At 61.0% G+C, this 56,460-nt stretch carries 53 protein-coding genes and 1 other RNA gene (1 of these 54 cut by a window edge); 33 read left to right on the top strand and 21 right to left on the bottom strand.

The genetic code is table 11. The features are described from left to right. Window positions 1-217: 217 nt before the first annotated feature. From J2X43_RS13535 to J2X43_RS13555, 5 genes are all read left to right on the top strand, one after another. Window positions 218-1,087 carry an outer membrane protein assembly factor BamD gene (locus J2X43_RS13535; protein WP_310294625.1) on the top strand — a complete coding sequence of 290 codons (870 nt, stop codon included), beginning with the start codon at window positions 218-220 and terminating at the stop codon, window positions 1,085-1,087. Between the two features lie 13 nt (window positions 1,088-1,100). Beyond that, complete coding sequence (recN, locus tag J2X43_RS13540; protein WP_310294627.1) at window positions 1,101-2,774, top strand: DNA repair protein RecN; 1,674 nt, start codon at window positions 1,101-1,103, stop codon at window positions 2,772-2,774. 248 nt (window positions 2,775-3,022) lie between these two features. Then, entirely contained in the window at window positions 3,023-5,179 is a 2,157-nt protein-coding gene (gene ligA, locus J2X43_RS13545) for an NAD-dependent DNA ligase LigA (protein ID WP_310294629.1), read from the top strand. A gap of 37 nt (window positions 5,180-5,216) precedes the next feature. Continuing rightward, window positions 5,217-5,513, top strand: coding sequence for a type II toxin-antitoxin system HigB family toxin (locus J2X43_RS13550; RefSeq protein WP_112386999.1), 297 nt, complete (start codon window positions 5,217-5,219; stop codon window positions 5,511-5,513). Beyond that, window positions 5,513-5,890, top strand: a complete 378-nt coding sequence (locus tag J2X43_RS13555; RefSeq protein WP_310294631.1) for an XRE family transcriptional regulator — start codon at window positions 5,513-5,515, stop codon at window positions 5,888-5,890. The genes J2X43_RS13550 and J2X43_RS13555 overlap by 1 nt, the downstream gene beginning before the upstream one ends. Here the strand turns inward: J2X43_RS13555 and J2X43_RS13560 are convergent. Next, window positions 5,887-6,417, bottom strand: coding sequence for a GNAT family N-acetyltransferase (locus J2X43_RS13560; protein ID WP_310294633.1), 531 nt, complete (start codon window positions 6,415-6,417; stop codon window positions 5,887-5,889). The two genes, J2X43_RS13555 and J2X43_RS13560, sit on opposite strands and share 4 nt — an antisense overlap. Before the next feature lie 270 nt (window positions 6,418-6,687). Between J2X43_RS13560 and J2X43_RS13565 the strand changes: the two genes are divergently transcribed. Both J2X43_RS13565 and J2X43_RS13570 read left to right on the top strand, forming a co-directional pair. Further along, entirely contained in the window at window positions 6,688-7,278 is a 591-nt protein-coding gene (locus J2X43_RS13565) for a 3'-5' exonuclease (protein WP_310294635.1), read from the top strand. Between the two features lie 73 nt (window positions 7,279-7,351). Next, a complete protein-coding gene (locus J2X43_RS13570) occupies window positions 7,352-7,840 on the top strand; it encodes a CreA family protein (protein WP_112387002.1) in 489 nt (162 codons plus the stop codon). A 161-nt stretch (window positions 7,841-8,001) separates the two neighbouring features. Here J2X43_RS13570 and J2X43_RS13575 read toward each other — a convergent pair whose 3' ends face one another. Then, window positions 8,002-8,472, bottom strand: a complete 471-nt coding sequence (locus J2X43_RS13575; RefSeq protein ID WP_112387003.1) for a chemotaxis protein CheW — start codon at window positions 8,470-8,472, stop codon at window positions 8,002-8,004. Beyond that, window positions 8,472-10,436 (bottom strand): methyl-accepting chemotaxis protein, encoded by a 1,965-nt coding sequence (locus J2X43_RS13580; protein ID WP_310294638.1) that lies wholly within the window; start codon window positions 10,434-10,436, stop codon window positions 8,472-8,474. The genes J2X43_RS13575 and J2X43_RS13580 overlap by 1 nt, the downstream gene beginning before the upstream one ends. A gap of 368 nt (window positions 10,437-10,804) precedes the next feature. Between J2X43_RS13580 and J2X43_RS13585 the strand changes: the two genes are divergently transcribed. From J2X43_RS13585 to J2X43_RS13595, 3 genes are read left to right on the top strand one after another with little or no spacing between them, the layout of a single operon-like run. After that, complete coding sequence (locus J2X43_RS13585) at window positions 10,805-11,413, top strand: SCO family protein (protein WP_310294640.1); 609 nt, start codon at window positions 10,805-10,807, stop codon at window positions 11,411-11,413. A gap of 3 nt (window positions 11,414-11,416) precedes the next feature. Next, window positions 11,417-12,541: an NAD(P)/FAD-dependent oxidoreductase gene (locus tag J2X43_RS13590; protein ID WP_310294642.1), complete on the top strand. Its 1,125-nt coding sequence runs from the start codon at window positions 11,417-11,419 to the stop codon at window positions 12,539-12,541. 14 nt (window positions 12,542-12,555) lie between these two features. After that, window positions 12,556-13,434, top strand: coding sequence for a 50S ribosomal protein L11 methyltransferase (locus J2X43_RS13595; protein WP_310294645.1), 879 nt, complete (start codon window positions 12,556-12,558; stop codon window positions 13,432-13,434). A 169-nt stretch (window positions 13,435-13,603) separates the two neighbouring features. Here J2X43_RS13595 and J2X43_RS13600 read toward each other — a convergent pair whose 3' ends face one another. Continuing rightward, window positions 13,604-13,777 (bottom strand): hypothetical protein, encoded by a 174-nt coding sequence (locus J2X43_RS13600; RefSeq protein ID WP_310294647.1) that lies wholly within the window; start codon window positions 13,775-13,777, stop codon window positions 13,604-13,606. A gap of 278 nt (window positions 13,778-14,055) precedes the next feature. Between J2X43_RS13600 and J2X43_RS13605 the strand changes: the two genes are divergently transcribed. Then, window positions 14,056-15,891 (top strand): aminopeptidase P family protein, encoded by a 1,836-nt coding sequence (locus tag J2X43_RS13605; RefSeq protein ID WP_310294648.1) that lies wholly within the window; start codon window positions 14,056-14,058, stop codon window positions 15,889-15,891. Between the two features lie 50 nt (window positions 15,892-15,941). Here the strand turns inward: J2X43_RS13605 and J2X43_RS13610 are convergent, their stop codons facing one another. Together J2X43_RS13610 and J2X43_RS13615 are read right to left on the bottom strand one after the other, a co-directional pair. After that, window positions 15,942-16,250 carry an AzlD family protein gene (locus J2X43_RS13610; RefSeq protein ID WP_112387008.1) on the bottom strand — a complete coding sequence of 103 codons (309 nt, stop codon included), beginning with the start codon at window positions 16,248-16,250 and terminating at the stop codon, window positions 15,942-15,944. A gap of 2 nt (window positions 16,251-16,252) precedes the next feature. Then, window positions 16,253-16,972, bottom strand: a complete 720-nt coding sequence (locus J2X43_RS13615) for an AzlC family ABC transporter permease (RefSeq protein WP_112387451.1) — start codon at window positions 16,970-16,972, stop codon at window positions 16,253-16,255. A 128-nt stretch (window positions 16,973-17,100) separates the two neighbouring features. On the opposite strand from J2X43_RS13615, the gene J2X43_RS13620 reads away from it, so the two are divergent. After that, on the top strand, window positions 17,101-17,349 hold the full coding sequence (locus tag J2X43_RS13620) for a DUF2164 domain-containing protein (RefSeq protein WP_310294649.1): 249 nt from the start codon (window positions 17,101-17,103) through the stop codon (window positions 17,347-17,349). Between the two features lie 3 nt (window positions 17,350-17,352). Here the strand turns inward: J2X43_RS13620 and pncA are convergent, their stop codons facing one another. Together pncA and J2X43_RS13630 are read right to left on the bottom strand one after the other, a co-directional pair. Then, on the bottom strand, window positions 17,353-17,979 hold the full coding sequence (pncA, locus tag J2X43_RS13625; RefSeq protein ID WP_112387010.1) for a bifunctional nicotinamidase/pyrazinamidase: 627 nt from the start codon (window positions 17,977-17,979) through the stop codon (window positions 17,353-17,355). A gap of 223 nt (window positions 17,980-18,202) precedes the next feature. Beyond that, window positions 18,203-18,754, bottom strand: coding sequence for a hypothetical protein (locus J2X43_RS13630; protein WP_310294650.1), 552 nt, complete (start codon window positions 18,752-18,754; stop codon window positions 18,203-18,205). A 713-nt stretch (window positions 18,755-19,467) separates the two neighbouring features. On the opposite strand from J2X43_RS13630, the gene J2X43_RS13635 reads away from it, so the two are divergent. The 3 genes from J2X43_RS13635 (at window position 19,468) to J2X43_RS13645 (ending at window position 21,567) form a co-directional block, all read left to right on the top strand. After that, window positions 19,468-19,815 (top strand): hypothetical protein, encoded by a 348-nt coding sequence (locus J2X43_RS13635; protein WP_112387011.1) that lies wholly within the window; start codon window positions 19,468-19,470, stop codon window positions 19,813-19,815. A gap of 139 nt (window positions 19,816-19,954) precedes the next feature. Further along, the gene (gene tcmP / locus J2X43_RS13640) at window positions 19,955-20,806 is read left to right on the top strand and encodes a three-Cys-motif partner protein TcmP (RefSeq protein ID WP_310294651.1); all 852 of its coding nucleotides are present in this window, start codon (window positions 19,955-19,957) and stop codon (window positions 20,804-20,806) included. Beyond that, window positions 20,806-21,567: a DUF5131 family protein gene (locus tag J2X43_RS13645; RefSeq protein WP_310294652.1), complete on the top strand. Its 762-nt coding sequence runs from the start codon at window positions 20,806-20,808 to the stop codon at window positions 21,565-21,567. The genes tcmP and J2X43_RS13645 overlap by 1 nt, the downstream gene beginning before the upstream one ends. Before the next feature lie 5 nt (window positions 21,568-21,572). Here the strand turns inward: J2X43_RS13645 and J2X43_RS13650 are convergent, their stop codons facing one another. Beyond that, window positions 21,573-24,029: a UvrD-helicase domain-containing protein gene (locus J2X43_RS13650; protein WP_310294654.1), complete on the bottom strand. Its 2,457-nt coding sequence runs from the start codon at window positions 24,027-24,029 to the stop codon at window positions 21,573-21,575. A gap of 68 nt (window positions 24,030-24,097) precedes the next feature. Beyond that, on the bottom strand, window positions 24,098-24,775 hold the full coding sequence (locus tag J2X43_RS13655) for a DUF1275 family protein (protein ID WP_310294656.1): 678 nt from the start codon (window positions 24,773-24,775) through the stop codon (window positions 24,098-24,100). Window positions 24,776-25,062: 287 nt separating this feature from the next. Between J2X43_RS13655 and J2X43_RS13660 the strand changes: the two genes are divergently transcribed. The 4 genes from J2X43_RS13660 to J2X43_RS13675 all read left to right on the top strand — a co-directional run bounded on the left by J2X43_RS13660 (window position 25,063) and on the right by J2X43_RS13675 (window position 31,544). Next, on the top strand, window positions 25,063-26,259 hold the full coding sequence (locus J2X43_RS13660) for an efflux RND transporter periplasmic adaptor subunit (protein ID WP_310294659.1): 1,197 nt from the start codon (window positions 25,063-25,065) through the stop codon (window positions 26,257-26,259). Then, a complete protein-coding gene (locus J2X43_RS13665) occupies window positions 26,256-29,408 on the top strand; it encodes an efflux RND transporter permease subunit (protein WP_310294661.1) in 3,153 nt (1,050 codons plus the stop codon). Before J2X43_RS13660 ends, J2X43_RS13665 begins: the two co-directional genes overlap by 4 nt. Window positions 29,409-29,674: 266 nt before the next feature. After that, window positions 29,675-30,673, top strand: a complete 999-nt coding sequence (locus tag J2X43_RS13670; protein ID WP_310294663.1) for a flagellin — start codon at window positions 29,675-29,677, stop codon at window positions 30,671-30,673. Window positions 30,674-30,878: 205 nt separating this feature from the next. Beyond that, window positions 30,879-31,544, top strand: a complete 666-nt coding sequence (locus J2X43_RS13675) for an OmpA family protein (RefSeq protein WP_112515899.1) — start codon at window positions 30,879-30,881, stop codon at window positions 31,542-31,544. Window positions 31,545-31,595: 51 nt separating this feature from the next. On the opposite strand, the gene J2X43_RS13680 is transcribed toward J2X43_RS13675, so the two are convergent. After that, window positions 31,596-32,003, bottom strand: a complete 408-nt coding sequence (locus J2X43_RS13680; protein WP_112387019.1) for a DUF2000 family protein — start codon at window positions 32,001-32,003, stop codon at window positions 31,596-31,598. Between the two features lie 15 nt (window positions 32,004-32,018). On the opposite strand from J2X43_RS13680, the gene J2X43_RS13685 reads away from it, so the two are divergent. After that, the gene (locus tag J2X43_RS13685) at window positions 32,019-32,924 is read left to right on the top strand and encodes an AraC family transcriptional regulator (protein WP_405049590.1); all 906 of its coding nucleotides are present in this window, start codon (window positions 32,019-32,021) and stop codon (window positions 32,922-32,924) included. On the opposite strand, the gene J2X43_RS13690 is transcribed toward J2X43_RS13685, so the two are convergent. The 3 genes from J2X43_RS13690 to J2X43_RS13700 form a co-directional block, all read right to left on the bottom strand. Next, a complete protein-coding gene (locus J2X43_RS13690; RefSeq protein ID WP_310294667.1) occupies window positions 32,884-33,981 on the bottom strand; it encodes an AbrB family transcriptional regulator in 1,098 nt (365 codons plus the stop codon). The genes J2X43_RS13685 and J2X43_RS13690 overlap by 41 nt on opposite strands. A 204-nt stretch (window positions 33,982-34,185) precedes the next feature. Then, a complete protein-coding gene (locus J2X43_RS13695) occupies window positions 34,186-34,434 on the bottom strand; it encodes a DUF6719 family protein (RefSeq protein WP_310294668.1) in 249 nt (82 codons plus the stop codon). Between the two features lie 85 nt (window positions 34,435-34,519). Then, window positions 34,520-35,422, bottom strand: a complete 903-nt coding sequence (locus J2X43_RS13700; RefSeq protein WP_310294670.1) for a LysR family transcriptional regulator — start codon at window positions 35,420-35,422, stop codon at window positions 34,520-34,522. Window positions 35,423-35,514: 92 nt separating this feature from the next. Between J2X43_RS13700 and J2X43_RS13705 the strand changes: the two genes are divergently transcribed. The 4 genes from J2X43_RS13705 to J2X43_RS13720 all read left to right on the top strand — a co-directional run bounded on the left by J2X43_RS13705 (window position 35,515) and on the right by J2X43_RS13720 (window position 42,902). Next, the gene (locus tag J2X43_RS13705) at window positions 35,515-36,549 is read left to right on the top strand and encodes an aldo/keto reductase (protein WP_310294672.1); all 1,035 of its coding nucleotides are present in this window, start codon (window positions 35,515-35,517) and stop codon (window positions 36,547-36,549) included. A 140-nt stretch (window positions 36,550-36,689) separates the two neighbouring features. Next, window positions 36,690-38,102, top strand: coding sequence for an FAD-linked oxidase C-terminal domain-containing protein (locus tag J2X43_RS13710; protein WP_310294674.1), 1,413 nt, complete (start codon window positions 36,690-36,692; stop codon window positions 38,100-38,102). A gap of 89 nt (window positions 38,103-38,191) precedes the next feature. Further along, window positions 38,192-41,941, top strand: a complete 3,750-nt coding sequence (locus J2X43_RS13715) for an AsmA-like C-terminal region-containing protein (RefSeq protein WP_310294676.1) — start codon at window positions 38,192-38,194, stop codon at window positions 41,939-41,941. A gap of 121 nt (window positions 41,942-42,062) precedes the next feature. Then, window positions 42,063-42,902 carry a glycosyl transferase gene (locus J2X43_RS13720; RefSeq protein WP_112515906.1) on the top strand — a complete coding sequence of 280 codons (840 nt, stop codon included), beginning with the start codon at window positions 42,063-42,065 and terminating at the stop codon, window positions 42,900-42,902. A gap of 169 nt (window positions 42,903-43,071) precedes the next feature. Here J2X43_RS13720 and J2X43_RS13725 read toward each other — a convergent pair whose 3' ends face one another. The 4 genes from J2X43_RS13725 to ssrA form a co-directional block, all read right to left on the bottom strand. Continuing rightward, a complete protein-coding gene (locus tag J2X43_RS13725) occupies window positions 43,072-43,281 on the bottom strand; it encodes a ribbon-helix-helix domain-containing protein (RefSeq protein WP_310294678.1) in 210 nt (69 codons plus the stop codon). A gap of 72 nt (window positions 43,282-43,353) precedes the next feature. Continuing rightward, entirely contained in the window at window positions 43,354-43,551 is a 198-nt protein-coding gene (locus J2X43_RS13730; RefSeq protein WP_310294680.1) for a DUF4169 family protein, read from the bottom strand. Between the two features lie 67 nt (window positions 43,552-43,618). Beyond that, window positions 43,619-44,134 (bottom strand): SspB family protein, encoded by a 516-nt coding sequence (locus J2X43_RS13735; RefSeq protein WP_112387028.1) that lies wholly within the window; start codon window positions 44,132-44,134, stop codon window positions 43,619-43,621. Between the two features lie 129 nt (window positions 44,135-44,263). Beyond that, window positions 44,264-44,628, bottom strand: a transfer-messenger RNA (tmRNA) gene (gene ssrA / locus J2X43_RS13740). Window positions 44,629-44,743: 115 nt separating this feature from the next. Here ssrA and J2X43_RS13745 point away from each other — a divergent pair. The 7 genes from J2X43_RS13745 to J2X43_RS13775 all read left to right on the top strand — a co-directional run bounded on the left by J2X43_RS13745 (window position 44,744) and on the right by J2X43_RS13775 (window position 51,368). Then, window positions 44,744-45,538: a thymidylate synthase gene (locus tag J2X43_RS13745; RefSeq protein WP_112387455.1), complete on the top strand. Its 795-nt coding sequence runs from the start codon at window positions 44,744-44,746 to the stop codon at window positions 45,536-45,538. A gap of 149 nt (window positions 45,539-45,687) precedes the next feature. Continuing rightward, entirely contained in the window at window positions 45,688-46,653 is a 966-nt protein-coding gene (locus J2X43_RS13750) for a sensor domain-containing diguanylate cyclase (RefSeq protein WP_310294682.1), read from the top strand. Window positions 46,654-46,711: 58 nt separating this feature from the next. Then, entirely contained in the window at window positions 46,712-47,233 is a 522-nt protein-coding gene (locus J2X43_RS13755) for a dihydrofolate reductase (protein ID WP_112515928.1), read from the top strand. A gap of 149 nt (window positions 47,234-47,382) precedes the next feature. Further along, a complete protein-coding gene (hflK, locus tag J2X43_RS13760; protein WP_112387030.1) occupies window positions 47,383-48,474 on the top strand; it encodes an FtsH protease activity modulator HflK in 1,092 nt (363 codons plus the stop codon). A gap of 3 nt (window positions 48,475-48,477) precedes the next feature. Beyond that, window positions 48,478-49,416, top strand: a complete 939-nt coding sequence (locus J2X43_RS13765; protein ID WP_310294686.1) for a protease modulator HflC — start codon at window positions 48,478-48,480, stop codon at window positions 49,414-49,416. Window positions 49,417-49,426: 10 nt separating this feature from the next. Next, window positions 49,427-49,612 carry a DUF2065 domain-containing protein gene (locus tag J2X43_RS13770; RefSeq protein ID WP_112387032.1) on the top strand — a complete coding sequence of 62 codons (186 nt, stop codon included), beginning with the start codon at window positions 49,427-49,429 and terminating at the stop codon, window positions 49,610-49,612. Between the two features lie 103 nt (window positions 49,613-49,715). Then, a complete protein-coding gene (locus J2X43_RS13775) occupies window positions 49,716-51,368 on the top strand; it encodes a DegQ family serine endoprotease (protein WP_112387033.1) in 1,653 nt (550 codons plus the stop codon). Between the two features lie 263 nt (window positions 51,369-51,631). Here J2X43_RS13775 and J2X43_RS13780 read toward each other — a convergent pair whose 3' ends face one another. Both J2X43_RS13780 and serB read right to left on the bottom strand, forming a co-directional pair. Then, window positions 51,632-52,189 (bottom strand): GNAT family N-acetyltransferase, encoded by a 558-nt coding sequence (locus J2X43_RS13780; RefSeq protein WP_310294689.1) that lies wholly within the window; start codon window positions 52,187-52,189, stop codon window positions 51,632-51,634. Continuing rightward, on the bottom strand, window positions 52,186-53,076 hold the full coding sequence (gene serB / locus J2X43_RS13785) for a phosphoserine phosphatase SerB (RefSeq protein WP_310294690.1): 891 nt from the start codon (window positions 53,074-53,076) through the stop codon (window positions 52,186-52,188). The genes J2X43_RS13780 and serB overlap by 4 nt, the downstream gene beginning before the upstream one ends. Between serB and miaA the strand changes: the two genes are divergently transcribed. Next, window positions 53,077-53,976 (top strand): tRNA (adenosine(37)-N6)-dimethylallyltransferase MiaA, encoded by a 900-nt coding sequence (gene miaA / locus J2X43_RS13790; protein ID WP_310294691.1) that lies wholly within the window; start codon window positions 53,077-53,079, stop codon window positions 53,974-53,976. 4 nt (window positions 53,977-53,980) lie between these two features. Here miaA and J2X43_RS13795 read toward each other — a convergent pair whose 3' ends face one another. Further along, window positions 53,981-56,026, bottom strand: coding sequence for a helicase HerA domain-containing protein (locus J2X43_RS13795; protein WP_310294692.1), 2,046 nt, complete (start codon window positions 56,024-56,026; stop codon window positions 53,981-53,983). Window positions 56,027-56,374: 348 nt separating this feature from the next. On the opposite strand from J2X43_RS13795, the gene J2X43_RS13800 reads away from it, so the two are divergent. Continuing rightward, window positions 56,375-56,460 carry the beginning of an acetolactate synthase 3 large subunit gene (locus tag J2X43_RS13800; RefSeq protein ID WP_310294693.1) on the top strand. Its footprint extends 1,711 nt past the window's final position, so only the first 86 of its 1,797 coding nucleotides appear in the window; it begins with the start codon at window positions 56,375-56,377; its stop codon lies off the right edge, out of view.

Genomic DNA, 56,460 nt, shown 5'->3' on the forward strand with positions numbered 1-56,460 from the left:
TTTTTATGCGGATTTTCCGGCCGATAGTGTTTTCGGCGCAGATGCTTAGCTGCAACACGGGAAATCAAAGATGAAAACCCGGATATTCTCTGGGCCTATGCCACAAAAATGCGTTAATGCGTCATCATTGCGTTGCTCTCGCCTCGCATTTGTGGCTAGAAACGCCAGCGAGGTGTGGCTGCCGTTAAGAGTGGGTAGCGGGAGTCGGGATTAATCTATGGGTTATGCAAGGTCTGAAGGTATGATGAAGACAGCGCGCGCTTTGCTCGCATCGCTCGTGGTGCTGAGCGCAGGCGCCTTGATTTCCGGTTGCCAGTCGGATCCGGACATCGACATCACCAAACTCGGCCTCGACAATGACCCGCCGGATGTTCTCTACAATCAGGCGCTTGCCAACATGAAGGCAGGCAACATGGCCGAAGCGGCGCGCAAGTTCGACGCCATCGACCGTGAAAACCCGTTCTCGGAATGGGCCCGCAAGGCGCTCGTCATGAGCACCTTCGTCAAGTACCGCCAGGGCAAGATCGACGAAGCGCTGGCATCGGGCAACCGCTACATGGCGCAGTATCCGCAGTCCAAGGACGCGGCCTATGTCCAGTATCTGGTCGGCCTCAGCTATTCGAAGCAGATTTCCGACGTGACGCAGGACCAGCGTGCCTCATCGAAGACCATCGATGCGATGCAGGCCGTCATCGACAAGTATCCGGACTCCGAATATGTCGACGACGCGCAGGCCAAGATCCGCTTCGCCCGCGACCAGCTCGCCGGCAAGGAAATGCAGATCGGCCGCTACTATCTGGAGCGCAAGGAGTATCTTGCGGCTATCTCCCGTTTCCGTATCGTGGTTGAAAAGTACCCGAATACGAATCAGGTCGAGGAAGCACTCTCGCGTCTGGTCGAAGCCTATTACGCGATGGGTATCGTCGAAGAGGCACAGACCGCCGCTGCCGTTCTCGGCCATAACTATCCGGATAGCCAGTGGTACGCCGATTCCTACAAGCTGCTGAAGAGCGGCGGCGCAGAGCCTCGGGAGAACAAGGGTTCCTGGCTCTCCGAAGCGGGCAAGAAGCTGCTCCTCGGCTCGTGAGGCCAGTAACGCAATGCTGATCCAGCTTTCGATCCGCGATATCGTTCTGATCGAGCGGCTGGATCTCTCGTTCGAGGCCGGGCTCTCGGTTCTGACCGGGGAAACGGGTGCAGGCAAATCCATCCTTCTCGACAGTCTGTCGCTGGCGCTCGGCGGGCGCGGCGATGGCGGGCTTGTGCGCCACGGCGAAGACAAGGGGCAGGTGACTGCGGCCTTTGACGTGCCGATGGATCACGGCGCCCGCAAGCTTTTGCGCGAAAACGGCATCGACGACGACGGTGACCTGATCTTCCGCCGCCAGCAATCTTCCGACGGTCGCACCAAGGCCTATGTCAACGACCAGCCCGTCAGTGTGCAGTTGATGCGCCAAGCGGGGCAGATGCTGGTCGAAATCCACGGCCAGCACGACGACCGGGCACTTGTCGATACCAATGCCCACCGCATCCTGCTCGATGCCTTTGCCGGTATCACCGAGGATGTCTCAGGCGTGTCCGAGCTCTACAGAATCTGGCGCGATGCCGAGCGGACGCTGAAGAAGCACCGCGAGAAGGTGGAGAACGCCGCCCGCGAGGCCGATTATCTGCGCGCCTCCGTCGAGGAGCTCGAAAAGCTTTCTCCGCGTGACGGCGAGGAGGAGGAGCTTGCCGACCGCCGCCAGAAGATGATGAAGGCGGAGCGGATCGCCGGCGATATTGCCGAGGCATCCGAGTTCCTGAACGGCAATGCTTCTCCCGTGCCCCATATCGCCTCGCTGGTGCGCCGGCTGGAGCGCAAGAGCCACGAGGCGCCCGGATTGCTGGAAGACACTGTGGCGCTTCTGGACTCCGCGCTGGACCAGCTTTCCAACGCGCAGATGGAAGTCGAGGCGGCACTGCGCAAGACCGAGTACGATCCGAAGGAACTGGAGCGCGTCGAGGAGCGGCTGTTTGCGCTGCGCGCCGCATCCCGCAAATACTCGGTGCCCGTCGTCGAGCTTCCGGCCCTTGCCGTCAGGATGATCGCCGATCTCGCCGATGTCGATGCCGGCGAAGAAAAGCTCGTCAAGCTCGACGCCGAGGTTGGCCGCGCCAAGGCGGCCTATGGTGAAGCTGCCCGTTCGCTGTCGGAAAAGCGTCATCACGCCGGTAATGCGCTGGCGGAGGCCGTCATGGCCGAGCTTCCGGCGCTGAAGCTCGAGCGCGCCCGTTTCATGGTGGAAATCACCACGGATGCGGAGCAGGCAACCGCCGAAGGCATCGACGTCGTCGAATTCCATGTGCAGACCAATCCGGGCACGCGTCCGGGCTCGATCATGAAGGTTGCCTCGGGCGGCGAACTCTCGCGCTTCCTGCTGGCGCTGAAAGTGGCGCTTGCCGATCGTGGCTCGGCGCCGACGCTTGTTTTTGACGAGATCGATACCGGTGTCGGCGGGGCGGTGGCCGATGCCATCGGCCAGCGGCTGAAGCGGCTGTCGGACAAGGTGCAGGTTCTCTCCGTCACCCACGCGCCGCAGGTGGCGGCGAGGGCGGCGACGCATCTGTTGATTTCCAAGGGGCCGGTGGATGCCGGATCCGAAAAGATCGCCACCCGTGTGGCGACCATGGCGCCGAAGGACCGCACCGAGGAGATCGCCCGTATGCTCGCCGGTGCTTCGGTCACCGACGAGGCGCGGGCTGCGGCGGCCAAGCTCTTGTCCGGCAACGGGTAGGGGGACTGTTGAGGGCCGCCCTCGTCCTTCGAGGCTACGCCTTCGGTTTCGCACCTCAGGATGAGGGCTCCCGGGGGGCTGCGATTAGCAACCCTCAAGGCTGACCCGTCCGAGCACGGCTCCCTCCACCCTCATTCTGAGGTGCGACCGCAGGGAGCCTCGAAGGACGAGGGTGGCCACCACCCCGCCACTTCCCATCCGGACAATTTGCGCTAAAAACGATCACAGATTCTCCGGAGTAATCATGCATGTCGAGCGAAGTTGAAACCCTGACGATCGAAGAGGCCGCAGCTGAGCTGGAGCGTCTGGCGAAAGAGATCGCCCATCACGACGCGCTCTACCACGGCAAGGACCAGCCGGAAATTTCCGATGCCGACTATGATGCTCTGAAGCGGCGGAACGATGCGATCGAGGCGCGGTTTCCCGAGCTCGTTCGCGAGGACAGCCCGTCGCGGCGGGTGGGTGCGGAGCCGTCCGTCACCTTTGCACAGATCACTCATGCAAGGCCGATGCTGTCGCTTGGCAACACCTTCTCGCAGGACGACGTGCAGGATTTCGTCGGCAGCGTCTACCGCTTCCTGGGGCGCCTGCCGGATCAGTCGATCGCGTTTACCGCCGAGCCGAAGATCGACGGCCTGTCGATGTCGATCCGCTACCAGAACGGCAAGCTCGTCAGCGCCGCAACACGCGGCGACGGCACGACCGGCGAGAATGTCACGGCCAATATCCGTACCATCAAGGAAATCCCGCAGGTGCTGCCGAAGGGCGTTCCAGATGTCGTCGAGGTACGCGGCGAGGTCTATATGGCCAAGAGCGACTTCCTGGCGCTGAACAAGCAGATGGAGGCCGAGGGCAAGCAGACCTATGTCAACCCGCGCAACACGGCGGCGGGATCGCTGCGCCAGCTCGATGCCAAGGTGACGGAGAGCCGCAAGCTGAAATTCTTCGCCTATGCCTGGGGTGAAATCTCCGAGCCCAACGATCTGCCGAAGACACAGTTCGACATGGTGCAGACCTTCAAGGACTGGGGTTTTCCGGTCAATCCGCTGATGAAGCGGCTGAACTCTGTGGCCGATATCCTGGCGCATTACGACGATATCGGTCTCAAGCGGCCGGATCTCGACTACGACATCGACGGCGTCGTCTACAAGGTCGACAGCCTCGAACTGCAGCAGCGCCTCGGCTTCCGCTCGCGTAGCCCGCGCTGGGCGACGGCACACAAGTTCCCGGCCGAGCAGGCATTCACCGTCGTCGAGAATATCGACATCCAGGTCGGCAGGACTGGCGCGCTGACGCCGGTGGCGCGCCTGACACCGGTCACCGTCGGCGGCGTCGTCGTCACCAATGCGACGCTGCATAACGCGGACTATATCAAGGGCATCGGCAATTCCGGCGAACGCATCCGCGAGGAAGAGCACGATATCCGCATCGGCGACACCGTGATCGTCCAGCGCGCAGGCGACGTCATCCCGCAGGTGCTTGATGTGGTGATGGAGAAACGGCCGGAGGGGGCTGCGGCCTACACATTCCCGAAGACATGTCCGGTCTGCGGCTCGCATGCCGTTCGCGAAGTCAACGAGAAGACCGGCAAGGTCGATGCCGTGACGCGCTGCACCGGCGGCTTCATCTGCCGCGCGCAGGCAACAGAGCATCTGAAGCATTTCGTCTCGCGCAACGCCTTCGATATCGAGGGCTTCGGCACCAAGCAGGTGGATTTCTTCTTCGAGAGCGACGACGCCTCGCTGCAGATCCGGACGGCGCCCGAAATCTTCAAGCTGGAGAAACGCCAGCAGGCCTCGACGCTGACAAAGCTCGAGAATATCGACGGATTCGGCAAGGTCAGCGTCAGCAAGCTCTACGCGGCGATCAACGAACGCCGCAGCATCGCGCTGCACCGCTTCATCTATGCGCTCGGCATCCGTCATGTCGGTGAGACCACCGCGAAGCTGCTTGCCCGCTCCTACGGCACCTATGAGGCCTTTGCCGCCGCCATGCAGGATGCGGCGCCCTTGTCCGGTGATGGCTGGAACGAGTTGAACGCCATCGACGGCATCGGCGAGATCGTGGCCCGCGCCATCGTCGAGTTCTACAAGGAGCCGCGCAACGTTGAGGTCATCAGCCGTCTGCTGGAAGAGGTTGTGCCTGAGAAGGCCGAGCAGCCGGTAACATCGGGAAGCCCGGTCGCCGGGAAGACCGTGGTCTTCACCGGCTCGCTGGAAAAATTCACCCGCGACGAAGCCAAAGCCCGCGCCGAAAGCCTCGGCGCCAAGGTTGCCGGATCGGTCTCCAAGAAGACCGACATCCTCGTTGCCGGCCCGGGCGCCGGCTCCAAGCTCGACAAGGCCAAAGAACTCGGCGTCCAGACGATGGACGAGGACGAGTGGCTGGCGTTGATCGGTGGGTGATCTTGCGTTGTTCCCGTATTGGGAATATTGTTGATCAATGCAGGTGATCGCCAGATCGACGTTGCGCGCGTTTTGGGAGTTGCATCCGCAGGCGAGGGTGCCGCTGAACGTCTGGTATGCCGCTGTCAGCAAGGCTGATTGGGCGGGGCCTTCGGACGTCAAACGAATGTTTGGTGCGAATGTCGACTTTGTCGGAGACAACCGCATCATTTTCGACATCGGCGGCAACAAGTACCGGCTGATCGTGCATGTCGCCTACGCCTATCGCCGCGTACTGATCAAATTTGTCGGCACGCATTCGGATTATGACCGGATCGACCCGGAGACCGTGTGATGGATATCAAGCCTATCAGAAACGACAGTGATCTGGCCTGGGCGATCGATGAAGTGGCCCCGTATTTCGAGAGCCCACCAGAAAAGGGCACGGCCGAAGCCGATCGCTTCGATGTCCTTTCGGACCTTATCGAGGCTTATGAAGCCAGGCACTTTCCGGCTGTCGAACTCGATCCCGTCGAGTTTCTCCAGGCTTTCATGGATATGACGGGACGCACCCAGACGGATCTCGGCGATCTCCTGTCATCGCGGTCGCGTGCCTCTGAAATTCTCCACCGCAAGCGCAGGCTTACGGTGGATATGATCTTCAAGCTTGGCGAGGTCTGGGGCCTGCCTGCGGAATGTCTTATCAAGCCGTATAAGCTCGAGGTCGCCTAAACCCTGACCCGCGCCATCGTATAGGCATCGACATAGTCGCCGGCGCGATAGGCGAAGGCTTTCAGCAGGCCTTCCTGTTCGAAGCCGAACTTCCGGTAGAGGGCAAGGGCTGCCGGGTTGTCGGTGTAGACGGTCAATTCCAACCGTCTGATATCGAGCCAGTTGTCGGCGGTATCGACGAGGGCCGCCATCAGCGCGCTGCCGATGCAGTTGCCGGCATGGTCGTCGTGAACACCCATGCCGATGCTGGCGGCGTGGGCGCGGCGGCCCTGGTTGCGCATCAGGTGGGCGTCGCCGACCAGAATGCCGTCGAGTTCGGCGACGATGCTGATATTGCCCTGCGGCATGGTCTCGATTCGTTTTCGCGTTTCCTCCAGCGTCTGGTAGGGAATGCGAAGCGTGCCGTAGCGAAAGCCAGGCAGATTGACGAGGGTGGTGACGGCCTCGGCATCGCTGACGCGCATGGCGCGGACGGTGAGACCTGCGGCGGCCGAGCGCTTGGGTGGATTGTCTTCGGGGATTTTCAAAATTCTCTCCATTGAAATGATGGAGGAGAGCCGGCTTCGAAAACCCTGCTCACCTCGGCAGGGTCTTCGGGACAGATCGCACGCTTAGCGCGCCAATGCCTCCCCGAGCCCTGCAGGGGCCGTGGTGAGATGCATGGTGGCAAGATGCGCGTTCGATACGATCATGACGGGAAAAGTCGTTGATCATAGGTGCGAAGTCAACTGCCGCGTTTGCCTGAGCCTGCTCGCACAGCTAAGCCTGTTTCATCACCCGCGAATCACGGACCGACCTTGAAGACCATTGCCATCGATTTCGAAACGGCCAACGAACAGCGCGGCAGCGCCTGTTCGGTCGGGCTTGCCTGGATCGAGGACGGCAGGGTGACTCGCGTCGAGGAGCGGCTGATTCGCCCCAGGGATATGCGCTTTTCGGGCATGAACATCGCGATCCACGGTATTCGCCCTGAGCATGTCGAGGATGCGCCGGAGTTTCCTGAGGTCATGGACGAGTTTCATGACGATTTCCGCGGCGCGACGATGATCGCCCATAATGCGGCCTTTGATTTCAGCGTCTGGCGCGCCTCGCTCGATCTTTACCGGCAGACCTATCCCGAACTCACCTATCTCTGCAGCCTGAAGATGGCGCAGCGCATCTGGCCGCAGTTCCTGTCGCACCGGCTGAACATCATCGCCGAGCATCTCGGCCTGCGGTTCGTGCACCACAATGCGGCCGAGGATGCCGTGGTCTGTGCCCAGGCGGCGATCGAGATGGCCAAGGCGGTGAAGGCGGCGGCGGTGCATGCGATCCCGGCTGCGATCGGCATGAAGCCCGGGCGGCTGCTCGCCACCGGCTACGAACCCTGCACCTGCAAGCGCGCCTGATTTATCAGCGGTTTCTTGCATTGTCCCTCGTGCTGCTTATCTACAAAGCGGGCCAACCAGGGAGCTTCCATCCATGTTTCGTAAGATCGTTCTTGCCGCTGCCTCAGCCGCCACGCTTTGTGCGGGTGCGGCTTCTGCCGAAGTGGTCGGCAAGGTCGGGGTCGACTGGATCGGCAACGATATCATCGTCGATGCCATTCCCGATCCTGAGGTGAAGGGCGTCACCTGCCATGTCACCTATTTCGACCGCAGCCTGATAGACCGGGTGAAGAACGGCAACTGGTTCGAGGACCCGTCCAACAACTCGATTTCCTGCCGCCAGACGGGGCCGATCGAGATCGGCGACATCAACCTGTCGAAGGATGGCGACGAGGTGTTCAAGGCGGGCATGTCGCTGATCTGGAAGAAGCTGGTCGTCAACCGCATCTACGACAAGACCAACGACACGCTGATCTATCTCGCTCATTCACGCGAGCTGACGGATGGCTCTGCGAAGATGTCGATCTCGACCGTGCCGCTCTATGGGCAGAACCCGGTCTGGAAGAACGGCAAGCCGCAGTAACGTACTCCGTCATGCTCGGGCTTGTCCCGAGCATCTGCGACGGTTGACGAAGGGGTTTGTTGGATCCTCGGCACAAGGCCGAGGATGACGCCGAGCGAGTGAAACGCCCAACGAAAAAAGGCCCGGCTTGCGACCGGGCCTTTCGATATCGGCATTGCCAATCAGGCGGCTTCGCGCGCCAGTTCGTCGGCGATGACGGTGTCGAGGTTGAGGAAGCAGACCATGGTCTTTTCCAGCGCGACGATGCCGCGGCAGAAGGCGCGCTGCTGTTCGGGGATGATCTCCGGCGCCGGCTGCAGGTCTTCGCTCTTGATGGTCATCATGTCGGAAACCTGCTCGACCAGAAGGCCGACCAGCTTGCCGGCGATGTCGGTGACGATGATGGCGGAGCGCTCGGACGGCTCGGTCATCTTCATGCCGAGGCGGCAGGCCATGTCGATGACCGGTATCACCGCACCGCGAAGGTTGATGAGGCCGAGAACGTAGGGCGGCGTATGCGGCATCGGGGTTACTGGCGCCCAGCCGCGGATTTCGCGAATCGCCATGATGTCGATGCAGAATTCCTGCTCACCGAGATGGAACGAGACGATTTCCAGGTGGGAACCGGCCTGTGTGATAATGGCGTTGGTCATCAAAATTCTTCCCAATTGTCTCCGGCCGGAGCGGCCATGGCTCTGGCGGCGGCGCCGCCACTGAATGCGCCCGCGACCTTGCCGATCAAGCTCCGTGCGGGTGAAGGTTTAGGATGCGAGGCGGCGGATGCTTCTCGCGGCGTGGAACGGGCATTCATGCCTTCGCCGATCTGGAACTGTCCAACCAGCCTGATCAGATTGTCGGCGTCCGAGGCGAGCGTGTGGCTCGCAGCGTTCGTTTCCTCGACCATTGCCGCATTCTTCTGCGTCATCTGGTCCATCTGGCTGATGGCTGTATTGATCTCGTGCAGTCCGGTGGATTGTTCGCGTGCAGAGGTTACGATTGATTTAACATGTTCATCGATCCGCAAAACATCTTCGCCGATCTGCCGCAAAGCCTCGCCTGCGGCCGTCACCAGCTCGCCGCCGGTCTTCACTTCGGCGCCTGACTTGGTGATCAGCGCCTTGATGTCCTTGGCGGCACCTGCAGCGCGTCCGGCGAGTTCGCGGACTTCCTGGGCGACGACCGCAAAGCCCTTGCCGGCTTCACCGGCACGCGCCGCTTCGACACCGGCATTCAGCGCCAGAAGGTTGGTCTGGAAGGCGATCTCGTCGATGACGTTGATGATCTGGCCGATTTCGCGCGAGGCGCCTTCAATGCGTTCCATGGCGGCCATGGCCTGGGTGACGACCAGATCCGACTTTTCGGTGTTCTGGCGCGTATGCGCGACCATGTGGCCAACTTCTTCAGCGCGGCTGGTGGCGCTGCGCACGGTTGCCGTGATTTCGTCGAGCGCGGCGGATGTCTGCTCCAGCGAGGCTGCCTGCTGCTCGGTGCGCTTTGCAAGGTCGTCGGCGGCAGAGCTCATCTGGCGGCTGTTTGCCTGGATAGAGCTGCTGTTGGAGGTGATATCGGACATCGCCCGGCGCAGGTTGATGGTCGTCTGGTTGAAGTCGCTACGCAGGCGTTCGAGCTCGGCCTTGAACGGCTGATCGATCGTCGTCGTGACGTCGCCGCCGGCAAGGCGGTTCAGACCCTGGCCGAGAGCGTTGACCGCGCTGTTCAGCGCCTCGGTGTCGGCAAGCTTCAGGGCTTCGCGTTCGCGGCGTTCCGTATCGCTCTTCCGACGCTCGGTCTCCGTCTGGCTTTCGAGATTGCGCTTGTCGATTGCCGACTGACGGAAGCTCTCGGCCGCACGGGCCATTTCGCCGATCTCGTCGCCGCGCTCCGTCGCCGGAACTTCGCTGGAGAGATCGCCCTGCATGATCCGCGCCATGCTTGAGCGAACGGCTTCGATGCCGTTGCGGATGGAACCGCCGTGAATGTACTGGAGAAGGGACATGGACAGAATGGCAAAGGCGCCGAGACCGATCTGGATCCAGAGCGCGCCGGCCGATATCTCGTTGGCCTGGTCGATCCGCTGCTGTGCGACCGCGCTGCCATCCTGTGCAAGCTTGTCGAGTGTCGCCGTCAGCTTCTCGCCGCCGCCATCAATCGCATCGTCCAGCTTGTCGAAGGCATCGTCTGCTGCACCCGCTTCAACGGCGGCCTTCAGATCGACGAGGATCGCCTTCTGCAGGGCTGCGACGTCAGCGTCATAGCTGGCGACCAGGCTGCCGGCCTTGAGCTCGTCGGCGAGGAGCGCCATTTCCTTCGATCCGTTCTTCAGCTGTTCGATCGATTTCGACATTGAAGTAAGGCGGGCCGGATCGACCTTCTTGTCGCCGCGGTCAACAATCGTGTCCATGGCGGCAAGGACCAATGTCAGGTTGGCCATGCGCATCTCGTTGATGCGATCGACACTCAGTTGAATGTCGTTCGCACGATTGAGGGCGCGGTCGATCCGGATATTTTCATACCAGCCAACGGCGACCATCGATCCGAAGCCGATGAGTGCCGCGCCGGCGAGTGTCCACAGCCTTTGGCTGACGGAGAAAGTCTTGCGTATGGTATTGCTGCTCATGAAATGATGTCCCCCGCCTGAAAACGCCGGATAAAATACGGTTTTCACTATGCGATCGCTGGAGCTTTCCGCCCGCGCAGACATCATGTCAGTACGGCACCAATAGCGCCGGACGCAGTGTCAAATATAGCTTTCAGAAATTAAGCGTTCGATAACGATGTATTTCTTGGAAGTGATACAGAAATACCATCTAAATGCTTGCAGGATATGCAATTTAAGAAACCTGCCTTCCCGGTTTTCAACATTTCGGATCTTGCAAGGTGAGGCAATTAATCACGGGTAAGAAAACGGGTTGTTGAATTGCGTGGACAGGCGGGAGGTTATATCCCGCTGTCGATGGGCGCTTTGGCGCCGCTAGGGGTTGGATGATGAAGAATTTTCGTATTGCCGTTTGGATTGCCGTGCTGCTCGTTGCCGGTGTGTTGGGCTGGTTGACGCTCAATATTACCAAGACCAAGGACCTGCCGCTGGCGGCCGAGGGTCCCTATGGCGTGCCGTTCACGCTGGTGGCGCAGGACGGCAAGCCGATCACCGAGCAGGCGCTGCGCGGCAAGCCGAGCGCACTGTTCTTCGGCTTTACCCATTGCCCGGAGGTCTGCCCGACGACGCTGTTCGAGCTCAATGGCTGGATGGAGAAGGTTGATCCGGCAGGTGACAAGCTGAACGCCTATTTCGTTACCGTCGATCCGGAGCGTGATACGCCGGAGATCATGAACCAATATGTCTCGAACGTCTCGAAGCGCATCACCGGCATCTCTGGCGCGCCGGACAAGATCGCCGATGTCGTCAAGGGTTTTCGCGTTTACGCCAAGAAGGTTCCAGTCGATGAGAACAATCCTGGTGGTGACTATACGATGGACCATACCGCGTCAGTCTTCCTGCTCGACGCACAGGGCCGCTTTGCCGGAACCATCGCCTATGGCGAAAATCCCGATACGGCTGTAAAGAAGCTGGAGAACCTGGTGACCAAGGGGTGACACATGCCGGGGGGACATCGTGACATTCTGATTGCCGGGGCAGGTGCCACCGGGCTTACGGCAGCATTGGAACTTGTGCGGCGGGGTCACCGGCCGCGCATCATCGACAGCGATGAGGGGCCGGTGCCGATGGTGGAAAGCCGGGCGCTTGGTATCAATGCCCGGACGCTGACGCTGCTTTCGCCCTCCCGGGTGAGCGATGTCGTGTTGCAGGATGCGTACCGCATCGACCGGTTTCGGGCCCGCTCCGGCGGCAAGCTGCTCTTCGAACTCGATCCCGGCCGGGTTACCGGACGATTCCCTGCCATCCAGATGCTGGCGCAGGGGCAGACCGAGCGGCTACTGCTCAGCAAGCTCTCCGACTATGAAGTGGTGCCGGAATGGCAGACGGTGCTGGAGCGCGTTGAAAATACGGGCGGCACGCATGTCGTGCTTCGGCGTCCCGATGGTTCGGCGGAAGAGCTAACTCCCGATATATTGATCGGCGCCGACGGAGCGCATTCGGCGGTGCGCAAGGGGGCCGGGCTTGGCTTTCCGGGACAGGCACTGGAAGAGAGCTTCTACATTGCCGACTTCCGCTATCCTGAGCCGATCGATCCGCATTATGTCGAAATCGATCTGTTCAATCCGGGCATGATCGGCCGTTTGCCGGTGTCTTCGGATACGGTGCGCTATCTCTCGACGCTTTCGGATTTCGAAAAGCGGATCCGGCATCCGGTTGCGGGAGGCCAGGCCGTCTGGGTTTCGAATTTCCGCATCCATTTCCGCCATGTCGAGCGCATGTCATCGGGCAACATCTTTCTCGCGGGTGATGCGGCGCATATTCATTCGCCCGCCGGGGCGCGGGGCATGAATCTCGGTATCGAGGATGCCTGCTGGCTTGCCTATCTGATCTCCGAAGGGCGCGAGCAGGAGTATTCCGGGCTGCGCCTTCCCGCGGTGAAAACGGTGCTGAAGCAAACCTATGGTTTGACGTCGCTGGTGACGATGCGTAATCCGGTGGTGACAGGACTGCGAAACGCGCTGATGCCGATCGCCGTCCGCATCCCATTCGTTGCAGACCGCCTTCTGCGCGGCATTGCAGGTTACGATACGCCGCCTCCGCCCTGGATCGACGGCGCCAAATAAAGAAAGACGAATTCGTGAGTGAAATCCGCCTCTACGTCTCGACCACCGAGAAGCAGGCCGAGCAGGTTCTCGACCTCCTGAGCGAAGTTTTCGGCGAAGAGGATTTCGCCATTGCGACGACCGAGATCGACGAGAAGAAGGACATCTGGGAAGCTTCCGTCTACATGATGCGCGAGGACGAGGACGAGGTGCGGCAGCGCGTCGGCGAGGCGCTGGCGGCTGCCTATCCCGAACTTTCCATCGAGCGCGAGGTGATCCCGGATGTCGATTGGGTGGCGAAGTCGCTGGAAGGTCTGAAGCCTGTCCGGGCAGGGCGCTTCCTGGTGCACGGCTCGCACGACCGCGAAAAGGTGCGCTCCGGCGATATCGGCATCGAGATCGATGCCGGCCAGGCCTTCGGCACCGGCCATCACGGGACGACGGCGGGGTGCCTCGAAGTCATCGACAGCGTGATGCGCTCGCGCACCATCCGGAACGCGCTCGATCTCGGCACCGGCAGCGGCGTGCTGGCAATTGCCGTGCGCAAGCTGAAGAACATTCCGGTTCTTGCGACCGATATCGATCCGATCGCCACGCGCGTTGCCGCGGAGAACGTGCGCACCAACGGCATTGCCAACGGCATCGTCACCAAGACGGCGCCGGGCTTCCATTCGACGGCCTTTTCCGAATACGGACCTTTCGACCTGATCATCGCCAATATTCTGGCACGGCCGCTGATCCGCATGGCGCCGAAGCTGACCGACAATCTGGCGGCCGGCGGTACGGTGATCCTGTCTGGCATTCTGGCATCGCAGCGCTGGAAGGTGCTGTCGGCCTATAACGGCCAGAAGCTTCGCCATGTGCGCACCATCTGGCGCAACGGCTGGGTGACGATCCATCTCGATCGTCCGTAAGGTCAGGGAAAAGCAATACCGGGAAAAAGAAAAGGCGGTGCCAGTGGCACCGCCTTTTGACCGTCAAACGGTCGTGCCCACGAGCTAAGGAGGAGGAGCGCTCGAGTGGGCTCTACAGTTCTGATTGCCGGTCCGTCGAGGGAGGAGGAGAGACGAAGCGGCAAATAGCTCAGAACGCGTAGCTGGGTGCGCCCTTGTGGCGCGTAGACTTGTGGCTGGTGCCGAGCATCTTGAGGCTATCCTCATTGAGCGGGCGGCGCGCGCCGATGACGTGACGGACAGTCTGGCGCTCGCCAGCCTGCACCGGGCTGCTGTAAGCGAAGCGCGACAGAGAGGCAGTCATTTCATAATTCCTTTTTCGTTTGAGGTTCATCTCGAACCCGTTTGATGCGCCCTATATAACCATCCGAAAAAACTCTGGCAGAGGGTTTGCGTCATGGGAGCCATGCATGGAATGCATAAAGCGTGCCAGTTTCGTTTTTCGTGTCACATTTCTGCCAAAATAATGGGCGGCTTGCCTTAAGGGGAGGTGATCTTGTTTTTCTCCACTTCCCTAGGAATTCCGGTAACATAGCGCCAACCGCTCTGAGCGGATTCGGCCTTCAGCATTGGGTTTTCAGCATGTTTCAATCTTTCGAAGTGACCTCCACGCCGCAATTCGGCCGCGATCGCGTCAGCGCCTTGCGTGAAAGTTTCGATGCGCTCGGGATTGATGGCTTCCTCGTGCCGCGCGGCGACGAGTTCAACGGCGAATATGTGCCGAAATGCGCCGAGCGGCTGTCATGGCTGACCGGCTTCACCGGTTCGGCCGGTATCGCGCTGATCGCCCGCACTCAGGCCGTCGTCTTTGTCGATGGCCGTTACGTGACGCAGCTTGCCGAGCAGGTGGACGGTTCGGTCTTCGCCGGCGGTGATCTGGTCAACGAGCCGCCGCATCTTTGGTTGCCGAAGAACGGCAAGGAAGGCATGCGCCTCGGCATCGATCCGTGGCTGCATTCCGGTTCGGAAGTCCGAAAGCTGCAGCAGGCGCTCGCCGAGATCGGCGGAAGTCTGGTGTTTCTGCCGCACAATCCGCTCGACAAGCTCTGGAGCGACCGCCCCGCCGAACCGCTCGGCGCCGTGGCGATCCAGAATATTGCGCAGGCCGGCGTGCTGGCGCGCGACAAGATCGCCACCGTTGCCGCCGACCTTGCGAAGAAGAAGGTGGCGGCGGTGCTGATCGCCGATCCGTCGTCGATCGCCTGGATCTTCAATATCCGCGGCGCCGACGTGCCGCATACGCCGCATCCGCTGGCGCGCGCCATCATCCATGCCGACGGCAAAGCCGAGCTTTTCCTCGACAAGCGCAAGACCGGTATCGAGCAGGAAGCCTATCTGGCGCAGATTTCCACCCAGCTGCCGCCGTCTTCACTGGATGAACGGCTGGCTGCCGTGTCCGAGGATGGTGGCCGGGTGATGATCGACCCCGAGATCGCCTCCTATGCGCTGGCCGAGATCATCCGCAAGGCAGGCGGCGAAGTGGTAGAGGGCGCCGATCCCGCCAAGCTGCCGCGGGCCATCAAGAACGATGTCGAGATCAATGGCTCGGCTGCCGCCCATCTGCAGGATGGTGCTGCCATGGTCGAGTTCCTCTACTGGCTTTCGACGCAGAAGCCCGGCGGTATTACCGAGATCCAGGCGGCCGAAAAGCTCGAGGCGGTGCGCGCCAGCGTTGGCCAGAGCATGCAGAACCCTCTGAAGGATGTGTCCTTCGATACGATCTCCGGTGCCGGTGAGCACGCGGCGATCATGCATTACCGCGTTACCGTCGATACCGACCGGCCGATCCAGGCGGGCGAGCTGTTCCTGATTGACTCAGGGGCGCAATATATCAACGGCACGACTGATATTACCCGCACTGTCGGGATCGGTGCCGTCACCGAGGAGCACAAGCGCTTCTTCACGCTGGTGCTGAAGGGGATGATCCAGATCAGCACGGCGCGCTTCCCGAAGGGGACGCGCGGCTGCGACCTCGATCCACTGGCACGTATCGCGCTCTGGCGGGCAGGGGCCGATTTCGGCCATGGCACCGGCCATGGCGTCGGTTCCTATCTTTCGGTGCATGAGGGGCCGCAGCGCATCTCCAAGCTTTCGACGCAGGAGCTGCTGCCCGGCATGATTCTCTCCAACGAACCCGGCTACTACCGGCCGGGCAGTTTCGGGATCCGCATCGAGAACCTGATCTATGTGCGCGAGGCCGAGGAGGTCGAGGGCGGCGATACGCCGATGCGCAGCTTCGAGACGCTGACCTTCTGCCCGATCGACCGCTCGATCGTCATCCCTGAGCTGCTGACCCATGACGAGCTGCACTGGTTCAACGACTACCACGCCCGCACCCGCGAGGCGCTGATGCCGCTGATCCATGACAAGGATATCCAGGCGTGGCTGGAGAACGCGACGCTGCCGCTGGAATATTGAGCGGTTCAGGGAACGGATAAAGGAAAGGGCGGTTTGGCCGCCCTTTTTCATTACATGCCGATCGTGTGGCGCCAGGCCATAACGATGACCCAGGCAACGCCCAGCATCCACATATGCGAATAGCGCAGGCCGATGACGAGGGCGGCGGCGAGTGCCAGCTTCGAATCCCAGCCGCCGTCGAAGAAGGCGGGGGCGACGAGCGTGGTCAGGACCGCTGCCGGGACGGCATTGAGTGCGGCTTCCATGCGCGGCGGGATGCGCTTCATCGTGGTGATCAGCACGTAGCCGCCAATACGCGTCGCATAGGTGGCGATGGCGGCGGCGATGATGACCAGGACCATGTGAAGGTCAAATTCCATGATCAGACCTCGTGCGGTTCGTTGGCCGGTTCCGGCTGGTGGACGGCGGGAAGCGGCAGGACGGCGGCGAGCACGATTCCTGCTGCTGCACCGAGGCTGACATGCCAGGGCGAGCCGACGAGGTGATAGGCGATGACCGAGGCGACGGCGCTGACGGCTGCGACTGGCAGGAAGTTGTCGCGGCTGCGGAAACCGAGAACGATACCGAGGAAATAGGCGGGCAGCAGGATATCGAGGCCGAGTGTCTTGGGATCGCCGATGAAGCTGCCGAGAACGCCGCCGAGCAGGCTGATCAGCACCCAGGGAACGTAGATGATGATGCCGAAGCCGAAGTACCATGCAAAGGTGACCTGCCTCCCGGATTCGCTGCGCTTGACGGTCTCGGCAAACTGCGGATCGACCAGCAGGAAGAAGGTGAAGAATTTCTGCAGCGCCGTGAAATGGCGGATGTGCTTGGCGATCGCTGCCGAATAGAGAACGTGGCGGAAGTTGACGGCGAGGATCGAGGCGATGATGACCCAGGCAGGGACGTTGCCGCCGAAAAGCTCGATGCCGACCATCTGGCTGGCGCCGGCATAGACCGTGGCGCTCATGAAGGTGAGCTCGGCCAGCGACATGCCGTGATCGGCGGCAAGCGCCCCGAACAGTGCGCCGAAGGGGGCGGAGGCAAGGGCCACGGCAGAGCCGCCCCGCAAGCCATCAACGAATTCCGATCGACTCATCGGCATGCATGCTTCCTTTTTCTCGAATAGGCTTCCTCTAGGAGGCAAAGGCCGCTGCCGCAATCGAATTTCCTTGATTGGACAATTGATTTCGCTGAACGGTGGGCTGCAAACCACGGAGACAGCAGATGGTCGCGATCGAGTTTTCAAAGGATGAGAAGGCGCAGCTGATGGCGAGTATCCAGCATTTCTTCGATGCCGAACTCGATCAATCCATCGGTATCATCAAGGCGGAGCTGGTTATGGATTTCTTCGTCAAGGAGGTCGGGGCAGCCTATTACAAGAAGGGGCTGCAGGACGCGCATGCGGCCTTTGCCAAGCGCGCCGAGGATTTTGCCGACGATATCTACGGGCTGGAGCGGGCGGCGACCGACTGAGGCTCAGCCTTCGAGCACGTCGCGGCTGTCGATGATGGCAATGCCGCGGAATTTCATCTCGGCGATTGCGGTCGCGACGCCCTCAGGCGTGATGCCACGGCTGGCATCTTCGATGAAGCGCACCCGGACGCCGGGGATCATGTCCAGCGCATCGATGGCCGAGAACTTGACGCAGTAGTCGGTCGCCAGGCCGCAGACGTCGAGATCGGTGACGCCCTGGTCCTCAAGGAAATCGGAAAGGCCTGTCGAGGCGTCGTGATCGTTGTCGCGGAAGGCGGAGTAGCTGTCGACGCGCGGATCTTCGCCCTTCTGCTGGATGAGGTCGATCTCTTCGGCCTTCAGTTCCGGATGCAGCTCGGAATCGACGGTGTACTGGACACAGTGATCGGGCCACATCATCTGCGGTTTGCCTGCGAGTTCACCCATCTCGAAGGGCTGCTTTCCCGGATGCGAGGAGGCGAAGCTGCCGTGACCTGGCGGATGCCAGTCCTGCGAGGCAACGATGAGCTGGTATTTTCCGCTGTCGATCAGGCGGTTCGCGACCGCCACCACCTTGTCGCCTTCGGGAACAGGAAGATTGCCGCCGGGACAAAAGCCATTCTGGATATCGACGAGCAGAAGAGCTCTCATGCAAGGACTCCGTCAAAGCGTGCCGTCCGCAATCGGGATCGTGAGTATCCACCGATTAGTGGGGGGCTGGCGCTCAGCATGCAAGCCCTATTTTTCGGGTATTTCGATTGATGGTGCGGTACTTTAAGCAGTTCCGCCAATCTGACGGCGCCGTGAAATGCTGCGGCCTTCTTCAAACAATCGTCTTCCCCGGCAAGGCTCCCCCGGCGGAGCCCGGCACGGGTCAGATAGCCTGGATTTCGCCCTGATGGTCTGCCGCATCAGCGGCGGCCGGCGAAGAGCCGTAGGTACTCTGGTAAGCCTGCTGCGATTTCTGGATATCGGTCAGCATATTGGTCAGGAACTGATCGTCTTCGCCGCCGGAGGCATTGCCTGAAAGGGCTTGCGTATCGCCGGAGAGGATTTCGTCTGTCGTCAGCTTGCCGTCGCCATTGGCGTCGAGCGAGGCGAGAATGCCCTGCGGGCCGCTTGCATCGCTGCTGGTGTCACTGCCGTCATCGCTGGCGCCGCTATCGGACTGCTGCTGCATCTGCAGCATCATGTTGAGGATATCGGCGGTGATGCGCTGCACGACGTCTGTGGTGGAACCGCTGTCGTCATCACTGCTGGTGGAGGACGCCTTCGCAGTACTGTTGGCGGTCGTCGAAGCACCGGTGGAAATGTTTGCCGCTGCAAGCTCGTCGGCGGAGATAATGCCGTCGCCGTTCTTGTCGAGGCTCGAAATCGGGGACTGATACTGGGTGAGGGCGCTGCCCAAGGATGAAACGCTGGTCACTGGAACCTCCTTTGCGAGTTCTTCGTGAAGCCCGGTCTTCATGGCCGGACAGGAGCCGGGCTAAGCCGATTTGCGGAGGTGGTCAAAGCGACGTTTTGACAGGGGATAACTGCGATTGACGGATGGCTGCGACGCAGTTTAATCTTTCGTTTACCGTATTTATTTCATTGAAATCGTTATTGAATTTTTGTCTTCCGCGGCGGAATCCATGTGCTATTGGCGTCCGCCGGTTGCGCATGGCCAGCCGTCTCGGCAGCCAGCGGGTGCAATGCGCTGTTTGACGCTGCTTGTGCTGCTGCGGCAAATTGTCGGGCGATTTTGCGCTTCCCGCGCGGCGGAAGAATCAGCGCGCTCGTTTCCGTTCGCCGAAAACAATGAAGGCGCGAACCCCGGCCCGCGCCTCCGCTTCGTTCTCATCGAGGGCTCAAGTTCCGATGATCTTGTTGCAAGCCATGGCGATGCCCGGATTGCCGAGCACGGCGGCCAGGAGCGCGAGGGCGATCATCGGCAGCGAGTAGCGTTTCATCTGCATCCTCCTTTGCCAGCCCGCGCGCAGTATGCGGGAAGAGGTGCCGTGGACGAAGTCACGAAAGGGTGACATCGCCGATGCCCGGGCCACCTAAGCTTCGTCGCGCGCGGCACCTGCAGACGGGCTCTTGCCGATCCCGGCCATTTCTGCCTTTCTTTCGATAACCGTCATCGGGAGGAGAGCGATGGCCGAGCCGGACCCTGAGGAGAAGATCGATTCGACGTTCCGCAACGGTTCGCTGACCGCGGCCGGGATCATCCTCGGCTTCTCACTGAACTTCATCGGCCGCTGGGTCTCGAACCCCAACGACTGGAGCCGCATCGACATCGTGCCAATGGTCTTCCTGACCATCGGCATCGCCATCCAGGTCAAGGTCTTCGCCGACCTTCTCGCCCGCGACTCGCTGATCGCCGCCAAATACGACCGTTCACGCCGGCTGTTTCTGATCGGACTGGTGATCGTGGCGCTGGGGATGGGGATCGCGCTGCTGAATGATATTCTTGGGCTGGGGTCTATGCAGATGTTGGGGTGAGGTTAGGTTTCGTAGACCTCTGCTTGAATCCTTATTAAATTCAGGGTTGTGTTATTGCTAATCCTGTGTAGTTTGTTCCTTTATTGTTCACGGAGGGGCAGACGTGGTGCAAAGATCCTTTGGTAGCACGCATACAAAGGTGAAGCTCGATACGGTATTTAATTACGCAAATTTCTACACAAAAGTCTTGCGAAACAAACCCTCTCCGGAGAGACCGTTTAGGTTGCATTATCTTGATGCGTTCGCAGGGACCGGCGAAATTCCACTGGGAGTCAGCTTGCCGACGCTGGAGGGCATAATTGATGCTGAGGAAGTAATTGTTGGCTCTGTGCGACGCGCACTTAGCGTCGATGTGCCATTTTCTCGTTACGTGTTTTCTGATCTCCGCCGCAAAAATACCAAAGAACTGCAGACCCTAGCGGCCGACTATTCGCACCTTAAAGATCACATTGAGATCGTTGGACGTGATGCTAACGATGTCGTCAGAGATTTTTGCTCGAGTTTGGGTAAAGGTGATAGGGCGCTAATATTCTTGGACCCATTTGGAAACCAAGTTCGATGGGAGACACTAGAGATTATCGCGGCAACGGAAAAAGTCGATCTGTGGTATCTTTTTCCGGCATGGTTGGGGATCGCGCGTCAGGTTAAAAATAACGGCCAAGTCGTAAAGGAAGCTGAGCGATCCATTGATAGCATGTTCGGACCGTTCGATTGGCGTAGTCATGCGATAGCAAAAACTACTTCCTCTCAAGGTGATTTCTTCGCAGACGCGCCGGTTGAACTAGAGAAAATTGCCAGCGCTGACGGAATGACGCGCTTCATGATTGAATGTATGGCGAGCATTTTTGGCGGCGGCGTTGCTAAAAGTTGGCTTCCGCTCGGTAGAGGAGGTCAGCCACACTATTCGCTGCTTTTCGCGTGCTCTAATCCAGGCAAGCGTGCGAAGGAACTAGCTCAAAAGGTTGCGCGCGAAATAATGACGAGGAAGTAATGGCGGGCCTATCTGATATCGAATGGACTGATGCCACATGGAATCCGGTTTCGGGATGCACCATAATCTCACCCGGATGCACTAACTGCTACGCAATGCGGATGGCGGCGCGACTAGATGCTATGGGGCATGCCGGCTACCGCGGGACAACAAGAAAGAGTGGCAAGCGGCAGGTTTGGACAGGCAAAGTCGTGTTGAACGATCGTGTTGTCGAGGCTCCAATTTCCTGGCGCAAGCCGCGCATGATATTTGTTAATTCCATGTCTGATCTTTTTCAGGACAAGGTTCCGGTCGATTTCATCCGTCGCGTATGGGAGACTATGAGCGATGCACATTGGCATGTCTTCCAGATCTTGACGAAGAGACCGGACAACATGGCAAGGATATTATCGTCCGGCGAATTTCCCATTCTCGAAAATGTATGGCTTGGAACTTCCGTAGAAGGTAGCGACTTCACGTTCAGAATCGATGAGCTTCGAGCGACGCCGGCGGCCGTCCGGTTCGTTTCATTCGAGCCACTTTTGAAGAGCGTGGGTCCAGTTAAATTAGATGATATTGATTGGGCTATTGTCGGCGGTGAGTCTGGGCCTGGTGCACGCCCTATGGATGTAGACTGGATTGATGAAATCAAGGCAGCCTGCGATTACTCCGAAACGGCATTCTTCTTCAAGCAATGGGGAGGTGTGAATAAGAAGAAGGCTGGACGGGAATATCAAGGCAAAACTTGGGATGAGATGCCTCGGGCGGCGATCTCAACTTAAAAGGTTCAAACCCGCTCTACAAACCCATCAAGCACGCGCTTCTGCCCCGCCCGGTCGAAATCGATCGTCAGCTTGCTGCCCTCGATGCCGGTGATGTTGCCGTTGCCGAACTTGATGTGGAAGACGCGGTCGCCGGTCTGGAATTTTGAGGGTTCGGCGGAGGTCGATTTGGCGACGAGTTCGCCTTCGATGGTGCGGCCCTTGGGGCCGCTTTCGCCATAGCCGATGCGCTCGACGGCGTGGCCGGAGCGGCTGCCCCAGTTGTCGCGGGTGGCTTCGGTCTTGTTCTGCTGGGCGCGCTTCCAGCCGGGTGTCGAATAGGAATTGGAGAAAGGGTCCGACTTGTCGAAGCGCGACTGGCCATAGCCGCCGCGGCCATAACCGCCGTAGCTCTGCTCGACTTCGGCGACTTCGACATGGCTTTCCGGCAATTCGTCGAGGAAACGCGAGGGGATCGTCGATTGCCAGAGGCCGTGGATGCGGCGGTTGGAGACGAACCAGATGTGGCAGCGGCGCTTGGCGCGGGTGATGCCGACATAGGCGAGGCGGCGTTCTTCCTCGAGGCCGGCGCGGCCGCTTTCGTCGAGCGAGCGCTGATGCGGGAAGAGGCCTTCCTCCCAGCCGGGCAGGAAGACGGTCTCGAATTCCAGACCCTTGGCGGAGTGCAGCGTCATGATCGAGACGGCGTCGAGGTTCTCGTTCTGCTCGACATCCATGACCAGCGAAACGTGCTCGAGGAAGCCGCGCATCGATTCGAAACTGTCCATCGAGCGGATCAGTTCCTTCAGGTTGTCGAGGCGTCCGGGCGCTTCGGCACTCTTGTCGTTCTTCCACATGTCGGTGTAGCCCGACTCTTCGAGGATCTGCTCGGCGAGATCGGTATGCGGAGTTCTTTCAAGCATTTCCTGCCATCGGCGGAACGATTGAATCACGTCGAACAGTGCCTTGCGGGCCTTGGGTTTCAGCTCATCGGTCTCGATGATATCGGCGGCTGCCGCCAGCATCGGGATGTCGCGGGCGCGGGCATAGTCGTGAAGGGCGCGCACCGTGGTGTCGCCGAGGCCGCGCTTCGGCGTGTTGATGATGCGCTCGAAAGCCAGGTCGTCGGAAGGCTGCGCGACGAGGCGGAAATAGGCCATCGCATCGCGGATTTCGAGGCGCTCGTAGAAGCGCGGGCCGCCGATGACGCGGTAGTTTAGACCGAGCGTCACGAAGCGGTCTTCGAACTCGCGCATCTGGAAGGAGGCGCGCACCAGGATCGCCATGTCGTTCAGATTGTGCTTGTCGCGCTGGAGCTGCTCGATCTCTTCGCCGATGGCGCGGGCTTCCTCTTCCGAGTCCCAGGAGGCATGCACCTGCACCTTGACGTCGTCAGGGTCGGAGCGATCGGTGAACAGCGTCTTGCCGAGGCGGCCCTCGTTATGGGTAATCAGGTGGGCGGCAGCGCCCAGAATATGGGCGGTCGAGCGGTAGTTGCGCTCCAGCTTGATGACCTTGGCGCCCGGGAAATCCTTCTCGAAGCGCAGGATATTGTCCACTTCGGCGCCGCGCCAGCCGTAGATCGACTGGTCGTCGTCACCGACGCAGCAGACATTCTGCGGCTCGCCCTTGGGACGCTGCGCCAGCAGCCGCAGCCACATATATTGGGCGGTGTTGGTATCCTGATACTCGTCGACGAGGATGTAGCGGAAGCGGCCGTGATATTCCTTCAGCAGATCCGGGTTCTTGCGGAAGATATGGATCGGATGCATCAGCAGGTCGCCGAAATCGCAGGCGTTCAGCGTCGAAAGGCGGTTCTGGTAGGCGAAATAGAGTTCGCGGCCGCGGCCATTGGCAAAGGCGCGGGCATCGCCTTCCGGAATATCGGCGGGGCTGAGGCCCTTGTTCTTCCAGGTGTCGATCATCCCGGCGAACTGCTTGGCCGGCCAGCGCTTGTCGTCCAAGCCTTCGGCCTGGATCAGCTGCTTGATGAGGCGCACGACGTCGTCGGTATCGAGAATGGTGAAATCGGCGCGCAGGCCGACGAGCTCGGCATGGCGGCGCAGCAGCTTGACACCGATCGAGTGGAAGGTGCCGAGCCAGGGCATGCCCTCTACGGCGCCGCCGACCAGATGGGCGATACGCTCCTTCATCTCGCGGGCTGCCTTGTTGGTGAAGGTGACGGCGAGGATCTGCGAGGGGAAGGCGCTGTTGGTGTTCAAGATGTGAGCGATGCGGGTGGTCAGCACTCGTGTCTTGCCGGTGCCGGCGCCGGCGAGCACCAGGACGGGGCCTTGAAGCGTTTCGACGGCTTCTGTTTGTTCCGGGTTGAGGCCCGAGAGATAGTCCGGCTTCTGGTTTGCGCCATTTCGCGCCGCCATGGCGCGAGCCGCGAGGCCGCCGCCTTGCGCGGCGGGGACCGCTTTGCGCGGTGCCTGCGGCTCTTCGTCGAAGAAGGGAATATCGTCGAAACTATTGCTCATGCCGCGTAATGTAGTGATTCGGTATCGAAAGACCAGAAAAGATGTTCTGCTTCCGTACCCCCAGGCTTTTATGGGGTTTGCTGTGACTGGAAGGCCAGCGTCACCGAAACCAGCGCCAGGAGCGGCGGAAGGGCGAAACACCAGATGCCCACGAGGACATAAGCCAGTGCCGCCAGTCCGCAGCCAAGCGCGAAGGAGGCGACGGCGAGCGCCATCTTCGACAGCCGGGTTTTCACCGGCGCAGCAGCGTCAATGGGCGTTCCCTGTGCCAGGTCGGCGAGATCGATCATCATCTGCGTCGTCGTGCCGGTCATCAGCGTTGTGGGCGGCGCGCTGGCTAGATGGATGCGGTGCACGGCATTCTGAATGGCCATGGCGACCACCAGCAACATGCCTGTTGTCACCAACGGCAAGCCGTCCGGATCGGCGAATGGGCCAAGGCGGATCGCCATGACAGCGGCGGCGATCAGGAACAGGAGCTTCAGGATCAGCATCAGCCGCAGGCTGCGGTCTTCAACTGTGGCTGTCAGGCGCGTCACATAACGCAGCAGAAAGATCGTCAGACAGAAGACCGGCAGCGCCAGAAGCTTGGCGATGATGCCCGATGTCCCCGATATCAGCGCCGCGCCCAGCGTCACGAAGTTGCCGGTGACGTGGGCGGTGAACAATCCGCCGAGTGCCAGGAAGCCCGCGGTATCGACATAGCCTCCGGTGAAACTCAGCAGGAAGGGAAGGGCGCGGCGCATGGTTCTGCCTTATTCTGGGGAGGAGTGTCGCCGGTTTTATTGCGCTATTCTGGTGCCGCTAAAGAAGTGAACGGTAAAATTTCCCGAATAATCGCTCATTCTCAAGCAAAAGTGACTTGCATCGCCCCTTTCCGGGCCGCGCCCAGATTACAATTCTGTAATGACGGACGGATACGCTTGAAGCCGGTTTGTAAAGGGGTGATATTGCCGCAGACAGGCGGGAATCTTGCCCCATACGCCTCTTTCGACCGACCCTGGTCCAACCTCGAGTCCCTCTGGAGACGTGAATGGCTTTCTGGAAGCAGTTTATTCTTTCTATTATCGTGATTGCGGCCGGTTTTGCCGGATGGATATTTTTTGTGCCGGGTTCGGCTGACAGTTTGAGAAATGCCGGGGTTCCCGAAAGTCTCGTTTCAAAGATTTCCTCTTCGGGGAAAACCGCGGATGCAGCGGCGCCAGCGGCCGGCGAAGGCCAGAGCCGCGGTGAGGGCGGCAACCGACGCAATGGCGGCGGACGAAACGGCGCCGTGCTGGTGGTGACCCAGGCCGTGGTGCAGGGTGTGGTCAACGATCAGCTGAGCGCCATCGGTACCGGCGATGCGATCCGCTCCGTCGCGGTGACACCGCAGGCGACGGGCACGCTGCGCGAAATTCACATCAAGTCCGGCGACAAAGTGAAGGCCGGGCAGGTTCTGGCGACGCTCGACAGCGAAGAGCAGGTGATCGCCAAGGGGCAGGCCGAAGTGGCGCTGAAGGCAGCGCTCGAGAAGTCCAATCTCTACCACAATATCAAATCCAGCGTGTCGCGCATGGATGTGTTCGATGCGGAGATCGCCGAGCAGGGCGCGCGGCTACAGCTGCAGGCCGCCGATCTCAACCTGACGCGCCGCAATATCGTCGCGCCGATCGACGGCATCGTCGGTATCGTGCCGGTCAATATCGGCGACAACGTCACGACAAGCACGCCGATCGTGACGCTCGACGACCGTAGCGAGATTCTGGTCGATTTCTGGGTGCCGGAGCGGTTCGCCAACACGGTATCCGTCGGCCAGCCGGTCGATGCGACGTCGGTTGCGCGGGCGGGCCAAGTGTTCTCTGGCGCGGTCGAGGCGGTCGACAACCGTATCGATGCCGCCAGCCGCACGCTGCGGATCCGCGCGCGTATCGACAACACGTCAGACGAGCTTCGCGCCGGCATGTCCTTCAATGTCGGCATGAAGTTTGCGGGCGACAAATATCCGGCGGTCGATCCGCTGTCGGTCCAGTGGGATTCGCAGGGTTCCTTCGTCTGGCAGGTTGCCGATGGCAAGTCGCACAAAGTTCGCGTCAGCATCGTCCAGCGCAATCCGGACTTCGTTCTCGTCAAGGCCGATATCAAGGATGGCGACGCGATCGTCACCCAGGGCCTGCAGCGGGTACGTGAGGGCGGAGCGGTGCGCGTCAGCAATGAGGTTGCCTCCAGCAACGGAGTGGCAACCCAATGAGCGTGACCGAGATTCCCGAGCGCGCCTCCGGCAAGCAGAGTTTCACTGCGCTCTTTGTGCGCCGGCCAATCCTGGCGCTGGTCTTCAATACGCTGATGGTTGTCGCAGGCCTTGCCGCCTATGTCGGCGTCGAGGTGCGCGAACTGCCTGATGTCGATCGTCCGGTCGTCACCGTGCGCACGACATTCGACGGCGCCTCGCCGCAGACCATCGATCAGGAACTGACGAAGGTGATCGAGGGCGCGGTCGCCCGCGTCAGCGGCCTCAAGTCGATCTCCTCGCAGTCGCAGTTCGGCCAGAGCCGGGTGACGCTGGAATTCTCCGATTCCATCGACCTCGCGGTTGCCGCGAACGACGTGCGCGATGCAATCGGCCGCATCACCCAGAACCTGCCCGATGACGCGGATGCGCCGCAGATCGTCAAGGCGGATTCGGATTCGCAGGCGATCATGCGCCTCGCCGTGACATCAAGCACGCTCAACATGGATGACCTGACGCTGCTCGTCGAAAACGAGATCGTCGACCGGCTCGCTTCCGTCGATGGCGTTGCCGATGTCGAGGAATATGGCGACCAGGAGAAGGTATTCCGCGTTGATGTCGATCAGAGCGCGCTGGCAAGCCGCGGCCTGACGGTCGGCGATCTCACGCAGGCGCTCGCCAACTCGGCTCTCGACGTGCCCGCCGGCTCGCTGAAAAGCAAGACGCAGGATATCGTCGTACGTGCCACGGCCAATCTGCAGACGCCGGAAGATTTCCAGAACGTCATCCTGCAGGATCGCGTCCGGCTCGGCGATGTCGCCACCGTCACGCTTGGACCGCGCGACGGCGAAACCGCGCTGCGCTCCAACGGCAATCCGGGCATCGGCCTCGGCATCATCCGCCAGGCGCAATCGAATACGCTGAACATCTCGACCGGTATCCACGCCGCCGTCGAGCAGCTGTCGAAGACGCTGCCGGAGGGGACCAAGATCGCCATTACCAGCGACGATGCCGTGTTCATCGACGGCGCGATCCATGAGGTCGAGCTGGCGCTGATTCTGGCTGCAGTCATCGTCACCGCCGTCATCTATCTCTTCCTGCGCGATTGGCGGGCAACGCTGATCCCGGCGGTCAGCATGCCGGTAGCACTGATCGGTACGCTGGCGGCGATCTATATGGTCGGCTTCTCGATCAATATCCTGACGCTGCTGGCGATCGTGCTGGCGACCGGCCTCGTCGTGGACGATGCGATCGTCGTGCTTGAAAACATCGTTCGGCGGCGCTCCGAGGGCATGGGGCCGCGTGCTGCGGCTGTTCTCGGCACCCGCGAAGTGTTCTTCGCGGTTATCGCGACAACCGCAACGCTGGCAGCCGTGTTCATTCCGCTGTCGTTCCTGCCGGGGCAGGTGGGCGGTCTGTTCCGGGAGTTCGGCTTCGTGCTCGCGTTCTCGGTCGGCCTTTCATCGCTGGTGGCGCTGACGCTCTGCCCGATGCTGGCGTCGCGGATGCTGACCAAGCCGATGCGTGAGGATCATGGCCTGCTCGGCCGTTTCGGAACGCTGTTTGCCGACACCTATAAATGGGGTCTGCAGCGCTGCCTGAATGCGCCCTTCATCGTTATCGTCGCCTCGCTGCTGTTCGGCTGCGCGGCGCTGATCGCCTTCTCCACCGTCAAGAGCGAGCTGACGCCGAACGAAGACCGCGCCATGGTGATGATGCGGCTGACGGCGCCGCAGGGCTCCAGCCTCGAATATACGCGCGACAAGATGCAGCGCGTCGAGGAATATCTGCAGCCGCTGGTCGATAGCGGTGATATCCGCAACGTTTTCTCGATTTCGGGACAGGGCGGCCAGGCCAATAGCGGCTTCATGGTGCTGACCCTTGCGCCCTGGGGCGAGCGCGAGCGGACGCAGGCAGAGATCGTTCAGGATATCAACCAGGCGGCATCGCGCGTTCCGGCGCTGCGCGGCAACGCGATCTCCTCGAACAGCCTGCGCATCCGTGGTGCCGGCAACGGGTTGCAGCTGGCGCTGATCGGCAACAATTACGACGATCTCACGGCGTCGGCACTGAAGCTTGTCCAGGCACTCGATGCCACCGGCCAGTATGACACGCCGCGTCTGACCAACGAGCCGTCACAGGCGCAGGTTTCCGTGGCGATCGACCGCGAGCGGGCATCCGATCTCGGCATCGATATCACCGGTCTTTCGACGGCGATCCAGTCGCTGCTGGAGGGGCGTTCGGTGGTCGATGTGTTCGTTGATGGTGAGTCCTATCCGGTGCTTCTGACCTCGACGACGCGGCCGATCGACGATCCGACCGATCTCGAAAACGTCTTCCTGAAAACCGGGGACGGCAAGATCGTGCCGATGTCGGTCATCGCCTCGCTGAAGGAAGGCTCGGTGGCGCCGCAGCTGAACCGCGAATCGCAGCTGGCCTCGGTGGCGATCACCGCTGGCCTGAAGGATGGCATGTCACTCGGCGATGCCGTCAAGCAGGTCACCGAGATTGCAACGCCGCTGCTGCCGCCGGGCGCCCGGCTGCTGCCGCTGGCGGAAGCGGCGACGCTGGAGGAAAATTCCAGCGGCATGGCGCTGACCTTCGGCTTTGCGATCGTCATCATCTTCCTGGTGCTGGCGGCGCAATTTGAAAGCGTGCTGTCGTCGCTGATCATCATGTCGACGGTGCCGCTTGGCCTTGCCTGCGCCGTCTTCGCGCTGATCATCACCGGGTCGAGCCTCAACATCTACAGCCAGATCGGCCTGGTGCTGCTGGTCGGCGTCATGGCGAAGAACGGCATCCTGATCGTCGAGTTCGCCAACCAGCTGCGCGATCATGGCGTAGCGGTGCGCGAGGCGATCGAGCGGGCCTGCGAGCTGCGCTTGCGCCCGGTCATGATGACGATGATCGCGACCATTCTTGGGGGCGTTCCGCTGGTCTTTGCGCATGGTGCCGGTGCCGAAGCCCGCGTCGCGCTTGGCTGGGTGATCGTCGGCGGGCTGGGTTTCGCAACGCTGGTGACGCTGTTCATCACCCCCGTCGCTTACCTTCTGATCGCCCGCTTCGCCAAGCCGCATGCCCATGAAGAGGCCCGGCTGCACGAGGAAATGTCGGATGCGGCGCGCCCGAAACCGGTGCCGGATCCGCAGCAGCTCCAGGCCGCCGAGTAGTGCATTGCAACTCTATTTCGAGAAGGTGCCGCGGCTCGTCCGCGGCACGTTTTTATGGTCAACGAGCAATTGCAAAACAGCGTGAATCAATTGCGAATGTTAGCCGTTTTTTAAGTATAAGCGGCAATGATCGCCTCGTGACCGATCAATACCTCCAGCGTTTTTGGAGGTGCATTTTCCGCTGATTTTCAGCGCCCGAACATGACGTTTCGCGGACCCGGTCATGTCAGTTAGTTGCGTATAGTTGTGTTCGGAGTTCTAGTTCTGTGAGTATCTTTCAACGCACATCGGTTGATGCGGCGCTTCATATCCTGCGCGATACCAACCGCAATTTGACCACGACACAAAATCATTTTTCCTCGGGCCTTCGCGTCGAAAAGGCGAAGGACAACGGAGCCTATTGGGCGATTGCCACGACCGTCCGCACCGACAACAAGGCGAACGGCGCGATCCAGGACGCGCTGGGTATGGCGGCGGCAACCATGGGTGTTGCGTATACCGCGGTTTCCAGCGCCATCGAGATCGTCTCCACGATCAAATCGAAGCTGGTTGCGGCCACCGAGAACGGTGTCGACAAGACCAAGATCAACGATGAGATTACCCAGCTGAAGGCGCAGCTGCGCTCGGTGTCTGAAGCTGCGAGCTTCAACGGCGACAACTGGGTGGTGCTGACCGACGAAGACGATCCGACGAAGCCGAAGGAAATCCCGGCGGCGTTCATTCGGGGCGATGATGGCTCGGTCAAGGTCTCGACGCTCACCTATCACATCGATATGCCGTCCACTGGTGTGACGACCTCTCAGGACGCCCGCTATATGGTCGACGACCGCGCTGGCGGCACCGGTGAATATGGGGCGCTGACCACGGATCATTTTGCGACCGAGCTTGGTGCCGCGAAGAATTACGTGATGATGTTCAGCAAAGAGGGAAATACGGCCGGTCAGGTCGAGATCGGCCTCGACGCCAATAGCTCGGCTGACGACATCAAGGATATGATCGGCGTGACTGATGCGGCGCTGAAGCAGATGACGACTGTTGGCTCGTCATTCGGGGCGCTGGAAAAACGCATCGACCTGCAGAACGATTTCGCCAAGTCGCTGACCGATTCCTACACGTCCGGCATCGGACGCCTCGTGGACGCCAATATGGAAGAGGAGAGCGGCCGGCTGGCCGCCCTGCAGACGCAGAAGCAGCTCGGTCTGCAGGCTTTGCAGATCGCCAATGCGAGCTACAACACGATCACCCAGCTCTTCCAGGGCATCTGAGTTCTATAAGCTGAAATCGAATCGCCCGGGCCGTCCCCGGGCGATTTGCGTTCGGCCACTTCGCAAAACTGGTGATATCCGGGCACAGTTGGCAGTCCTGCGTGTGCATTTCCAGAATTTTGGGCTATCGGATGATCGCATTCATCTTGTTGCCGCATTCCTTAATATTTGCTCGGGTCAGCTTCGAACGGAGAGCCTTCTGCCCATGATCAAGAAATTCCTTCTTCTGGCGCTTGCCGCCAGCTATCTGAGCGCCTGCACCACGACCGACCCCTATACGGGCGAGCAGAAAATGTCGAACACCGCGGGTGGTGCGATGCTCGGTGCCGTTGGCGGCGCGTTGGCAGGGGCAGCGCTCGGCGGACGCGGCCATGGTGCGCGCAACGCTGCACTGATCGGGGCCGGCGTCGGTGCGCTTGCCGGTGGCGCGATCGGCAACTACATGGACCAACAGGAAGCGGAGCTTCGCCAGCAGCTCGAAGGCACGGGCATCTCGGTGACCCGCAACGGCGACAGCATCATTCTCAACATGCCATCGAACATCACCTTCGACGTCGATCAGGACGCGGTGAAGCCGGGCTTCTATCAGACGCTGAATTCGGTCGCGATCGTGCTGCGCAAGTTCAACCGCACGCTCATCGACGTCAACGGCCACACGGATTCGACCGGCAGCCTGCAGCATAACCAGGATCTGTCGCAGCGCCGCGCCTTGTCGGTTGCCGATTATCTCGGCGGCCAGGGCATCGATCAGCGGCGTGTTTCGGCCGTGGGCTTCGGTCCGTCGCAGCCTGTCGCATCGAACGCGACGGAAGCGGGCCGTGCGCAGAACCGCCGCGTCGAAATCCAGATCGCTCCGGTTACCCAGGGCTGATTTCGTCTTTCTCGATTGCAGACGGCCGGGTGATCGCCCGGCCGTCTTCGTTCAGGCATGCATGGATGCGCCCTTGGTGATCTTGTCGACGATCTTCTTGTCGGCGCGCAGCGCGATGCCGACGACCTTGGCGTCATCGGGCGCGAATTCTGCAAAGACGGCGCGGTTGGCAGCATCGTGGCCGGTGGCAAACATTTCCTCGATGAAAATCGACGTCGCAACGCCGCGCTCAAGAGATCGCCGGTGAACGGCTGATATCGTCGCGTCATCGGCCGAGAGCACGATGATCGGCTGTATGGAAAGCGGGTTGTAGAGATTTCCGGCGCGGTCCCTGTAAGCTTCGCCGAGGATCTCCGGATGCCGGCCGGCGATGCCGCTCATCAGGAAGGCTGTGACATTCAGCGTCTGCCAGGATGCAAGATTGTTTCGCAGGACGATCGCAATTTTGGTATCAAACATGTTCCAGTCTTTCAGATGCGTTTCGAGGTAGCCTTGAGCGAAGATGTAAATTCAACGGTCTTTGCGGGTCTTGAACATTTGTGCGCTCCTGTTGCGGGCGACGGCATCCTGACAGCGCCGGCATTTCCGGGGATCGAGCGCATCGAGGCGCAGTTTTCAGGCAATGCCTTCGAGCCGCACCGGCACGATACCTATGCGATCGGCGTGACGCTGAAGGGTGTGCAGACCTTCAGCTATCGCGGCGAAAGGCGTTTCAGCATGCCGGGGCAGGTGATCGTGCTGCATCCGGACGAGGAACATGACGGCGGTGCGGGAACCGAAGATGGGCTGCAATACCGCATGCTCTATATCGAACCGGCGCTGGTCGCCGACTGTCTGGAGATGGAGAAGGTTGGTCTTCCGTTCGTCGATGAACCCGTTTTCGGCGATGCGGCTCTGGCTGGTGTGCTGCTCGGCGCGCTTGCCGATCTCGATGGTGAGCTGGACGGATTGTTCGTCGACGATTTTCTGACCGACGTGGCGGGAGGCCTGGTGCGGCACGCTGGTGCATCGGTCCGCCCGATCGGCAAGATCGCCTGGCGGCAGGCGCGGCGGGCACGGGACTATCTCGAGGCCCATGCGACGCGCGCCGTTCATTCCAGCGAACTGGAGACGGTGACCGGCCTCGACCGGTTCACGCTGTCCCGGCATTTCCGCGCCGCCTTCGCCACCAGTCCGCACCGCTATCTGCTGATGCGGCGGCTGCAGCAGGCAAAGGCGCTGATCATTGCAGGCGAGAAACTGCCGGAGGTCGCCTTTGCGACCGGCTTTGCCGACCAGAGCCATCTCAACCGGCATTTCAAGAAGGCCTATGGCATGACGCCGGGGCAGTGGGCCTCGCTCAGACGCGGCTCATCGCCAGTCCGCTCTTTCGCGCAATGAAGCGGGCGAGCATGGGGCCGGTCAACAGGATCACCAGGAAACGTCCGACCTGCATCGCCATGACGAAGGGCACGTCGACATCGCTCGATGCAGCGATGATGGCGACGGAATCCGCGCCTCCGGGACTGGTCGCCAGATAGGCGGTGAGCGGATCGACGCCGGCGAGCTTGTGAAGCGCGAAGGCCATCAATCCGCAAATCGACATCAGCGTCAGGATCGAGGCGGCCACGCGCGGTAGGGCGCGGGCGGCATGGGCGATGATCGAAGGCGTGAAGCGCAGCCCGATGCTCCAGCCGATCAGGGCGTAGCTGATGGCGAGCAGCCAGAGCGGCAGCTCGATGGTGAGCAGGCCGAGGCCCTGCAGCGTCGACCCGGCGATCAGCGGCAGGATGATCGTGCCGCCCTGGATGCGGAAGCGGGCAGCGGCATAGGTGCACAGACAAGTCAGCGCCATCGTTGCCGCAAAAGCCGGCCAGTCGATTGGCGGGAAGAAGATCAGCGGCGGCGGCTCAGTGCCTTCCGCACTTGTCCAGAGTGTCGAGACCACCGAGGCGGCGACGGCCACGAAGACCACACGCAGATATTGCATGAAGGCGACGAGGCGGGCATCGGCGCCATAGGCTTCCGACATGATGGTCATCGCCGAGGCGGCACCAGGCGACGAGCCCCAAACGGCGGTCGTGCCTGGCAGGACCTGCCATCTGGTCAGGACATAGCCGAGCAGACCCGCAGCAGCGATGATCGAGAAGATCATCGACAGGAAGAGCAGGGCGTCGTCGGCCATTGTCTGGATGATGTCGACGGTGATGGCGCGGGCCATCAGGAAGCCCACGAGTGCCTGGCCGAAGAGCAGCGGCCAGCGCGGCACGCGGAGCTGCGATTTCGAGGCGGTCAACGCGAGAACGATCGCGGCGACCATCGGTCCGATCAGCAGCGATGCCGGCAGGCCGAGCATTTCCAGCCCGAGAACCAGAATCGTCGAAAACGCCAGCAGGATCGCCCAGCGGGGCAGGCTCGCTCTCGAAGGCAGGACGCTGGCAAGGGCTTTGAACGGCATCGATGCGATCTTGTTGGCCGATCGGGTTTACCGCGCGGGGCGGTCGAAGGCAGGGATCGGCATGACTTCTCAGACCGGCGGGGGATGCCGGGGCGCAGTGCCGGTATATTTGTCAGCGCGCGTCAGGGTCAACTGCAAAATCTGGCATTGCGCGCCACCATCACCGGTGGCACGCGATGCGTGTGAGTCGAGCGGCGTGTCCGTTCACTTATGAACGCATTTCTTGCTGATGTTGTTGTTTCTTTTCGCTTTGGTGAACTTTGCGATCATCCCGGCGGGGCAGGTCTTGTCGTCGAATAGCACCGGCTCTCCCGGCGTCATCGTCGCCGCGGTCGGCTTTGTCGTCACCGTCTTGGTCTCGGCGCTCGCCGGCGATGTCAGCATCGCAAGGACCGCTCCTGTCGACGACAGAACGGTCATTCCTCTCATTTTCGGGTTGGTCTTGGCTTGCATCTCGGTGTCCCTCCGTTGCCGGGAAGAACACAACTATGCTTTGCGGCCTCTGCCAATTCGCCTTTTCGAGCTAGCCGCGAGGGGCTCATAGCTTGGCGTGGGTAGCCAGAAAATCGAGGAGGGCGCGAACGCGGGCGGGAAGCGGGCCGCCCTGGCCGATATAGACGGCATAGAAATCCTCGATATCGCCGGGATTGAACGCTTCCATGACGACGGTAAGTCTCCCAGCGGCAATGTCCTGCCGTAGCGTGAAGGCTGCGAGCCGGGCCATGCCTGCTCCGGCGAGCGCCATATGGCGCATCGCTTCGCCATCGCTGACCTGCACGCCGGGCGTCACCGGCACGTTGACCGTCTGGCCATCGCTGACGAGTGGCCAGCCCTGAATGGCGCGCGAATAGGAGAAGCCGACGCGGCAGTGCTTTTCGAGATCGGCGATGGATTTCGGCTCGCCATGCCGGGCAAGATAGTCCGGCGAGGCGACAATGAAATTGCGTGTGCTGCCAAGCTTGCGGGCGACGAGGCTGGAGCTCTTCATCGGACCGGCGCGGATCGCGACGTCGGCGCGTTCTTCCATCAGATCGACGACGCGGTCGGTCTGGGTGATGTCGAGGGTGATGCCGCGATGCAGCGCCATGAACTGCGGCACCAGCGGTGCGAGGATATGATTGCCGAACGAGCCGCTGGTATTGATGCGGATTGGGCCAGTCGCCTGCTCGCCAGCCGAGGCATAGCGCTCGGCCTCGGCGATATCGGCGAGGATGGTGACGCTGCGCTGGTAGAAGGCGGTTCCCTCGGGCGTCAGTTGCAGCTTGCGGGTCGAGCGGTTGATCAGGCGTGTGCCGAGCCGCGCTTCGAGGCGGGTCATCAGTTTGCTGACGGCGGACGGCGTCATACGGCAGGCCGCGGCGGCCGCAGAGAATCCGCCGAGTTCGACGGCCCGGACGAAGACTTCCATTTCGCCCGAGCGGTTGATGTCCTGTCTGCTCATGATGAATTCAAGTCATAGATGAGTTTCTTTGCGGCAATCTATATCGCGGTATTCGCAGTGTCTATCTCTGCTGGAGCAACAGGAGAAAGACCATGGAATACAGAAATCTCGGCAGATCCGGCCTGCGCGTTCCGGTGCTCAGCTTCGGTGCCGGCACCTTCGGCGGATCCGGGCCGGTGTTTGGCGCCTGGGGCAATACTGATGCCACCGAGGCAAGGCGGCTGGTGGATATCTGCCTCGAGGCCGGCGTCAATCTGTTCGACACCGCCGATGTCTATTCGGCTGGCGCTTCGGAAGAGGTGCTGGGGCAGGCGATCCGCGGCAAGCGCGATCAGGTGCTGATCTCAACCAAGACCGGGCTGCCCACCGGCGACGGACCGGCAGACTGGGGGACTTCGCGGTCGCGTCTGATCCGCTCTGTCGACGACGCGCTCCGCCGTCTTGGCACTGACTATATCGATCTGCTGCAACTGCACGCCTTCGATGCTTCGACGCCGGTAGAGGAAGTTCTGGCAGCGCTCGATGGTCTCGTCGCGGCCGGAAAGCTGCGTTACACCGGTGTCTCGAACTTTGCCGGCTGGGAGCTGATGAAATCGCTCGCCGCCGCTGACGCCAACGGCCATCCGCGCTATGTCGCGCACCAGGTCTATTACTCGCTGGCAGGCCGCGACTATGAATGGGAACTGATGCCGCTCGGTGCCGACCAGGGCGTCGGCGCGCTGGTCTGGAGCCCGCTTGCGTGGGGCCGTCTGACCGGCAAGATCCGCCGCGGCCAGCCGCTGCCTGAAGGCAGCCGCCTGCATCAGACGGCGGAATTCGGCCCGCCGGTTGACGACGAGAAGCTCTACGACATTGTCGATGTGCTCGACGCGATCGCAGCGGAAACCGGCCGCACGGTACCGCAGATCGCCATCAACTGGCTGACCAGCCGTCCGACCGTCTCAAGCGTCATCATCGGCGCCCGCAACGAAGCCCAGCTTCGCCAGAACCTCGACGCCGTCGGCTGGTCATTGACCAAGGCGCAGATCGGCAGGCTGGACAGCGTCAGCGCGCAGAAGACGCCTTATCCCTACTTCCCTTACCGTAGGCAGGAAGGCTTTGCCCGGCTCAATCCGCCGATCGTCTGACTGCTGATAGCAGGGGCGGCTTCATGCAAACGGCCGCCCCTTCATCATCCTGATTACGGTCAATCTCGACTGGACATGTCTTCCCAGTTGTCTCATACCAGCCTGCCTGTCGATGGTGGAATGTATTGGAGATCAACGGGATGGCTCTCAAGGACGCGAAATCCGGATTGCGCAACGAGGCGGGGATCGCCGCCGTTCTCGGCATCCTCAAACAGAGCTTCGGCGAGCGCTTCCAGACCGGCGAATCCTTTCGCGCGCAACACGCCCATACGACGACCTATATTCCGGCGCAGCTCCCTGATGGAGTGCTGTTTGCCGAGACCGCGGATGACGTTAAAGCGGCAGTGAAGGTCTGCGCCGAGCACAAGGTTCCGGTCATTGGATTCGGTACTGGGTCGTCGCTCGAGGGCCAGGTCAATGCGCCTTCCGGCGGCATTTCCATTGATTTCAGCCGGATGAACCGTGTTCTCGAAGTCAATGCCGAGGATTTAGACTGCACCGTGGAGCCCGGTATCACCCGCGAAGAACTCAACGTCTATCTGCGCGATACAGGCCTGTTCTTTCCGATCGATCCGGGTGCCAATGCCTCGATCGGCGGCATGGCCTCGACGCGCGCCTCAGGCACCAACGCCGTGCGCTACGGAACGATGAAGGACAACGTGCTGTCGGTGACAGCCGTCACCGCGACTGGCGAGGAAATCCGCACCGCGCGCCGCGCGCGCAAGTCTTCGGCGGGATACGACATGACGCGGCTCTTTGTCGGTTCCGAGGGCACGCTCGGCATCCTGACATCCGTGACGCTCAGGTTGCAGGGCATTCCGCAGAAGATCGGCGGCGGCGTCTGCGCCTTCCCGACGATCAAGGCAGCCTGTGACGCTGTCATCATGACCATCCAGATGGGCATTCCGGTCGCCCGCATCGAGCTTCTCGATGCGCTGCAGATCAAGTGCTGCAACGCCTATTCGAACCTCGACTATGAGGAAACGCCGACGCTGTTTCTCGAATTTCACGGTACCGACGAGACCGTCGCGCTGCAATCGCAGCAGTTTGCCGAGATCGCTGCCGAATGCGGCGGCGGCAAATTCCTGTGGACCGTTAATGCCGAAGAGCGTGCCAAGCTCTGGAAGGCCCGCCATAACGCCTACTGGGCTTCACGGGCGCTGGCGCCCGAGCTTGCCGCACTTTCGACGGATGTTTGTGTTCCTATCTCACGGCTGGCGGATTGCATCACCGAGACGCAGGCAGATATCGAAGCGAACGGATTGCTGGCGATGATCGTCGGGCATGCCGGCGATGGGAATTTTCATGTGCTTGTGCTTTTCGACGACAAGACCAGCGAGGGCATTTCGGCCGTCGAGAATTTCGTGGCGCGATTGAATGCCCGGGCGCTCGAAATGGATGGAACATGCACCGGTGAACACGGGATCGGGCAGGGGAAGATGTCATTTCTGGAACAGGAACTCGGCGGCACCGTCGATCTGATGCGGCAGGTCAAGCGCTCGCTCGATCCGGACAATATCTTCAACCCCGGCAAGATTTTCCATCTCGGCTGAAAACGGAACAATCTCATGATCTTCGGTCTTGCTACCGGCATGAATAACAGTAGTGTCGGCAACAGAATTCCGAATGGAGAATCCTTGATTTGATAGGCCGGTTCCTCGTCTTTCTAGGGGGAGTGATCGTCGTAGTGCTCGTTGTGGCGCTATTCGCACCGCTATTCATAGACTGGACCGATTTCCGCAAGAATTTCGAGGATCAGGCAAGCCGCATCATCGGCAAGAAAGTCACCGTGCATGGCACCGTCGATGCGCGGCTTCTGCCGTTTCCGTCGGTGACGCTGCATGACGTGCGCGTCGGCCAGGAACCCGATGGGCAGCCGATCGTGCAGGTCGAGCAGTTTTCGATGGATGCCGAGCTGGCGCCTTTCCTGTCGGGCGAAGCGCTGATTTTCGACATGCGGGTTGTGAATCCGAAAGTGCGCCTGCGGCTGCAGAAAGACGGAACGCTGGACTGGACGCGCGGCAGCCAGTCTGAGATCCCGGCCAAGACCGTCGTACTCGAAAATGTGCATGTCAGTGGCGGCGATGTGCAGTTCATCGACGATCAGTCCGGCCGTTCACGCCATATTACCGGCCTCAATGCCGAGATGTCGGCGAAATCGCTTGCTGGCCCCTGGCGGATCGATGGTGATGCGACGCTCGATGGTGAGCATGGCAGTTTCGTGATCGCTAGTGGTCAGCCGGATGAGAACGGCGCGCTGAAGGTCCGCACCCGGCTGGTTCCGGATCAGCACCCCGTCAGCGTCGATCTTGATGGTGAGCTGAAGCTCGTCGATCGCAAGCCGAATTATCAGGGCACGATGTCGGCGGCGATCGAGAACCGCGGGCAGGCGAAGAGCGACAAGACCGCGCCGCCGCCTCGCGTCAAGGGTCGCTTCGAGCTGACCAACGAGCGCATCCGCGTGCCTGATTACCGGCTGGAAATTGGTTCGACTGACGATCCCTATGTAATAACAGGCGAAGCGACGCTTGATACCGGCAGCGCGCCGGAATTCCTGCTGATCGCCAATGGCCAGCAGATCGATGTCAACAGGATCGGCAATCAGGGTGCCGGCGGCAAGACGGCGCGCGATCCTGGCCTGTCGGCCCGCCAGCGTCTCAATTCGCTGATCAATATCGTTGCCCAGGTGCCGATCCCGCAGGTGCCCGGCAAGGCGAGTGTGCGGCTACCGGCGATCGTTGCCGGCGATACGACGATCCGCGACGTGCAGCTCGACCTGCAGCCGGCCGGCGACGGCTGGACGATCGACGATGCCGTTGGAACGCTGCCCGGCCGCACGCAGGTGGAAGGCACGGGGCGCCTTGCGTTGCGTGGTCAGCCGTCCTTCAACGGGCACGTGACGGTGGCATCCAACCAGCCGAGCGGGCTTGCATCATGGCTCGCCGGTTCTGTCGATCCGTCGATCCGTCAGCTGCGGCAGGCCGGCTTCTCGGCGGATGTCAGTCTGACGCACCATAGGCAGGCTTTCGACAATCTGGAGATCGCCATTGGTCCGGCAACGCTGAAGGGCAGGCTGGAGCGGCTGGCACCGAAGGACCAGACGCCGTCGCTGAACGTGGCGCTCGGCGGCGACGCGCTCGATCTCGATGCGCTGCGGGCGCTGACCGGGCTGTTCACCGGCCAGGACGCCGGCGACAACGTGCTCGATCACAAGATCACCGCGCAGCTGAAGGCCGACAAGTTTACCGCTTTCGGCGTCGAGGCTGCCAATGTCGAGACCAATTTCACGATTGCCGATGGCGCACTGGCGATCGAAAAGCTGGCGGTGAAGAATTTCGCCGGTGCGGAATTGACTGCCACCGGCCGTGCCGAAGGCTCGCTGCTCGACTACAAGGGCTCCGGCGAGATCACCTTCAAATCGGCTGACCCCGGCCCGTTCTTCACCATGCTGAAGGAGCATCTGCCTGGTCATCCCGTGATGGACCGGCTGGTGCGCAATGCCGCCTGGTACACCAACACGGCGCTGCGCGGAGCGCTGACGCTCGGTGGCGATCAGGGCGACGGGCTGACGCTAACGCTCGCCGGCGTTTCGAATGGCAGCCGGGTCAATCTCGATTACCGGATGTCCGATCTTCTGGCGCTGACAGGCAAGGGGACGACCAGCCTGGAAGGGACGCTTGAAAATGCGACCACGGCCGTGCTCTTCGGCCAGGCCGGGCTCGATCCGCTGCCTGTCGAGGCCGATGCCAACGGCAGGCTGTCGCTCAAGGTTCAAGTTACCGACTCGGATCCCGCCGATGCATCGCTGGCCTTTGCGACCGACCGGACGTCGTTCACCGCCAGCGGCAAGGTCGATGTCCGCCCGGAAAACTTCATGAATGGGCAGATCGGCATATCGCTTGAGAGCGCCGATCTCGACCCGTACCTGATCATGAACGGCATCGCGCTGCCGCAGCTCGGAACCGGCCTGCCGTTCGGGCTGCAGACGACGGCGACCATCGATGGCGGTAAGATTGTCTTTTCCGATCTGAAAGGACACGCCGCCGACAACAAGTTTTCCGGCGGGCTGACCGTTGACCGCAAGGCTGACAAGACCACGGCGACGGGCGACCTGTCGCTCGACCGGGCCGATGCGATCTGGCTTGGCGAGACCGTCTATGGACCGATGACCGATGCTGCGACCGGCAATCTGACGACACAGGGGCTCGGACAGCCGGTGTTCAAGGACACCGACGTCAATCTGAAGTTTTCGGCGAAACAGTTCTGGCCGGGCTGGTCCGGCGCGATCAACGATTTTTCGAGCACCATTGCCTACAAGGGCGACGAGTTGCAGCTGAACGGCATGCAGGGCAACTGGGACAGCGGCAAGCTTTCCGGCAATATGCTCTTCACCAATGCCGACGGAACAGGGTTCTTCCAGACCAAGCTGGCGCTCGCCGATGCCGATCTCGGCGGTGTGATCTGGGCGCGTGACGGAACGCCGGTGGCCAGCGGCAAGTTCGGCCTATCGATGAGCTCGGAAGCCTCAGGCAAGACGATGACGGAGCTTGCGAGTTCGCTGACGGGCTCTGGCGAACTTCGGCTGGGGGACACCAGCGTGCGCGGCCTGAATCTTGCGATCCTTGCGCCGCTGCTGTCGGCCACCGATCCGATGAAGGACCAGCTGAACGCCGGCAAGGTGCATCCGATCGTCGAGACGCTGCTGAACAACGGCGAGGCGAAGCTGCCGCCGCTGGGTATTCCCTTCAACATTACCGACGGCGTGCTGCGCGTGCAGAACGTCACCGTCGCCAATGATCTTGCCAAGGTCACCGGCAATGCGCAGATCGATCTGCCGCAGGAGCGGGTGAACGCCTCGCTCGATATCGGCCTCAACCCCGGCAACGAGGCGCTGTCCGGTGCCGACCCGGCATTGCGGCTCGATTTCTCCGGCCTGCTGGCATCGCCCGGCCGGACGATGGATGTCACCGACATCACCGGTTACCTGTCGCTGCGGGCCTTCGAGCGTGAACGCCGCCGTGTCGAGCGGCTGCAGGCCAACGTACTGGAAAAGCAGCGGCTGCGCCGCGAAGTGGCCCTCTACAAGTTCAACGACGCCGAGCGCGCCAGGGCAGCGGCGATCGAGGCTGAGCGCAAGGCCGAGGAAGACCGCCTGAGAGCGCTTGCGGAGGAGGCTGCCCGGCAGAAGGCGGAAGCCGATGCGAGAGCCAAGGCAGAAGCTGACGCCAAGGCAAAGGCCGAGGCGGATGCTAAAGCCGCTGCAGACGCCGAGGCGGCCGCGGCCGCGGAAGCGCAGCGCCGTGCCGAAGGGCAACTGGTCGATCCAGCACCGCCCGTCAGCGGCAACAAGCTGAATTTCGACACGCTGCCGGGCGTGCCGGTGCAGCAATAATCAGAATGGATCGGGATTGCCGTTCCACGCGGATGCCTAAATTCGCTCTCACCGGTCTTCACAGGATGCTGATAGGTTGATACGCACCGGGGAAACTCGCGCGATGACTTATGGAGCAGGAATGACAGGCGTCTTGGATGGCAGCAATGGCGTGAAGCAGGTCATCTGCATCAGTTGGGGCACGATGTTCGGCCCGGCCTATATCAACCGTCTCTATGCGATGGTTGCGCGCAACATCACGCCGCCCTTTACCTTCACCTGCTTCACGGATAGTCGCGAGGGACTGCATCCCGAGATCCTCTGCGAGGACCTGCCGCCGCTCAACATCCCGAGCCTGCCGGTCAATACGCCCGGGATCTGGAACAAGTCGCGCCTCTGGGGACCGACGCTCGGGAACTTGAAAGGCAGCGTCCTCTTCCTGGATCTCGATCTGGTGATTGTCGGCTCGCTCGATGCCTTCTTCGAAGTCGGAGGCCCAGATGACGTGGTCATGACCCGAAATCAGACAACCCCGTTCGAGAGACTTGGCCAGACGTCGCTTTTCCGGTTTCCTGTCGGCAAGCTGGTTTCTCTGCAGGACAAGTTTTTTGCCAATCCGCAAAAGATCGCCGACGAATATCGTTTCGAGCAGCGGTTCGTTACCAAAAATGTGCCGGGAGGTCCGAAGTTCTTCCCGCGCAGCTGGGTGCTGCATTTCCGGCAGGACTGCCGGTGGCCGACACCGCTCAATTATTTCTTCGGCCCCCGGCTGCCATCTGGAGCCAAAGTGGTGATCTTCCCGCGTGGGCTGCGGCCTGAACACGCGATAGCCGGCCAATATCGGGACGGCGCTGCCGACAATGCGCGCGAGCACCTTTCACGGATCGTCAACAGGACGTCTCGTGGCGGCGAGAGTGTGTTCTCCCACCTCCGGCACTTTATACGCCCTACGCCGTGGGTGAAGAAGCATTGGCGGGAGTAGCTGCTCCTTTTCAGCGATGCCGCTGGCTGGAAGGATGTGCCCTTCGCACAAACGGCCAAGTTTTATGTGGCTGCAGATTGCATAAGATGAACTTGGATGGTTACCGCTAACCTAGCCATCAAGGGGTCGTTGCCGGGCGCCCACGGGTGCGGCAACGACCTCGCCAAATCTACCGCGTCTTCAGCCAGGCCAGGACATGTAGCCGCAATGCCGAGGAGAGGTTGCTCTCGGAATCGCGGCCGTCGTCAATTTCGGAGATCAGGGCGGCAAGCGGTATCGAGCGGGCCGCGGCGATCATTCTCAATTCAGACCAGAATTCATCTTCCAGCGAGAAGCTGGTGCGGTGGCCATGAAGCGTTGCGGAATGCTTGCGGATCATCGTCCGGTTTCGGTGCTTGCTTGAGAGATTGATTCAAGAGACCAGGATAAATGGCTGGCGTGAGACGGCTTTTCAGCGCTCTTCGCCGCCGTCCTTTTCGATCCGGCCCTCGTTATGTGTCTTTTCGGCCTTGTCGTTCAGCGCCTTCGTCAGCTGCTTCTCGGCCTTGGTTCGGCCGAAGCTGATACGGTTCTGCTCGGCCTGCCTGTCCTTTTCGGAACGGGCCTGCGTCTTCTTGAACTGGCGGAGATTGACGATTTCGGCGCTCACGGCGTGCCTCCATCTGCAAAGGAAATGGGCCGGAATGAAAAAAGGGAAGCGATTGCTTCCCTTCGGATTACTGCTTCTTGCGGAATGCGTCGAGCGAGACGACGGAACCGGGCTTCTTCTCCTCGCCGCCTTCGGCAGGGGCTGCAGCCGGGGTTTCCTCGCTCTTTTCGGCCGCAACCGGATAGGCGGTGATCTCGGCTTCCGGCAGTTCCTCGCCATCGGCCAGCGGCACGTCGAATTCCAGCTCGAAATTCACCGAAGGATCGTAGAAGCCGCGGATGGCATTGAACGGGATAACCAGCTTTTCCGGAACGTCGGAGAAAGACAGGCCGATCTCGAACAGCGATTCGGTGATCTTCAGGTCCCAGAACTGGTGCTGGATGACGATGGTCATCTGTTCCGGATATTTGCTCTTCAGGTGCTGCGAAATGCGCACGCCGGGAGCGCCGGTCAGGAAGGTGATAAAAAAGTGATGGTCGCCGGGGAGGCGGCCCGTCGTTCCGACTTCAGACAGAACCTTACGGATGACGCCACGAAGCGCGTCCTGTGCCAGAATGTCGTAGCGGATGTGGTCCTGCCCCATGCTTTTCCTGTCTTTCGTTGGTTCGGGAGTCTTTTCTCAGGGATATATGCCATGTCTGGCCGCCCTGCGAAAGTCTCGCTCCGAGTCATGCTTGATGAGAAGCATACATGATTTCAATAGCAGGGAGAAGGTGAAGGCTTCTGTTGCCAGGTGCCTTCGGACCCCGCCTCAAGGGGCTAACCTAGAGGACTTGGAGCGGAATTCCCGCACCGCCGTTAGGCAGCGAGAGCGTATTCCTTAGCGTTGTTGTCGTTTGCAACTACACTTGTGACCCGATAACGGCGGTATCATGCCGAGCAAAAAGACGATCTTTACACCCTTGTCGATCCTATTTCGCCCCCATCAAAAGCAGTCGCCAACCGGCTGTTTTTGGTGGAGGCGCCGGGTACCGCCCCCGGGTCCAATAGGTTTATTACACCGCTCATTTATCGCCATATCCGGTCCGAAGACCGGCAAGGGTTGATATAGTGTTTTCCTGACAGCATGGGAAGAGGCTTCGTCACAGAACCATCGCAGACGGTGCGGAAATGGCTGGATAATTCAGCGGCGGCGGTTGGTTTCACGTCCGGAAGGGCTTAAATATTGGCGGAAACGGAGTCGCCGGCGGCCATGAAGCAATATCTCGATCTTTTGACCCATGTGATGGACAAGGGCACCGACAGGGGCGACCGGACCGGTACCGGCACGCGCTCCGTCTTCGGATATCAGATGCGCTTCGATCTCGACGACGGCTTTCCTGTCCTGACCACCAAGAAACTGCATCTGCGCTCGATCATCCACGAGCTTCTGTGGTTCCTGAAGGGCGAAACGAATATCCGCTACCTCAAGGAAAACGGCGTCTCGATCTGGGACGAATGGGCCGATGAGAACGGTGACCTCGGGCCTGTCTACGGCGCCCAGTGGCGCTCCTGGCCGGCGCCCGACGGCGGTCATATCGACCAGATCGTCAATCTGGTGAACGGCATCATCAAGAACCCGAATTCGCGCCGCCATATCGTCTCGGCCTGGAACCCGGCCGAGGTGGACAACATGGCGCTACCGCCGTGCCACTGCCTCTTTCAGTTCTATGTCGCCGACGGCAAGCTTTCCTGCCAGCTCTATCAACGCTCCGCGGACGTCTTTCTCGGCGTACCCTTCAACATCGCCTCCTACGCGCTGCTGACGATGATGGTGGCGCAGGTGACCGGGCTGAAATACGGCGAGTTCGTTCACACGCTCGGCGACACTCACATTTATCACAACCATTTCGAGCAGGCCAAGCTGCAGCTGACGCGGGATCCGAAGCCGCTGCCGCGGATGCTGATCAAGCGCGATGTGAAAGATATCTTCGACTTCAGGTTCGAGGACTTTGAACTCGTCGGCTATGACGCCGATGCCAACATCAAGGCCCCGATCGCCGTTTGAGGCTTCGCAACTTCAGGCAAGAACAGGCCGCATCTGCGACGGAAAACGTCACTTTGCAGCAATGTCTGAAAATCGGCGGCATTCCATCAGTAAGATCTTAATAGATCTCGGTTATTTTCGCCCGCTTAGGTGAAGCTCCCGGGGCTTTTATGGACGATACTGACCTCCTTCCTCCAGACGTTCTTTCGTCGATGCTGATGCGCATGTTCGAGTTCGCGCCGATTGCCATGGCAATCACCACCAGCGACACGAGGACGTCGAGCTACGCGAAGGTCAATGATGCCTATCTGAAGTTGACCGGACTGAAGTGGGAAGAGATCAGCGGCAAGAAGCTGACCTCGGATGGGGCTGCGATCGACAACCCGGCACGCGACCGGCGCCACCGCATGCTGGCCGAAGAGGGCGCCTATGTTCTCGAAGAGGTCGATATCCGCCATTCCGACGGCACGATCATCCCGACGTTGATTTCCGCACAGAGAACGATCGTCGACGGTGTCTCCTTCGATGTCGAGGTGATCATGGATGTCTCGGCCCGCGTGCGCCATCAGCGCGAGATCGAACTGGCGCTGCGGGCGTCGGCGCGCACCGATGCGCTTTCAGGGCTCCCGAACCGGGCCTGTTTCGACGAGACGCTTGCCGAGCAGATCGCAGCAGCGCGTGCTGCCGACAAGGCGATGGCGCTCGCTTTCATCGATCTCAACGGTTTCAAGGCGGTCAACGACCGACTCGGACATGGAGCCGGAGACGAGGTGATCCGCACGCTTGCCAGCCGCTTCCGCGACAGTTTCAGGGCCAACGACTTCATCGCCCGCATCGGCGGCGACGAGTTCGTGGTTCTGATCGAGGTCGATCCGGTGCTCATTCATGATGTGCGCCATACGGTCAACGACGCCGCGGAGCGTATCTTCAAGCCGATCGCCATCGACGGCGCTATTACCGAAGTCGGCGCGGCCGTCGGCGTCGCGCTGCTCGAGCCGTCGGATACGCCGGCTTCCTTCGTCAAGCGGGCTGACAACTACATGTATCTCGCCAAGCAGACGGGCGATCGCGTCGCCGTCATCTGGCTCGGCAATCCGCATCCGCAGCAGGTGATAGCCGGGCGGGCGGTCGGCTAGCTTTCCTTTTGAGAAGCGGTTAGGTGTCGCGCTCGGCAATCAGTGCAGAGGGGCGGCTATGTCTGGCATCGTGAAGACAATCGTTGTTGCGGTTTCCGAAAACGGTACCATCGGCCGGGACGGCGATATGCCATGGCGGCTGTCAAGTGATCTGAAGCGCTTCAAGGCGCTGACCTCAGGAAAGCCGTTGGTCATGGGCCGCAAGACCTATGAGTCGATTGGCGGCAAGCCGCTGCCGGGTCGTCCGCATGTGGTGATTTCCAGGCAGGCGCAGATCGACCACCCTGATGTCACCATGGCACACTCACTTGCTGAGGCTGTCACTCTTGCCGAGGGATTGGCGCGCGCCAGCGGTGGCAGCGAGATCATCATCGCCGGTGGCGGCGAGATCTATGCGCAGTCGATGGCGATTGCCGATCGCCTGTGCATCACGCATGTCGAGACCGAGGTCGAGGGCGACACGTCCTTTCCTGCGATCGATGCGTCATTGTGGAAGCCGGTCGAGACACTCGACGTGCCCGCCGGCGAAAAGGACAACTATCCGACGCGTTACGTCGTCTATGAGCGCCGTAACGGCTGATAACGAATTATTTTCCAAGAAAGAACACCAAGTCCTGCATGTCGCGTTGAAAGCAGGGGCGGCGATACCTATAACGGTCACAATCGCTTACCGTCTGCCGCCCCCGCGGGCATTATGCGATCGGGAGTTCAACGAACAAAGAGGTTTTGATGCCCTGGAGCAATCAGAATGGCGGCGGCGGCCCATGGGGCGGCGGCGGCGGTAACAACAATAATCAGGGACCATGGGGGCAGGGCCCGAACCGTCCAAAAGGCGGTGGTGGGGGCAAGGGCGGTCCGCCCGATCTCGAAGACATCATCCGCCGCGGGCAGGATCAGCTCGGCAAGATCGTACCTGGCGGCTTTAACGGCGGTGTGGCACTGATCGTTGTCGCGATCCTTGTGGCGTTCTGGATTTTCCAGTGCATCTACATCGTCCAGCCGGATGAGCGTGGCGTGGAACTGCGTTTCGGCCAGCCGAAGCAGGAAGTTTCGATGCCGGGCCTGCATTTCCATTTCTGGCCGCTTGAAACGGTCGAAACGGTCAAGGTCACCGTGCAGCAGCAGAATATCGGGGCGACATCCTCTGCATCCTCGAGCGGCCTGATGCTCTCGGGTGACCGCAGTGTCATTAACGTGCAGTTCGCCGTGTTCTTCACGGTCAGCGATCCGAAGGCCTATCTCTTCAACGTCGAGAACCCGGCAGAGACGCTGCAGCAGGTTTCCGACAGTGCGATGCGCGAAATCGTCGGACGCCGTCCGGCGCAGGACGCATTCCGCAGCAACCGTCAGCCGATCGAGACCGATGTTCTCAATATCGTGCAGGGAACGATGGACCGCTACAAGGCGGGTATCACCGTCACCGGCGTGACCATCCAGAACGTTGCTCCGCCGCGTGAAGTCTCCGATGCCTTCGAAGAAGTGCAGCGTGCAGGCCGCGACCGCGACAGCACGATCGAAGAGGCAAACCGCTACACCAACCAGCGGCTCGGTCAGGCGCGAGGCGAGGCGGCTCAGATCCGCGAAGATGCCGCCGCCTACAAGGACCGCGTCGTCAAGGAAGCCGAAGGTGAAGCGCAGCGCTTTACTTCGATCAACGACGAATATGCGAAGGCCCCTGACGTGACGCGCAAGCGTCTGTTCCTGGAAACCATGGAACAGGTGCTGAAGAATTCGAAGAAGGTCATCATCGACGAGAAGCAGGGGGTCGTACCCTACCTGCCGCTCAACGAAATCGGCAAACCGGCACAGCAGGGAGGTTGAGCCATGACATCCAATAAACTTCCCGCGGTGCTGATCGCGCTCGCGGTCATCCTCTTCATCGTCTATTCGTCGGTCTTCGTGGTCAATGCACGGGAGCAGGCGATCGTCGTCCGCTTCGGTCAGATCCAGTCGGTCAAGACCGAGCCGGGCCTCTATTTCAAGCTGCCGTTCGCCTTCATGGATGCGGACCGCGTCCAGTATGTCGAGAAGCAGGCCCTTCGCCTCGACCTCGATAACATCCGCGTACAGGTGCAGGACGGCCAGACCTTCGATGTCGACGCCTTCGTCATCTACAACATCGCCGATGTCCGCCGCTTCCGCGAAACGGTTTCGGGTGACCGCGAAGCTGCCGAAGCACGCCTTCGCGCCCAGCTCGATTCGTCGCTACGCCGCGTCTACGGTCTGCGTGACTATAATGCCGCTCTTTCCGAAGAGCGCGTTGCGATGATGCTGGAGATCCGTGACGATCTCCGGATCGATGCCGAAAACCTCGGACTCAACATCGACGACGTCCGCATCCGCCGTACCGATCTTTCGCCGGAGGTTGCGCCGAACACCTACAACGCCATGCGCTCCGAGCGTCTGGCGGAAGCCGAGCGTATCCGCGCATCGGGTAACGAAGAAGGCCAGCGCCGCCGCGCCGTCGCCGACCGTCAGGTTGTCGAGATCACTGCGGAAGCGCAGCGTGATTCCGAAATCCTGCGCGGTCAGGGCGATGCGGAGCGCAACCGGATCTTCGCCGAATCCTTCGGCAAGGATCCGTCGTTCTTCGAGTTCTATCGCTCGATGTCGGCCTATTCCTCGGCGCTGTCGTCGCAGGACACGACGCTGGTTCTGTCGCCGAACTCGGAGTTCTTCCGTTACTTCGACAGCTCGACCGGCGTGCCGTCCGTACCGCCGGCTGCTCCGGCTCCGGCAACACCTGCCGCACCGGCAAACTGACAATAGAAGAATGCAGGATTTCCTGACGGGACTTGCATTCTTTCTCATCATCGAGGGGCTGGTCTATGCACTGGCCCCTCGTTTTCTTGTGCGCATGTCGAAGCTTCTGCCATCGATCCCCGAGCAGCAGATTCGTGCCTTCGGACTGGCCGCTGTTGGCCTTGGCGTGGCCTTGGTCTGGCTTCTGAGACGCTAAGTTGAGATTGCGCGGGATTTCGCGAAAAGGTGATTTCACGCTCCATCATTCCGCCCTATGTTGGTGGTCAGACTGCCGCTTTGACCCGACATGAGGAAGCTTGATGGCCCCCACGACACGCCCGACCTTCAGACGATCGCTCGCTCTCCTGGCCGGCGCTGCCCTTCTTGCCAATATCGGTCTTGCCGGCTCCGCTACAGCCCAGGGAACGCCGCCGGTGAATGGCCCGGCTTCCGTCGCCGATCTTGCTGAAGGCCTTCTCGACGCCGTCGTGAACATTTCGACATCGCAGAACGTGAAGGACGACGAAGGGGCGGGCCCGGCGCCGCGTGCGCCCGATGGCTCGCCGTTTCAGGAATTCTTCAACGACTTCTTCAACAAGCAGCAGGGCGGCAAGGGCGGCGGCAACCACAATGTCAGCTCGCTCGGCTCCGGCTTCGTCATCGATCCGGCCGGCTATATCGTCACCAACAATCACGTCATCGAAGGCGCCGACGACATCGAAATCAACTTCGCCAACGGCACGAAGCTGAAGGCCAAGCTGATCGGTACGGATACCAAGACCGATCTTTCCGTCTTGAAGGTCGAGCCGAAGGCGCCGCTCAAATTCGTCAAGTTCGGCGATTCCAGCGGCATGCGCATCGGCGACTGGGTGATGGCGATCGGCAATCCGTTCGGCTTCGGCGGCTCCGTCACCGTCGGTATCATTTCCGGCCGCGGCCGCAACATCAATGCCGGTCCCTATGACAACTTCATCCAGACGGATGCGGCGATCAACAAGGGCAATTCCGGTGGTCCGCTGTTCAACATGAAGGGCGAAGTCATCGGCATCAACACGGCGATCATTTCGCCAAGCGGCGGCTCGATCGGCATCGGCTTCTCGGTGCCGTCGGAGCTCGCTTCGGGTGTCGTGGCGCAGCTGCGCGAATATGGCGAGACGCGGCGCGGCTGGCTCGGCGTTCGCATCCAGCCGGTGACCGATGATGTCGCCGACAGCCTCGGCCTCGATGCCGCCAAGGGCGCGCTTGTCGCAGGCGTCATCAAGGGCGGACCGGTCGATAACGGCTCGATCAAGGCTGGAGACGTGATCCTCAAATTCGACGGCAAGGCGGTCAACGAGATGCGCGATCTGCCGCGTGTCGTTGCCGAAAGCCCTGTCGGCAAGGAAGTCGATGTCCTGGTGCTCCGCGACGGCAAGGAGCAGACCGTCAAAGTGACGCTCGGGCGTCTGGAGGATAGCGATCAGGCTGCTGCGGCGAGCGGCGATAGCGGCGGCTCTTCGGATGGCGGCGTGATCAACCCCGATCCCGGCGAGAACGACGATATGGACGAGCCGGATAGCGGTCAGGCTCAACCGTCGCCCGACAACAAGGGCACGGAGAACAAGGCACCGGATGCCAAGGGAAATCAGGGCCAGGCGGACCAGCAGGGTCAGGTGGCGCCGGATGCGGCATTGCCGAAGAACGTGCTCGGCCTGTCGCTGTCGCAGCTCAACCCCGATATCCGCAAGACCTTCAACATCGCCGAGAGCGTCGATGGCGTCGTTGTGACCGAAGTGACGCCCGGATCGGCTGCTGCAGAAAAGGGCCTGAAGCCCGGCGACGTGATCGTCGAGGTCGCCCAGGAATTTATGAAGTCGCCGGATGCCGTTGCCGCCAAGGTTCAGTCCCTGAAGCAGGAAGGCCGCCGCAACGCCCAGATGATGATCGCCGCCGCCAACGGCGACCTGCGCTTCATCGCTGTGCCGATGGAGTAGGCTTAGCGTGCCTCGGGCGCGCCTTCGTCGCGAGACGCCATTGCTCTTCGCTGATCTCGGGAATGTCGCTGGTATCGACCTCCGCTTCCGAAAGTTGCGCGAGCTTTTGTAGCTCGCGAGCTTCCTGCTCTGTCAACGAACGATTGCTTAAGGCGCGTTTTCTCACAAGCAGATGCGCCGTGCGCGATCGGGAAATTCAAGATGTCTGATTACCGCTGAGATTTGCTCAGGCGGCAACCTTCAATTTTGGCAAAAAAGGTCGCTTAGCCGCGCTCGGGCGCGCTGATGGCATAAAGGACATGGCGCACGAATTGTGGCGCTGTGTCCGGGACCTTCGGGTGATTGAAATCGCGCTCGGGGCGGTGAGTCATGCCGATGCGCTGCATTACGGCGCGGGAGCGGCGGTTTTGCGGGACGGTGAAGGCGACGATTTCCTTGAGACCGTGGTTTTCGAAGCCGTGTTTGAGCAGTGCCGTTGCGGCCTCGCTCACATAGCCCGCGCCCCAATGGCGCTTTGCCAGCCGCCAGCCGATTTCGACGGTACCGTCGGGGATCGCCGGCTCATGCGAGGTCCGCACGATGCCGCAGAAACCGAGCGTTTCGCCGGTGGCCGTCAGTTCCAGAGCGTAAAAGCCGAGGCCGGTTTCGGCGATCATTCTTTGAGCATAGTCGAAAAATTCGTCCGATTCCGCGCGGTTACGCCGCTTCGGAAAGAATTCCATGACGTCAGGATCGGAATTGATCTCGTGGAAGAGGTCTCGATCCTCCTCACGCCAGTTGCGGATGATCAAGCGCTCTGTCGCAAGGATGGTCCCGGTCATGGCGTTACGAAGTCCGTTTTGCGATATCCCTGGATGTAGAGCAGGGCGGTGAGGTCACTGTGGTTGATGCGCATCTTCGCCTCGGCGGCAACGGCCGGCTTGGCGTGCAAGGCAACGCCCGAGCCTGCGAGATGGATCATACCGAGATCGTTGGCGCCGTCTCCGACCGCCATCGACTCTTCGGGCGAAATGCCGAGCTTTTCGGCGATGTCGTTCAGCGCATCGACCTTCGCCTGCTTGCCGAGAATCGGTTCGGCGACGAAGCCTGACAGGGTGCCGTTCTCTTCGAGCAGCAGGTTGGCGCGGTTCTCGTCGAAGCCGAGGGTGGCGGCGATACGGCTGGTGAAGACGGTGAAGCCGCCGGAGACCAGAGCGGTGTAGAAGCCCTTGGCCTTCATCGTGGCGATCAGTTCCATGCCGCCCGGCGTCAGCGTGATGCGCTTGGCGATGACATCATCCACGACGGAGATCGGCAGGCCCTTCAGCAGCGCCACACGCTCGCGCAGTGCCGGTTCGAAGGCGATCTCGCCGTTCATGGCGCGGGCGGTGATGGACGCGACCTTGTCCTTGAGGCCGACTTCGGCGGCGAGCTCGTCGATGCATTCCTGGCCGATCATCGTCGAATCCATATCGGCGATCAGCAGCTTTTTACGGCGCGTCTCGGCCTCCTGCACCACGACATCCACAGGCTCATTGCCAATGACGGCGCGGATCGCGGCCTCCGCCTCTGCTGCATTCGAGCCGTCGCGAAGGGCAATATCGCAGGCAATTCCGTCTGCCAGCCAGTAGAGACCGGCGGCGTTGACGCTGTCATGTGCCTTCTCGGCAAGCGCCGGTGACAGAACGGGGTTTGACGGATTGGCAACAAGCGTGGCAACGAGAGCCATATGGAAAACCTTCTGAGCACAACGAGTGCGATCCTGATAACCGGGCCGACCGCCAGCGGCAAGTCCGCGCTTGCCGTGAAGCTGGCAAAGCAGCATGGCGGCGTCGTGATCAATGCCGACAGCATGCAGGTCTATGACACGCTGCGGGTACTGACCGCGCGCCCTTCCGGCGAGGATATGGAGGGGGTGCCGCATCATCTCTACGGGCATGTGCCGGCGGGCGCGGCATATTCGACCGGTGCCTGGCTGCGCGACGTCACGGCGCTGCTTCCCGAGCTGCAGAGCAGGGGGCAATTGCCAGTCTTCGTCGGCGGTACGGGGCTCTATTTCAAGGCGCTGACTGGTGGTCTGTCCGACATGCCCGAAATTCCCGATGCGATCCGGGCGCGGCTCAGGCGGCAGTTGACCGAGGAGGGGCCAGCAGCACTCTACGCGGCCTTGCAATCCAGGGATCCACCGATGGCCGAGAGCCTCAATCCGGTCGATGGCCAGAGGATTGTCCGGGCGCTCGAAATGCTTGAGGCGACGGGACGGTCGATATCTGAGTTCCAGGGAAAGGCCGGACCAGTCATCGTCGATCCTGATGCCGCAGAGAAGATCGTCGTGCTGCCGGATCGTGCGATCCTGCATGAGCGCATCAACGGCCGTTTCGAAAAGATGCTGGAGCAGGGTGCCGAAGACGAGGTGAGGGCGCTGCTGGCGCTGGCGCTTCCCGCCGACATGCCCGTCATGAAGGCGATCGGCGTTTCACAGATCGCCGCGATGTTCGAAGGCCAGATGACCCGCGCCGAGGTGATCGAAAAGGGCTCGGCTGCGACGCGCCAATATGCGAAGCGGCAGATGACGTGGTTTCGCAACCAGATGGACGAGAGCTGGACGCGGCTTTCGCAGACCGCGTAAGCAATCAGTCTTTTTTGTAGAGGCTGCTTAGCGGCTTCTTGAGAATGCTTTCGCGCAGTGGCGATGTTCCTGGCTCCCGGCGGATCGACGGGGCCGGTTCCTGGTTGCCGAATACGCGGGGCTGGCTGGCCTCTTCCCGGCGTATCTCGCGCCGCAGCGCTTCAAGGCGGCTGTCGATCGATCCGGCGGCTGTGGGCTGCTGATCCTGAGATGCGTAAGCTCGGGGCAGCATATCCGGCCGGTACGGATCGGACGGCGACATCGGGGGGGCTGCGACTGGCTGCGGATAGGGCTGCCCTTCCGGCGGCTCCTCGTCGTCGAATAGCATGTCGCTCTGCATCGCAGCGCTGAAGCTATTCTGAAACGACGAGATGTCAGGCCCTGCAGCGCCGCTGACGGCACGCATGCGGCTGACGATCTTGCGCAGATCGACTGTATCCGGATCGTCGTCCGAATGTTTGGCCGTGGCGCCATTGGCTTTCGGCAGCAGGTGTTCCGGCACCCGCGAGAAGCGCATGCGCATCGGAACGCTGATCGCCTCGCCAAAGGCGATGGCCTCGCCATTGCCGATCGAGGAGATGAAGCTTGTCGTCGAGATCGACGAGTTGGGGATCGCGGAGCGAATGATTTCCTGGTCGCGGTCGTTAGCAAGACGCATGGCAAACAGCGTCGAGCACTGCGACAGGATCGTCTGGTCGAGTTCGCCGGGGCGCTGGGTGATGATGCCGAGCGACACGCCGTATTTGCGGCCTTCCTTGGCGATACGGGCGATCGCCTGGCGAGTCGGCACGAAGCCGAGCGTCGGGTCTGCCGGGATGTAGCGGTGCGCCTCTTCGCAGACGACGAGCATGTGGATCGCGCCTTCGCTCCAGAGGCCGACTTCGAAGGCCATGCGGCAGAGCACCGAGGCGACCGAATTTACGACCTCGGAGGGAATGCCGGAAAGCTGGAAGGTGCAGATCGGGCGGCCTTCGCCCGGAATGCGGAAGATCTGTGCCACGGTCTCTGTGATCGTGTCGGAGATCGTGTTGTTGGAGAACATGAAGTGATAGCGCGGGTCGTTGATCGCCGCGATAATGCGCATCTTCAAGGATCGCAGGAACGGCTTTTCAGCGCGGCCTTCCAGGCGGCCGATGCGTTCGTCGATCAGCGCCAGCAGATCGGCCATTCGGTAGGGAACCGGCGTATCGGCGGTGATCGAGCTCTTTTCCGTCGTGCGGCGCACCAGCGAGCTGTCGCTGCCGCGGAAGGCGCGCTTGGCGTCCGGCATGATGTCGCGCAGCATGTCCAGCTCTTCGGGGACCGGCGGACGGCCGCGGAAGACCACTTCGGCGAATTCCTCCAGCCGCATCAGCCAGAAGGGCAGGTCGAGCGTATCGGTGTCGATGACCACGGAATGTTTGGGGAAGGCGGCTGCGAACTCGTTGTGCGGGTCGAGGATCAGCACGCGCAGCTTCGGATCGGCTTCTATCGCCTTGTTGAGCAACAGCGAAACGGCGGTCGACTTGCCGACGCCTGTCGAGCCGACGACGGCGAAATGCTTCGACAGCATCGAGGGCACGTGGATCGCCGCGTCGATGCTTTCGTCCTGGGTCAGATTGCCGATGACAGCAGTGGTACCTACGCCTGCATCGTAGATCCGCATCAGGTCGGCCGAGCGTATGCGGTGTGCCACGGCGCCAAGATAGGGGTAGCGCGAGATGCCGGTGGAAAACTCCTCGCGTCCGTCTTCTTCGACGCGCACTTCGCCCAGCAGCTCGGCCTCGATGCTGAAGCCGTTATCCTCGCCTTCACCCCACATGTGAGAGCCGGTATTCATCTGGTAGACGAGGGCGACGACGCGATTGCGTCCGACGCTGATCGAAATCAACCGTCCGACGGACCAGAGTTCGGTGAGATCAGTCCCGCCGGCTTCGGCGACGGCGGCGATTGTTGTGCGGGATCCGCTGCACGCGACGACACGGCCGAGAAAACGGTTTCCCCGTTTCCCCATATCGCGGCGGTCATGCTCGCCGGCTTTACCTGACGTCTGCAAGTCGTTGTTGCGCAACGGCCTACTCCCTGCGTTAGCGGACAAAGATATGATTTATCTTTTAACAAATGGTTCCGGCCCTTAATTCTGGAGGGTGAGAACCTGTAGGAGAGGCTTTCCCACCAAGGCGGTTTTTTATTTCGGCTGGCGTTGACGCTACGAAATTTTCTGTCTATCAATTGCGCCCATGAAAATAGCAGCAATTCTTATTGTGGTGGGAAAGCGCATGGGCAGGATGGTGTAACCATCCGGCGGTAGCCACCCATGCGCTAGATGACAGGCTCCCTCAGGGGCCTTTTTTTATGCCTGAAATTCAGGCTTGCCGACCACAAACTTCAATCCCAGCAGTCAAAACGGAACAGAAAAATGACGGGCACGGACAACCAGACGGCAGACAGCAATCGGATGACGGGAGCGGAGATCGTACTCCGGGCGCTGAAGGACAACGGCGT

The sequence above is a fragment of the Rhizobium sp. BE258 genome, assembly GCF_031457345.1.
Taxonomy (GTDB): Bacteria; Pseudomonadota; Alphaproteobacteria; order Rhizobiales; family Rhizobiaceae; genus Rhizobium.

Excerpts from the sequence above, each read along its gene's own strand:
- J2X43_RS13535 (WP_310294625.1), top strand. The coding sequence starts at position 218 with ATGGGTTATGCAAGGTCTGAAGGTATGATGAAGACAGCGCGCGCTTTG.
- recN (WP_310294627.1), top strand. The coding sequence starts at position 1,101 with ATGCTGATCCAGCTTTCGATCCGCGATATCGTTCTGATCGAGCGGCTG.
- ligA (WP_310294629.1), top strand. The coding sequence starts at position 3,023 with ATGTCGAGCGAAGTTGAAACCCTGACGATCGAAGAGGCCGCAGCTGAG.
- J2X43_RS13550 (WP_112386999.1), top strand. The coding sequence starts at position 5,217 with ATGCAGGTGATCGCCAGATCGACGTTGCGCGCGTTTTGGGAGTTGCAT.
- J2X43_RS13555 (WP_310294631.1), top strand. The coding sequence starts at position 5,513 with ATGGATATCAAGCCTATCAGAAACGACAGTGATCTGGCCTGGGCGATC.
- J2X43_RS13570 (WP_112387002.1), top strand. The coding sequence starts at position 7,352 with ATGTTTCGTAAGATCGTTCTTGCCGCTGCCTCAGCCGCCACGCTTTGT.
- J2X43_RS13575 (WP_112387003.1), bottom strand. The coding sequence starts at position 8,472 with ATGACCAACGCCATTATCACACAGGCCGGTTCCCACCTGGAAATCGTC.
- J2X43_RS13580 (WP_310294638.1), bottom strand. The coding sequence starts at position 10,436 with ATGAGCAGCAATACCATACGCAAGACTTTCTCCGTCAGCCAAAGGCTG.
- J2X43_RS13585 (WP_310294640.1), top strand. The coding sequence starts at position 10,805 with ATGAAGAATTTTCGTATTGCCGTTTGGATTGCCGTGCTGCTCGTTGCC.
- J2X43_RS13590 (WP_310294642.1), top strand. The coding sequence starts at position 11,417 with ATGCCGGGGGGACATCGTGACATTCTGATTGCCGGGGCAGGTGCCACC.
- J2X43_RS13600 (WP_310294647.1), bottom strand. The coding sequence starts at position 13,777 with ATGACTGCCTCTCTGTCGCGCTTCGCTTACAGCAGCCCGGTGCAGGCT.
- J2X43_RS13605 (WP_310294648.1), top strand. The coding sequence starts at position 14,056 with ATGTTTCAATCTTTCGAAGTGACCTCCACGCCGCAATTCGGCCGCGAT.
- J2X43_RS13610 (WP_112387008.1), bottom strand. The coding sequence starts at position 16,250 with ATGGAATTTGACCTTCACATGGTCCTGGTCATCATCGCCGCCGCCATC.
- J2X43_RS13615 (WP_112387451.1), bottom strand. The coding sequence starts at position 16,972 with ATGAGTCGATCGGAATTCGTTGATGGCTTGCGGGGCGGCTCTGCCGTG.
- J2X43_RS13620 (WP_310294649.1), top strand. The coding sequence starts at position 17,101 with ATGGTCGCGATCGAGTTTTCAAAGGATGAGAAGGCGCAGCTGATGGCG.
- pncA (WP_112387010.1), bottom strand. The coding sequence starts at position 17,979 with ATGAGAGCTCTTCTGCTCGTCGATATCCAGAATGGCTTTTGTCCCGGC.
- J2X43_RS13635 (WP_112387011.1), top strand. The coding sequence starts at position 19,468 with ATGGCCGAGCCGGACCCTGAGGAGAAGATCGATTCGACGTTCCGCAAC.
- J2X43_RS13645 (WP_310294652.1), top strand. The coding sequence starts at position 20,806 with ATGGCGGGCCTATCTGATATCGAATGGACTGATGCCACATGGAATCCG.
- J2X43_RS13650 (WP_310294654.1), bottom strand. The coding sequence starts at position 24,029 with ATGAGCAATAGTTTCGACGATATTCCCTTCTTCGACGAAGAGCCGCAG.
- J2X43_RS13655 (WP_310294656.1), bottom strand. The coding sequence starts at position 24,775 with ATGCGCCGCGCCCTTCCCTTCCTGCTGAGTTTCACCGGAGGCTATGTC.
- J2X43_RS13660 (WP_310294659.1), top strand. The coding sequence starts at position 25,063 with ATGGCTTTCTGGAAGCAGTTTATTCTTTCTATTATCGTGATTGCGGCC.
- J2X43_RS13665 (WP_310294661.1), top strand. The coding sequence starts at position 26,256 with ATGAGCGTGACCGAGATTCCCGAGCGCGCCTCCGGCAAGCAGAGTTTC.
- J2X43_RS13675 (WP_112515899.1), top strand. The coding sequence starts at position 30,879 with ATGATCAAGAAATTCCTTCTTCTGGCGCTTGCCGCCAGCTATCTGAGC.
- J2X43_RS13680 (WP_112387019.1), bottom strand. The coding sequence starts at position 32,003 with ATGTTTGATACCAAAATTGCGATCGTCCTGCGAAACAATCTTGCATCC.
- J2X43_RS13685 (WP_405049590.1), top strand. The coding sequence starts at position 32,019 with ATGCGTTTCGAGGTAGCCTTGAGCGAAGATGTAAATTCAACGGTCTTT.
- J2X43_RS13690 (WP_310294667.1), bottom strand. The coding sequence starts at position 33,981 with ATGCCGTTCAAAGCCCTTGCCAGCGTCCTGCCTTCGAGAGCGAGCCTG.
- J2X43_RS13695 (WP_310294668.1), bottom strand. The coding sequence starts at position 34,434 with ATGCAAGCCAAGACCAACCCGAAAATGAGAGGAATGACCGTTCTGTCG.
- J2X43_RS13700 (WP_310294670.1), bottom strand. The coding sequence starts at position 35,422 with ATGAGCAGACAGGACATCAACCGCTCGGGCGAAATGGAAGTCTTCGTC.
- J2X43_RS13705 (WP_310294672.1), top strand. The coding sequence starts at position 35,515 with ATGGAATACAGAAATCTCGGCAGATCCGGCCTGCGCGTTCCGGTGCTC.
- J2X43_RS13710 (WP_310294674.1), top strand. The coding sequence starts at position 36,690 with ATGGCTCTCAAGGACGCGAAATCCGGATTGCGCAACGAGGCGGGGATC.
- J2X43_RS13720 (WP_112515906.1), top strand. The coding sequence starts at position 42,063 with ATGACAGGCGTCTTGGATGGCAGCAATGGCGTGAAGCAGGTCATCTGC.
- J2X43_RS13725 (WP_310294678.1), bottom strand. The coding sequence starts at position 43,281 with ATGATCCGCAAGCATTCCGCAACGCTTCATGGCCACCGCACCAGCTTC.
- J2X43_RS13735 (WP_112387028.1), bottom strand. The coding sequence starts at position 44,134 with ATGGGGCAGGACCACATCCGCTACGACATTCTGGCACAGGACGCGCTT.
- J2X43_RS13745 (WP_112387455.1), top strand. The coding sequence starts at position 44,744 with ATGAAGCAATATCTCGATCTTTTGACCCATGTGATGGACAAGGGCACC.
- J2X43_RS13750 (WP_310294682.1), top strand. The coding sequence starts at position 45,688 with ATGGACGATACTGACCTCCTTCCTCCAGACGTTCTTTCGTCGATGCTG.
- J2X43_RS13755 (WP_112515928.1), top strand. The coding sequence starts at position 46,712 with ATGTCTGGCATCGTGAAGACAATCGTTGTTGCGGTTTCCGAAAACGGT.
- hflK (WP_112387030.1), top strand. The coding sequence starts at position 47,383 with ATGCCCTGGAGCAATCAGAATGGCGGCGGCGGCCCATGGGGCGGCGGC.
- J2X43_RS13765 (WP_310294686.1), top strand. The coding sequence starts at position 48,478 with ATGACATCCAATAAACTTCCCGCGGTGCTGATCGCGCTCGCGGTCATC.
- J2X43_RS13770 (WP_112387032.1), top strand. The coding sequence starts at position 49,427 with ATGCAGGATTTCCTGACGGGACTTGCATTCTTTCTCATCATCGAGGGG.
- J2X43_RS13775 (WP_112387033.1), top strand. The coding sequence starts at position 49,716 with ATGGCCCCCACGACACGCCCGACCTTCAGACGATCGCTCGCTCTCCTG.
- J2X43_RS13780 (WP_310294689.1), bottom strand. The coding sequence starts at position 52,189 with ATGACCGGGACCATCCTTGCGACAGAGCGCTTGATCATCCGCAACTGG.
- serB (WP_310294690.1), bottom strand. The coding sequence starts at position 53,076 with ATGGCTCTCGTTGCCACGCTTGTTGCCAATCCGTCAAACCCCGTTCTG.
- miaA (WP_310294691.1), top strand. The coding sequence starts at position 53,077 with ATGGAAAACCTTCTGAGCACAACGAGTGCGATCCTGATAACCGGGCCG.